The following is a 54,835-nucleotide window of genomic DNA, read 5'->3' as shown; positions in this document are numbered from 1 at the left end:
ACCGGCTCGCCGAGCAGGACGGCATCCGGCAGTTCCTCGACATCGGCACCGGGCTGCCGACTGCCGAGAACGTCCACCAGATCGCCCAGCGCGTCCAGCCCGACTCACGGGTCGTCTACGTCGACAACGACCCCGTGGTGCTGGCCCACGCCCGCGCGCTGCTCACCAGCGGACCCGAGGGGCGTACGGACTACATCGACGCCGACTTCAAGAGCCCCGCGCAGATCCTCGACCAGGCCGCCAAGACCCTGGACTTCGACCAGCCGATCGCGCTGTGCCTGGTCGCGATCCTGCACTTCGTGGAGGACGAGGAGGCCTACCCGATCGTGCGGGACCTCGTGGAGGCGCTGCCCGTGGGGAGCCGGCTGGTGCTCAGCCACCTGACCGACGAGATGCACCCCGGGCCGGCCCGCGCGGTGCAGCGGACGTACACCGAGCGCGGGTTCACCTTTGTGTTCCGGTCCAGGACCGAGGTGGAGCGGTTCTTCGGCGAGGTCTCCGGGGTCGAACTGGACGCCCCCGGGGTCGTGCCCGCCCACCTGTGGCACCCCGGGCCCGCGCCCGCGCCGCCCGCCATCGACGCCGAGGACTTCGAGAGCCTCGACGACATCGAGAAGATCCGCTACCGCGACATCAACGACGTCACGGACGACGACATCAACGTCTACGGGGCCACCGGTACGAAGGTGTCCTAGGACCAAGGTTCCAGGGCAGGTGCGGCCGTGGTCCGGCGACGGGCGGGCGGGGCGTGCCTACCGTGGGGGCATGGCCGACGACAGTGAGCAGGACCCGGGGTTCGAGCTGGACGCGTATCTGACGCGGATCGGGTGGGAGGGGGCACGGCGGGCCGACCTGGCGACGCTCGCCGGCGTGCATCTGGCGCACATGCGGGGGATTCCCTTCGAGAACCTCGACGCCCTGCGCCGCCACGCCCCCTCCCTCGAACCCGGCGACCTGATGGCCAAGCTCGTGCGCGGCCGGCGCGGCGGGTACTGCTACGAGCACAACACCCTGCTCGCCCTCGCCCTGGAGAGCCTCGGCTTCCGGGTGACCCGGCTGGCGGCCCGGGTCGTCATCGGGGCCGACAGCTACGAGAGCCGGCCCCGGACGCACATGGCGCTGCTGGTGGAGGTGCCCGGTGAGCAGCAGTCCGATCCGCGGCCCTACCTCGCCGACGTCGGGTTCGGGGCGATCGGGGCGCTCCTCGAACCCGTGCCGCTGACGGCCGACACCGAGTTCCGGGGCGCCGGGCGGCTCCATCGGCTGGTGCGGGTGGCGTACCGGGGGCCGTCGCCGCTGTGGGTGCTTCAGGCCTACGACGGCGGCGGAGGCGGCTGGGCCGACCAGTACGCCTTCACCCTGGAGCCGTTCGAGAAGCCCGACTTCGAGGTCATCAACTGGCACATCGCGACCAACCCGCGCTCACCCTTCACCCAGCGCCTCTACGTCCAGCGCGTCACCCCCGACCGGCATCTCCTCCTCCACGGCACGCTCCTCACCGAGACCCGCGCCGACGGCAGTGTCGTCAAGCGCGAGGTCAGTGAGGAGGCGGAGGCGCGGAGTCTGCTGGAGGAGGAGTTCGGCATCACGGCGCCGGCGGGCGCGGTGCTGCTGCCCGGGTGACGGTCTCGGCTGCCGTGATCCCGGCCCGGCTCAGTCCCACCAGAAGGACCACACGCGCTGGTCCAGCACCTGGTGCTCGGCGTACTCGCGCAGGGTTTCGTCGTCGCCCTGGGTGATGTTGTCCGGGCAGAACGCGAAGTGTTCGGCGGCGACGGCCTCCGCCTCCTCCCGCGTGGTGGGCGGGGCGGCGACGGACACCACCAGCTGGTCGAAGGTCAGCGCGACGACCCGTATGCCGAAGCGGTCCTCCCAGGAGCGCAGCACCGCGCACAGGCGGGCCGTGTCGCCCTCGTAGTTCACCGGGCCCGTCCAGCCGATCGCCGCCGGGATGTCGGCGGTACGGCGGGCCGGGACCAGGGCGAGACGCGGGTCCTTGAACCATGTGCCCTCGCCCAGGAGGGCGTCCGCCGACTCGGCCGCGCGGGTGTCCGGGTCGGCGGGCAGCGACTCGGCCGCGCGGGTGTCCGGGTCGGCGGGCAGCGACTCGGGCCCCCGGGCCGTGCCGGGCCACGTCTCGTCGTACGGCTCGATCGTCTCGTCGAGGTCGTCGGGCTCCTCGACCGCGTACTCCCAGTACTCGGCCAGCAGCTCCTCCGGGTCGTGGTCCCCGGGGTACGACATCTCCTCGGGCCTCAACTCCCATTCCTGCGGCCCGCCTTCACTCCCCCCGACGTCCAACAGCACCGGCAGCAGCCCGGTTCGCCCGGCCCGGCCGCCCAACGCCGCCCAGGCCCCGGGCGAGGCGGAGTACGCGGCATGCCACAGCAACGGGCCGTCCGCCGCGTCGATCAGTCTCCCCAGGGGGAGTTCAAGGCCGAGGGAGCGGCCGCTGGGGTCTGCCGCGAGGGTGGGCAGCGGGTTGGGAAGAGTCGCCATGCCAGTGACTGTAGGTGCCGCCACTGACAATGGCCGACGGTGGCTTTGCTACTTGAGGCCGGTGGTGAAGGCGGTCCAGGTGGTGGGGGTTACCTGGAGGGTGGGGGCCGTGGGGGCGGGGGTTTGCTTGGAGTCGCGGATGTGGATGGCACGGGGGGAGTTGGCCACCTCGACGCACTGGCCGCCTTCATCGCCGCTGTACGTCGACTTGAACCACTGAAGTGCTTCGGCGCTCATTGCTCTCCTAGCAGGCGGTCGAGCAGGTCCCTGGAATCTTGTGTGGTCAGGGCCTGTGTCCGCAGCATCGCATATTTGCGCGCCAGCCTGGACACCTCATCCGGGTCGGAAACCCACTGGCTGCCGCGTTGCGACTCGGTGTACGCGAGGTGCTGGTGGTCCGGGGTTTCCAGGAGGGTGAAGGGGCCGTTCAGCCCAGCGTTGTAGGGGCTGTCCAGTGGCAGGAACTGGAGTGACACGCAGGGGAGTTCGGACACCGCTCGCAGGTGCCGCAGTTGCTCCCGTCGGACCTCGTGCCCGCCGATCCTCATGTGCAGCACCGGTTCCCAAACGATGAAGCTCAGCGTCGGCGGGTTCTGGCGGTGCAGGATCTCCTGGCGCTCCACGCGGGCCGCCGTACGCGTCTCGATCTCGCTCTCGTCGTACGCGGGAACGCGGTTACGAAGTACGGCTCGGACGTACGGGTCGATCTGGAGGAGACCCGGCAGAACCGCGTTGTCGTACCAGGACAGCGCGATCGCCTCTCGCTCGTGCTGCATGTACAGCTCGGCCCACAGCGGGAACTGGTCGATGTCCGGGAGATGGGCCACTCCCGTCGCCAACATCCCCTTGGTGTCCAGGACTTCGTCGAGCAGTGCTGCCAGGTCCGGTTTCAGGTTCCGCCTGCCCTGCTCGATCGACGCGATCGTCTCCTCTTCGACCTTCACCAGCCTGGCCAGGGCGCCCTGGGTATGGCCCGCGATACGGCGGGCCGCCCCCAACTGCTTGCCCAGCATCTTCATGGACGTGAGATTCTTCGGCCGCGGCGGCTTCCTGGCGCTCATGCAGGTCTCCCTCCCCCTTGGGACGCGTACGTCACCGGGTGTGAACCCGTACAAAAAATCTGTACGGGTTCACCAAGTGATCAACCCTAGTCACTCTGCGCAACCCTCGTCCCGTGAACGAGACACTCCAACTCCCTCCCCTGCGCGAGAGGTTCTTCCGCCGCGAACGCCGATCCGTCCCGGCCGCACGGATGTTCGCGGCCCAGACGCTCGCCGGCTGGGGCCTCGCCGGGACCGAACGCGCCGACGACGTGTTGCTGTGCGTGAGTGAGCTGGTGACCAACGCGGTGCTCCACGGGGTGCCGCCCGGCCGCCAGTTGAGGCTTCTCATGCGGTTCGACGGGCACGGGCTCGTCGTCGAGGTCCACGACAGCGGCGGCGGTGTGCCGCATGTCGTGCACGACGGCGACGAGGGCGGCCGGGGGCTGCTGCTCGTCGCCGCGCTGAGCGACAAGTGGGGGGTGCGGGAGCGGACGTTGGGGAAGGCGGTGTGGTGCGAGTTCTCCTGGATCCCGGAGGGTTTCTCAGGAGATCGGCAACCGAGGGACACCATGGACCTGGACGACCTGCACCCGGAATCCCTGGTCGCCGTGCGGGTCACGGACCCGCTTCGAGGACGGCACGTACCACGGAGACCTGCCCGGTGAGCAGATGGAACGGGTCGACATCGCGTTGCGAGCCGTACTGAGCCTGTGACTCCGGGGCGTCCTAGAGGCGCTCAGGCGTCCTGATGCCCAGCAGGGCCATCCCCCGGTGCAGGGTGCGGGACGTCAGGTCGCACAGGAACAGGCGGTTCTCCATGATGTCCTGGGCCGGGCGCGGCCTGATCACCGGGCACTGGTCGTAGAACGTCGTGAACAGGGACGCCAGTTGGTACACGTACGCGGCGACCTTGTGGGGGGCGTACTCCGCCGTCGCCTCGAAGACCGTGGCGCCGAAGGCATCCAGGTGGAGGGCCAACGCCCGCTCCGCCGGGGCCAGTTCGAGCTCGGGGTGCGGTGCCGGGGAGGCGTCCTCCGCCTTGCGCAGGATCGACTTGATACGGGCGTACGCGTACTGGAGGTAGACCGACGTGTCGCCGTTCAGCGAGACCATCTGGTCCAGGTCGAACTTGTAGTCGCGGTTCGGCGACGTCGACAGGTCCGCGTACTTCACGGCGCCGATCCCGACGTACCGCCCGTTCTCGACGATCTCCTCCTCGGTCAGGCCCACCTTCTCGGCCTTCTCCCGCACGACCGCGGTCGCCCGCTCGACCGCCTCGTCCAGCAGGTCCTCAAGGCGTACGGTCTCGCCCTCACGCGTCTTGAACGGCTTGCCGTCCGCGCCCAGGACCGTGCCGTAGCCCATGTTGTGGGCGGTGACCTCGTCGGTCAGCCAGCCGGCGCGGCGGGCGGTCTCGAAGACCATCTTGAAGTGCAGGGACTGGCGTACGTCGACCACGTACAGCAGGGTCGTCGCGTGCAGGTCGGTGACGCGGTTCCTGATCGCCGTCAGGTCGCTCGCCGCGTAGCCGAAGCCGCCGTCGGCCTTCCGCACGATCAGGGGGACCTTCTCGTCGTCCTTGCCGCGGATCTCGTCGAAGAAGACGACGAGCGCGCCGTTGGACTCCTCCGCGACGCCCTTCTCCTCCAGGAGGCGGGCGGTCTCGGGCATGCCGTCGTTGTACGCCGACTCGCCGACGATCTCGTCGTCCCTGATCTCCATGTCCAGCTTCTCGAAGACCGAGTAGAAGTAGACCTTCGACTCGTCCACGAACTGCTGCCAGAGCTCCAGGGTCTCCTTGTCGCCCGACTGGAGAGCGACCACCCGCTTCCGGGCGCGCTCCTTGAAGTCCTCGTCCGCGTCGAAGTGCGCGCGCGAGGCCTTGTAGACCCGGTTCAGGTTCGACATGGCCTGCTCGCCGTCGACCTCGGCCGCGGGGGCCAGCTCGCCGGGGTTCTCGAACAGGTACTGGATCAGCATGCCGAACTGGGTGCCCCAGTCGCCGATGTGGTGCCGGCCGATCGTCTGCTCGCCGGTGAAGTCGAGCATGCCGCGCAGGGCGTCGCCGATCACCGCGGAGCGCAGGTGGCCGACGTGCATCTCCTTGGCCACGTTCGGCTGGGCGTAGTCGATCACCGTGGTGCCGGGCCGCTCCGCGAGGGGGACGCCCAGTCGGTCCGGGTCGGCGTACCGGGCCGCGAGGTTCTCGGTGATCGCCCGGTCGGTGAGTGTCAGGTTCAGGAAGCCGGGCCCCGAGACCTCGATGTCCTTGATCAGGCCACCGGTGGTGACCTGCGCGACGACCTGCGTTGCCAGCTCCCTGGGGTTCGACTTCGCCTTCTTGGCGAGGGCGAGGATGCCGTTCGCCTGGAAGTCCGCCCGGTCGCTGCGTCGGAGCAACGGGTCCGCGGATGCCTCCGGCAGGGTGGCGGAGATCGCGGAGGTGAGCTGCTGGTTGACGGCGTCGCTGAGGGACTTGACCGGGGCCATGGGAGTGGGTGCCGTTCTCCTTGGGGGATCAGATAGACCTCGTCAGTATCCCACGGGGTGTGAAGCGGTTTTTTGGCTGCGGGCCGGTGGGGGCTTGTCGCGCAGTTCCCCGCGCCCCTGGGCAGGTGACTGTGCCGCCTAGACTGATAGGCGCAGCTTGTTCAAGCTGCCCAAGCCAGAAAGAAGGACGTGCCGATCGTGGGTCAGAGCGCTGAGACCACCGACTGGGTCTCCCGTTTCGCGGATGAGGTCATCGAGGAGTCGGAGCGTCGGGCCCCGGGCAAACCGGTCGTCGTCGCGTCCGGGCTGTCCCCCTCCGGGCCCATTCACCTGGGGAACCTCCGCGAGGTCATGACCCCGCACCTCGTCGCCGACGAGCTCCGGCGCCGTGGCCACCAGGTCCGGCACCTCATCTCCTGGGACGACTACGACCGCTACCGCAAGGTCCCGGCCGGCGTCGCGGGCGTGGACGACAGCTGGGGCGAGCACATCGGCAAGCCGCTGACCTCGGTGCCGGCGCCGAAGGGGTCGTCGTACCCGAACTGGGCCGAGCACTTCAAGGCCGCCATGGTCGAGGCGCTCGCCGAGCTGGGTGTCGAGTTCGACGGGATCAGCCAGACCGCGCAGTACACCTCGGGCGTCTACCGCGAGCAGATCCTGCACGCCATGGCGCACCGGGGCGACATCGACGCGATCCTCGACCAGTACCGGACGAAGAAGGCTCCCGCCGCGAAGAAGCAGCAGAAGCCTCTCGACGACGCCGAGGTCGAGGCCGCCGAGGGGTCCGGGGCCGCCGGTGAGGACGACGGCTCCGCCGGGTCCGCCGGGTACTTCCCGTACAAGCCCTACTGCGGCAACTGCGAGAAGGACCTCACCACGGTCACCTCGTACGACGACGCCACGACCGAGCTGTCGTACACCTGCAACGCCTGCGGTTTCTCCGAGACCGTCCGGCTGAACGAGTTCAACCGCGGCAAGCTGGTCTGGAAGGTCGACTGGCCGATGCGGTGGGCCTACGAGGGTGTCGTCTTCGAGCCGAGCGGTGTCGACCACTCGTCCCCCGGGTCGTCCTTCCAGGTCGGCGGGCAGATCGTCGGGATCTTCGGCGGCAAGCAGCCCATCGGGCCCATGTACGCCTTCGTCGGGATCAGCGGCATGGCGAAGATGTCTTCGTCCAGGGGCGGGGTGCCGACCCCCGGGGACGCGCTGAAGATCATGGAGCCGCAGCTCCTGCGGTGGCTGTACGCCCGCCGTCGGCCCAACCAGTCCTTCAAGATCGCCTTCGACCAGGAGATCCAGCGGCTCTACGACGAGTGGGACAAGCTGGACGCCAAGGTCGCCGACGGCTCCGCCCTGCCGGCCGACGTGGCCGCACACGCGCGTGCCGTGCGGACCGCCGAGGGTGAACTGCCGCGGACGGCGCGGGTGCTGCCGTACCGGACGCTCGCGTCCGTCGCCGACATCACCGCCGGGCACGAGGACCAGGCGCTGCGGATCCTCAGCGAGCTGGACCCGGCCGATCCGATCTCGGCGCTGGACGAGGCCCGGCCGCGGTACGACAAGGCCGAGGCCTGGATCAACACGCAGGTGCCCGCCGACCAGCGGACCATCGTGCGCGACGAGGCCGACGCCGAGCTGCTGAAGTCTCTGGACGAGGCGTCCCGGCAGTCGCTGCGGCTGCTCCTTGACGGGCTGGCCTCGCACTGGTCGCTCGACGGGCTGACCCATCTCGTGTACGGCGTGCCCAAGGTGCAGGCCGGGTTCCCGGCCGACGCCACGCCCAAGGAGCTGCCGGCCGAGATCAAGACGGCCCAGCGGGCGTTCTTCGCGCTGCTGTACCAGCTGCTGGTGTCCCGGGACACCGGGCCCCGGCTGCCCACGCTGCTGCTGGCGGTGGGGCAGGAGCGGGTCCGGGCGTTGCTCGGGGAGTAGGCAGGCGGTACGGAAGAAGGGGCCCTCCGGTGCGGAGGGCCCCTTCTTCTCTTCGGTTCTTATGCGATGTGGTCTTCCTGGAGTTCCGCCGTGTGGCGGTTCGTGAAGCGGTTGACCATGCGTTCGGCCTCGCGCTGCGGGAGGACGACGCCGTAGGTCGCCTCCACGTCACCCCTGAGCTGGCCGGGGGACGGGTAGCTGCCGTCTATCGACTTCTTGAAGACCTGGTAGAAGTCTTCCTCCGTCGGTTCCGGGGAGCCGCCGCCCTCGCCCAGTTCCCGGGTGCGGCCGGTGGTCACCGGGATGGGGAAGCTGCCGGTCTCCTCCATCGAGGGTTCGGCGGAGGGTTCCCTGGGGGGTTCCTCGTACTGGATCTGCTGCAACTCGTACTGCTCCGCCTCGAGTTGCTCCTCGTACCAGCGGTTGTACTGCTCCGCGGGGTCGTAGTCGGGGTTGTAGCCGCCGTGGTACTCGACCTGCTTGGGGGATTCGAACCAGGGGCTCTGGTCCGGATCGGGATCCGGATCCGGGACCGGTTCGGGTTCGGCCTGCTGCGGCCTGCGGGTGCTGTTCAGCTCCAGGCGCTGCTCACCGGGGGGCGCCGTTCGCTGCGGGGCCGGAGCCGCCGCGGGCGCGGGGGGCAGCAACGCCGGTTCGATGCCTGCCGCCGCCAGCCCCGCCGGGGCGGTCTCCGCGAGCGGGACGCCGTAGCGGGCCAGGCGCAGGGGCATCAGGGACTCCACCGGGGCCTTGCGGCGCCAGGCCCGGCCGAAGCGGGAGTGGAGGCGGGCCCGGTAGACGAGACGTTCCTGCTCCAGCTTGATGACCTGCTCGTAGGAGCGGAGCTCCCAGAGCTTCATGCGGCGCCAGAGGAGGAACGTGGGGATCGGGGAGAGGAGCCAGCGGGTGAGGCGGACGCCCTCCATGTGCTTGTCCGCCGTGATGTCGGCGATCCGGCCGATCGCGTGGCGGGCCGCCTCCACCGCGACCACGAACAGGATCGGGATCACCGCGTGCATGCCCACACCGAGCGGATCCGGCCAGGCCGCCGCGCCGTTGAAGGCGATCGTGGCGGCCGTCAGCAGCCAGGCCGTCTGACGGAGGAGGGGGAAGGGGATACGGATCCACGTCAGGAGCAGGTCCAGGGCCAGCAGGACACAGATGCCCGCGTCGATGCCGATCGGGAACACGTAGCTGAAGTTCCCGAAGCCCTTCTGGATCGCGAGTTCACGGACGGCCGCGTAGGACCCCGCGAAGCCGATGCCGGCGATGATCACGGCGCCGAACACGACCACGCCTATGAGCACGCGGTGCATTCGAGTCAGCTGCATGGGCGCGGCCACGCGTACTCCCCTCCCTGTACGTGTTGTTGCGCGCAACAGAGTGGCACATGTGTGCTGCGCACGGGTGGCCGGTACGGGCCGTCAGTTCGACTTCAGCTCTTCGCCGCGGCCGACTTGGACGGAGATGCCGACTTCGATGCCGACTTCGACGTAGAGGGCGACGGGGACGCGGACTTCGAGGGGGCCTTGGACGCCGAGTCGGACGGGGCCGGGTTCGCCGCGCCCTCGCCGTTCGCCGCCGACACCGCGCCGACCGCCTCCTTGGCCGCCTGCTCGGCGAGCTTCACCAGGCTGTCCGCGCTCGGCGTCTTGTCGCCGGCCAGGCCCGCGCCGTTGTAGTCGACGGTGACGACGACGTTCTCCACGCGCGTGACGACCGTCTGCTGCTTGAAGGCGCCTTCCTTCTTCTTCAGGTCGTAGCGCACCAGCGTCGCCGCGTCGCCCGTCCCGGACACCGGCTGCGACTTGGTGTTCTTCGCGCCGTCCACCGACTCGGCGTCCTGCACCTGCTGGTCGTAGTACGTCTGCGCCTGCGCCTCGCCCGTACCGCGCGAGGTGTCCGACTCGAAGCGCAGCAGGGAGACGTTCAGCCAGCGGAACTGGGAGCCCTTCACGCCGTTGTTGTCGAGGCTGCTCCAGGAGCAGCTGCCCCGGGTGCCCGCCTCCGAGGTGCCCTGCTTGCCGGACTTCGACGCCTCGGGGACGAGCGACTTCAGGGTCTTCGTCGACAGCGTCTTGCACGACTCGGGCAGCGAGTTGTACGCCGCCGCCTGCACCGTGGGAGCCGCGCTCGCGGAGGCCGACGCCGAGGCGCCGCCGTCCGCGGCCTTGCCGCTGTCGGCACTGCCGCCGTCGCCCGAGCCGGAGTCGGAGGAGCAGCCGGCGGCGATCAGCATCACGGGGACTGCGGCCGCGCCGACAAGGACGCGGTGGAGACGCTTCGCTCGCGGGGCACGCTCTGCTCGTCGCTGCATGGTTCCTTCACTCATGACGCTTGTGGTTCCTGCCGTCGGATCGGGTCCGAGGGGCCACCGTACGCGGTGAGGATGCTGTGCGGTCCAGCTTCGAATGCTTTGTGAGAGCGGGTGAGGGGTGTGTGGAGAGCGCTCAGCCGGTCAGTGAATCGGCGAGCTGGGAGGCCAGTTTCCGGGCGTTGTCCTGCATTTCCTTGCTGTCCGGGGTGACGCCGATCGTCGTCGGCTGCTCCTCGTACTCGATCGTCACGATCACATTGGACGTGCGGAACGCCACAGTCACCTTGCGCTGCTGGGCCGTCGAACCGGAGTTGCTCAACGCGTCGTCCAGGAACGCCTCGTCGCCCAGATCGTCCAGGACGCGGGGCTGGAGATCGGACGGGGTGGCGGAGGAGGAGGGGGACGCGGAGCCGCTGGGGCTCGCGGTGCCGCTCGGGGTGGCGGTGGGGGGGGGGGTGGTGGTGGGGGAGGCGGTCGGGCCGGCGGTGCCGTCCTCCGTGCTGCCGTCCTCCGTGCTGCCGTCCTCCGTGCTGCCGTCCTCCGTCGCGTCCGAGGTGGCGCTGGAGGTCGCCGGCTCCGGCAGGTCGGCCTTCTCCTGGGCCTGCGCGAAGAGCTGCTGCGCCTGGCTGTCGTCGCTGACCGCGTTGTCGTACGACACCACGCGCTCGAAGTCGATCGAGAGGTACTCGGTGGCGTCCGTGGCCTCCACCTTCCAACGGCAGCCGACCTTGCGGTCCGTGTCGTAGGTGAGCGTGGCCTCGCCCTCGTAGCCCTTGGCGCGCTGGTCCTCGTCGGTGATCTGCTTGATGCCGGGCAGCAGGGCGTCGAGGGTGCTCTGGCTGACCACGCCGCAGGCCTCGGGGAGGGTGCGGTACCTGCCGGGCTGGGCGGCGGCGGTGGCGGTGCCCGCGTCGCCGGGGTTGGCGTCGTCGGTGGTGCCGTCGCCGCCGGAGCTGCCGGTGCAGCCGGCCAACAGCGCCGCCAGGAGGGCGGCGACGCCGGGTACGTAGGCCTTCCGCTGCACGGTGGGGCTCCTCTCGGAATGTCTCCGAAGCGTGGGGGTTCTCAGTGTCCCCGCAGGTTATTCGCTTGCCGCACGGGGGTGTGCCCTGGAGACAATGTGTATCGCACGCACAGCCGTGGACGCCGGTCCGTCATCCCATTCGTCGACCTTGGCGCCGGTTTTGCGATTTAAGACTTCTGTTTGTATTCCGGGGGAATGAGGACGATATGTCGTATGTGGAGATGCCGGGCGCGAAGGTCCCGATCCGTATGTGGGCCGACCCGGCGACCGTCGAGGACGGCGCGCTCCAGCAGCTGCGCAACGTCGCGACCCTGCCGTGGATCAAGGGCCTCGCCGTGATGCCGGACGTCCACTACGGCAAGGGGGCGACGGTCGGTTCCGTCATCGCCATGCAGGGCGCGGTGTGCCCGGCGGCGGTGGGCGTCGACATCGGCTGCGGTATGTCGGCGGTGAAGACGTCTCTCACGGCGAACGACCTGCCGGGGGATCTGTCCCGGCTGCGGTCGAAGGTCGAGCAGGCGATTCCGGTGGGGCGGGGGATGCATGACGCTCCGGTGGATCCGGGCCGGATGCACGGATTCGCGACCGCCGGGTGGGACGACTTCTGGAAGCGGTTCGACGGGGTCGCGGAAGCGGTGAAGTTCAGGGGGGAGCGGGCCAACAAGCAGATGGGGACCCTCGGCTCGGGCAACCACTTCGTGGAGGTATGTACCGACACGACCGGTTCCGTCTGGCTGATGCTGCACTCCGGTTCCCGGAACATCGGCAAGGAACTCGCCGAGTTCCACATCGGCGTGGCCCAGAACCTCCCGCACAACCAGGGGCTCATCGACCGCGACCTCGCCGTCTTCATCGCGCAGACCCCGCAGATGGCGGCGTACCGCAACGATCTGTTCTGGGCGCAGGAGTACGCCAAGTACAACCGCACCATCATGATGGCGCTCCTCAAGGACGTGATCCGCAAGGAGTTCAAGAAGGCCAAGCCGACCTTCGAGCCGGAGATCAGCGCGCACCACAACTACGTGGCCGAGGAGCGCTACGACGGCATGGACCTGCTTGTGACCCGCAAGGGCGCGATCCGGGCCGGTTCCGGCGAGTACGGCATCATCCCGGGCTCCATGGGGACGGGGTCGTACATCGTGAAGGGCCTCGGCAACGAGAAGGCCTTCAACTCCGCCTCGCACGGCGCGGGTCGGCGCATGAGCCGCAACGCGGCCAAGCGGCGGTTCTCGACACGGGACCTGGAGGAGCAGACGCGGGGCGTGGAGTGCCGTAAGGACTCCGGTGTCGTGGACGAGATCCCGGCCGCCTACAAGTCGATCGACCAGGTCATCGACCAGCAGCGGGACCTGGTGGAGGTCGTGGCGAAGCTGAAGCAGGTCGTGTGCGTGAAGGGCTGACGTGCCAGATCAGAGGTAGAGGTGAGGCCGAGGCCCCCGGTGTCCGCCGGGGGCCTCGGCCATGCGCCGGTCAGGCCGGATTCATGCGCCGGTCAGACCGTCAGATGGCGCAGGAAGAAGCGGACCGCGCTGTCGGCCTCGAAGCGGGGGAGCTGTTTGTGTGTGCCCGCGTTGGCGTGGAGGGTCTTCTCGGGGGAGGCGAAGGCGTCGAAGAGGGTCAGGGCCGCGTCGCGGGGGATGTGTTCGTCGTGCCATTGCATGGCGAACTCCACCGGGACGGTGATCCGCCGGGCGTGGGCGGTGAGGGCGTCGGGCCAGTGCTGGCCGAAGACCGCTGCCCTGACCCGGGGTTCGGTGGCCACGAACGGGATGCCGATCGCCGTGCCCATGTTGATGCCGTAGTAGCCGACCGGGGCCTCCGGGCCGATCTCGGGGAGTTCCTGGAGGGCGTCCAGGGTCGCCCGCCATTCCGGTACGGCCTGGTCGGCCAGGTGGGCGTTGTAGCGGACCGCGATCGGGCCCTCCGGTTCACCGGCCGCCCTCGCCCGGTACAGCTCGGCGATCTCGCGGTCGTCGTGGGGCGTGCGGGGGCGGTCGCCGTGGCCGGGGGCGTCGATGACCGCCACGTGGAAGCCGGCCTGGTTCACCAGGAGTTCGGCGCGGCCCGTCATCGCCGGGGCCTTCTTGTGGGTGCCGCCGCCGTGGCCCATGAGGATCAGCGGCCTGCCCGGGGCCGGGGTGGTGGCCGGGGACCAGAGGACGCCGGGGACCTCGCCGACCGTGAAGTCGCGTTCGCGGATGGTGTCGTGCATCGGTGTCACCCTTTCGGGAGTGCCTGTGGAGAGGCGCTCCCGGCGACGTCTGCGTCAGCCGCCGGACCGTGAAGCCAGGGGGAGCACCCATGTGCGTACGGCGTTCATGGGTCCCACCTCCTCGCGGCTGTCGTCACGGTCTCAGGTGCAAGGTAGCGGTCCGGGCGCGCCGACGCCCGGTATTTTCCGCGCACTCGGGGGCGTGGGGCACGACGGGGTCACAGGTCGCGGTGGACCTTCGTGTTGGAGGCCTGGGCGCGGGGGCGCAGGACCAGGAGGTCGACGTTGACGTGGCTGGGGCGGGTCACCGCCCAGGTGATGGTGTCGGCGACGTCGTCCGCGGTGAGGGGTTCGGCCACGCCCTGGTAGACCTTCTCCGCCTTCTCCTTGTCGCCGCCGAAGCGGGTCAGGGCGAACTCGTCGGTCTTGACCATGCCGGGCGCGATCTCGATCACGCGGACCGGGCGGCCGACGATCTCCAGGCGCAGGGTCTCCGCGAGGACGTGGCTGCCGTGCTTGGCGGCGACATAGCCCGCGCCGCCCTCGTAGGTGCCGTGGCCCGCCGTCGAGGAGACGACCACGATCGTGCCGTCGCCGCTCGCGTCGAGCTTGGGGAGCAGGGCCTGGGTGACGTTCAGGGTGCCGATGACGTTCGTCTCGTACATCGTGCGCCAGTCGGCGGGGTCGCCGGTCGCGACCGGGTCGGCGCCGAGGGCTCCGCCGGCGTTGTTGACCAGCACGCCGACCGTCTTGAAGGCGGTGGCGAACTCGTCGACCGCCTCGCGGTCGGTCACGTCCAGCTGGTAGGCCGTCGCCTGGTGGCCCGCCGCGTTGATCTCCTCCGCGAGGGCCTCGATACGGTCCTTGCGGCGGGCGGTGAGGACGACGCGGTAGCCGGCGGCGGCGAGCCCACGGGCGGTCGCCGCGCCGATTCCGCTGCTCGCACCGGTGACGATCGCGATGCGGGACGCTGCGCTGGGCATGGGCCGGGGCTCCTCGGGTCGGGGCGGTGTGTCGGGGCGTTCCCAGGATAGGCGGGGGCTGGTGTGGGCCTGGTGGGGGCCTGTTCCGGGCCTGGTGGTGGCCTGGTGGGGGCCTGGTGGGGTCAGTGCCTCGGGGCCCACATGATCACGGCCATGCCCGCGAGGCAGATCAGTGCGCCGGTGATGTCCCAGCGGTCGGGGCGGTAGCCGTCCGCCGCCATGCCCCAGAGGATCGAGCCGGCCACGAAGATTCCGCCGTACGCGGCGAGGATGCGGCCGAAGTGGGCGTCGGGCTGGAAGGTGGCGACGAAGCCGTAGGCGCCGAGGGCGAGGATGCCGCCGGTCGTCCACATCCAGCCGCGGTGCTCCCGTACGCCCTGCCAGACGAGCCAGGCGCCGCCGATCTCGAAGAGGGCGGCTACGACGAAGAGGGCGGCGGAGCGGGCTACGAGCATGGGGTTCAGCTTCGCACCTCGGGTCCGTGTCACCTGTTGGAGGGCGCCTGCCGGTCGGCGTACGTGGGATACATCCCAGGTCGTCTTGGTCGTGCTCGGTGAGGAGGTTCGGTATGCGGATGCTCGTGGTCTGGGGTGCGGTGGGGGTGGCTGCGGTGCTGGGTTGGGGTGGTGGTGGGAGTGGGAGCGGGGGTGGGCCCGAGGCGGATCTGGCGTATCACGGGGCCGCGTCCATGGCCGGGGGGCGGGTGGATGTGCGGTTCACTCCGCGGAACCACGGGCCGTCGGCTGTACCGGACGCGACGGTGCGGTTGCGGTGGTCGGAGGCGTTGGTGGATCGGCAGGGGTTGCCTGCGGGGTGTGCTCGGTCGGGGGAGCGGGTGGTGTTGTGCCGGGTGGGGGCGTTGGCGGCGGACGGGTTGGGGGAGCGGGTGGAGCTTCGGGTGCGGTTGAAGGGGGTGCCGTCGGAGGTGTTGCTGGAGATCGACACGGTGTGGGGTGGGGGGACGGTGGATCGGAATCGGTCGAATGACCGGCAGCGGGTGTTGGTTTTGGACAGTGGGGATGAGTACTACTTCTGAGGGGGCGGGGGTCGGGGGGTCGTGTGTCGGGTGCGGGTGTGTGGGGGCTTGTCGCGCAGTTCCCCGCGCCCCTGGGTGGGATTTGGTGGCCGGGGTTGGGAAGGGCTGTTGCTGGTCGCGCTCGCGCGGTGGAGCCGCATGTTGATCAGCCCCGCGCCCCTGGGGGAATAGGTGCCGGCGTGGTGTCGTTCTCCCCGTGTGCGGTTATAGTTGAACCGTCAACAAAGTGGAGGGTGAGCGAGCATGCAGTTCGGGATCTTCAGCGTTGGGGATGTCACGCCGGACCCGACGAACGGGCGTACGCCGACCGAGCGGGAGCGGATCAAGGCCATGGTGGCGATCGCGCTGAAGGCGGAGGAGGTGGGGCTCGACGTGTTCGCGACCGGTGAGCACCACAACCCGCCGTTCGTGCCGTCGTCGCCGACCACCATGCTCGGGTACATCGCGGCCCGGACCGAGCGGCTCGTGCTGTCCACCTCCACCACGCTGATCACCACCAACGACCCGGTGAAGATCGCCGAGGACTTCGCGATGCTCCAGCACCTGGCCGACGGGCGCGTCGACCTGATGATGGGGCGCGGCAACACCGGGCCGGTCTACCCGTGGTTCGGGCAGGACATCCGGCAGGGCATCAACCTCGCCGTCGAGAACTACGCCCTGCTGCGCCGGCTGTGGCGCGAGGACGTCGTGAACTGGGAGGGGAAGTTCCGGACGCCGCTCCAGGGCTTCACGTCCACGCCCCGGCCGCTGGACGGCGTCGCGCCGTTCGTGTGGCACGGCTCCATCCGGTCCCCGGAGATCGCCGAGCAGGCCGCGTACTACGGCGACGGGTTCTTCCACAACAACATCTTCTGGCCGGCCGACCACACCAAGAAGATGGTCGAGCTGTACCGGTCGCGCTACGCCCACTACGGGCACGGCACGGCCGAGCAGGCGATCGTGGGACTCGGCGGCCAGGTGTTCATGCGGCGCAACTCGCAGGACGCCGTACGGGAGTTCCGGCCCTACTTCGACGTCGCGCCGGTGTACGGCCACGGACCCTCCCTGGAGGAGTTCACCGACCAGACGCCGCTGACCGTGGGCTCCCCGGAGCAGGTCATCGAGAAGACGCTGAAGTTCCGCGAGTACGCCGGTGACTACCAGCGCCAGCTCTTCCTCGTGGACCACGCCGGGCTGCCCCTGAAGACTGTCCTGGAGCAGCTCGACATGCTCGGCGAGGAGGTCGTACCCGTGCTGCGCAAGGAGTTCGCGGCGGGCCGGCCGGCCGGAGTGCCGGATGCGCCCACGCATGTGTCGCTGCTGGCCGCGGAGCAGAACAAGGAGGTCGTCGCATGAGGCTCGTCGTCGTGTCCGCGGGGCTGAGCGTCCCGTCGTCCACGCGGCTGCTGGCGGACCGGCTGGCCGCGGCCGTCTCCGCGGCGGCCGTCTCGGCGGCGCCGGACGAGGTGCGGGTGCGGGTCGTGGAGCTGCGGGAACTCGCCGTGGAGATCGCCCAGAACTTCACCAACGGGTTCCCGGGCCGGGCACTGGCCGACGCCCAGGAGGCGGTGGCCGGGGCCGACGGGCTGATCGTCGTCACGCCGGTGTTCTCGGCGTCGTACAGCGGACTGTTCAAGTCCTTCTTCGACGTGCTGGACCCGGAGGCGCTGGCCGGGACGCCGGTGCTGATCGCGGCGACCGGCGGGACGGCCCGGCACTCCCTGGTCCTCGACCACGCCCTGCGCCCGCTCTTCGCCCACCTGAAGGCCGTCGTCGTACCGACCGGGGTGTACGCCGCCTCCGAGGACTGGGGCGCGGAAGGGCTCGACGGGCGGATCGAGCGGGCGGCCGGGGAGCTGGCGGCCCTGATGGGCGGGGTGTCGGCGGTCCGCGGCGGCGCCGGCCGGGCCTCCGGCGCGGTCGCGGCGGACGGCTTCACCGATGTGGTGCCCTTCGAGGAGCGGCTCGCCGCGTTGCGTCCCATCGGGTGAGAGGCCAGTAAGAAGGGCACCCGGTGAGCTGCTCATCACGTCGTACGACTCGGCGGGCTTGGCAGACTGGGGACGTGTCCCAGACTGTGCTGCTCGCCGAAGACGACCGTGCCATCCGTCACGCCCTGGAGCGGGCCCTGATCCTGGAGGGGTACCAGGTCACCGCGGTCGCCGACGGGGTCGAGGCGCTGGCACAGGCCCACAAGACGCCGCCGGACGTCCTCGTCCTCGACGTGATGATGCCCGGCATCGACGGCCTCCAGGTCTGCCGGGTGCTGCGCGCCGAGGGCGACCGTACGCCGATCCTCATGCTGACGGCGCTCGTGGAGACCCAGGACCGGATCGCCGGACTGGACGCGGGCGCCGACGACTACGTCGTGAAGCCGTTCGACGTCGAGGAGGTCTTCGCGCGGTTGCGGGCGCTGCTGCGGCGCACCAGCCCCGACGGGATGGCCCCCACGTCCGGCGCCCCCAAGGCGCCGCCCGCGCCCGACCTCCCCCAGGGCCGGATCGAGGCCGCCGGGCTGCGCATGGACGTCCAGGCGCGGCGGGCCTGGCGGGGGTCGCGCGAGCTGGAGCTGACCCGCACCGAGTTCGAGCTGCTGGAGCTGCTCGTGCGCAACGCGGGCATCGTGCTCGACCACTCGACGATCTACGACCGCATCTGGGGCTACGACTTCGGGCCCGGCTCCAAGAACCTCGCCGTCTACGTCGGCTACCTGCGCCGCAAGCTCGACGACCCCGGCGCTCCGCAGCTGATCCACACGGTGCGCGGCGTGGGTTACGTGCTCCGGGAGGACTGAGTGGGCCGCCTGGCCCGGCTGTGGGCCCGGCCGCGGCCCCGGCTGCTGTCCCTGCGGACCACGTTCGCGGTGTCCTTCGCCGCGGTCACCGCCGCCGTCACCGTGCTGGTCGGTGTGCTGTCGTACGGCGCCGCAGCGCGGCTCGTGCGGGTGGACCAGGAGTCCGTGTTCGACCAGGTCGTGCAGGATCTGCGCGACGAGGTCAGCCAGCACCGGATGACACCGGACGACTTCTCCTCCTCCGCGCCGGGACACGATCTCGTACGGCCCGCCCGAACCGATGTGCAGGTGCTCGGGCCCGTCGGGGAGGTCGCCGATCCCGGGCGTCCGGGGCTGCCCGTGGTCTCCGCGGACCGGCGGATCGCCGCGTCCGCCGTGGCCGGGCGGATGGTGCTGCACAAGGAGGTCTCCGTCGGCAGCGACGTGTACCGGATCGCCACCGTGTCCCTCGGCGGGGGGCGGGGGGCCGTGCAGGTCGCGCAGGAGTTCAGCGACACCGAGGATCTGCTGCGGGCGCTTCAGCAGCGGACGTTCCTGCTCATGGTCGCGGTGGTCGTCGGGGCCGGGCTGTTCGGGTGGTGGCTGGCCCGGCGGATCACCCGGCGGCTGGTCATCCTCACCTCCGCCGCGGAGGACGTGGCGCGGACCCGGCGGCTCGGGATCGAGGTGCCGGTCACCGGGTACGACGAGGTCGGGCGGCTCGGCCGGGCCTTCGACCGGATGCTGGGGCGGCTCGCGCAGTCCGAGGAGGACCAGCGGCGGCTGGTGCAGGACGCGGGGCACGAGTTGCGGACGCCGTTGACGTCTCTGCGTACGAACATCTCGCTGCTGCGGCGGATCGACGAGCTGCCGCCGGCGACTCGGGAGGAGCTGGTCGCCGATCTCGGGCAGGAGGCCCGGGAGTTGACCGATCTCGTGAACGAGCTGGTCGATCTCGCGGCGGGCCAGGCCGACAGCGAGCCGCCGCAGCGGGTGGATCTCGCGGATGTCGCGGAGGACGTGGCGTTGTTGGCCCGGCGGCGGACGGGGCGGGATGTGGTGGTGCGGGTGAGTGGGTCGACGGTGACGGACGGGCGGCCGGGGATGTTGCAGCGGGCGCTGTCGAATCTGGTGGAGAACGCGGCGAAGTTCGATCGGGAGGGGGGTGGGCCGATCGAGATCTCGGTGTCGGGGATTTCTGTGGGGGGGCCGGTGCGGGTGGAGGTTCTTGACCGGGGGCCGGGGATCGCTGCGGAGGATCTTGTGCGGGTGTTCGATCGGTTTTATCGGGCTGCGGATGCGCGGTCGTTGCCGGGGTCGGGGTTGGGGTTGTCGATTGTGCGGGAGGTTGCGTTGTCGCACGGGGGGGCGCCGTTTGCGTTTCCTCGGGAGGGGGGTGGGGCGGTTATTGGGTTCATGGTGGGGGGTGGGGGGTGAGGGGGGCAGGGGGCGGTTGTCGGTCGGGTGCGGGTGCGGGTGCGGGTGCGGGTTCGGTGGGGGCGGGCGTTTTGCGCAGTTCCCCGCGCCCCTGAGATGCCTGCGGCGGCCCGCTCGGCTCCGGTGGGGGCTTGTGTAGCGCTTTCGGTCCGGTGGTGGGGTCGGGGCCGGGGTGGGGGGTATCCGTCCTCGGTCCGGCGGCTCGGTCCCTTGTAGAAGGTGCTCGGTTATGGACGCCGGCCGCTGCGGGCGGACACCCCCCACCCCGTCCCCTGCGCGCCGTACGCGGCCAACGGCCCGTCGTGGCGCAGGTCCACTGCAGCTAGTCAGGGGCGCGGGGAACTGCGCGACCAGCCCCCACTCGCCCGCAGCCGCCCCACAACCGAACCCGGTACCCCCTAGGCCTGCTAGTTCGTCGTTCTGCCGAAGCAGCGTTCCAGTTCGTTCAGGTTGTAGAACTTGCTGCCCTTGGAGATGGGCTTGCAGGTGGGTTTGAAGGCGGTTTCCTGCTCGTTGTAGAGCATGTGGACGAGGTACGTGGTGCCCTTGCGGTAGATGTCCCACTGGATGTTGGAGCCGAGGGGGGCTACGTCGGCGCCGCGCCAGGGGTTGGTGGCGTAGGTGTAGGGGTGGGTGGTCGTGGCGGGGCGGGTGCTGCCGGGGAGGCCCATGAGGGCGGCGAGGGGGATGATCTCCTCGGCGTGGGTGAAGCGGAGCTCGGCGCCGAGGTCGGTCGTGTCGGCGCGCTTGGCCTCGGCCTTCTTGAAGAAGTCGTCGAGCAGGACGTCGGCCATCTTGTAGGTGATGTCGCTGTCCGCGAAGCCGGGGCCCTTCTCGTAGAAGTCCTCCGTGTCGCTCAGGTAGCCGAACCAGTCCGCGTCGCGCTTGGAGATGAACTTCTCCAGGCCCCAGCCCTTGCCGCCGGGGCTCTCCTGGACCATGGCCGGGGCGATGGCGTACAGGTTGTAGACCGCCTGGGCCGCGGCCACCTGGTCGTCGGCGGAGAGGGTGTCGACGAAGGAGGTCCTGAAGAGCTTCTTCAGGACGCTGCCGGCCGCGCTGTGGGTCTTCGGCTGGTCGGTGAGGGTCTTCAGGGTGGTCGCGAGGCGCTGGTCGTTCGCGATGTAGTCGCGGTACGCCTTGCCGCCGGCCGCCTTGTGGAAGTACAGCAGGTCGACGTCCGTGCGGGTGGCGCCGATGAGCGGCTTGAGGGACGGGTCCTTCGAGGCGAGGGTGCCGGCGAAGATGTTCGCGCTGTCCACCGCCCGGCCCTGGCCCGAGCTGACGACGTCGATCTTCTCGTTCTTCTTCGCGATCGTGGAGAAGAGGCTCGGCAGCCGCTCGGCGAGACGGGTCGCCGTGGACTTCAGTTCCTGTTCGCCCCGGCCGCTGAGGTCGCCGTAGCCGACCTTGCTCATCGCCGTCTGGAGGGCCTGCACCTTGGGGCCGAACGCGCGGCCCTTCGCGGTGAGTCCGTTCGCCGTCCCGGCCTTCGCGATGAGCGCGAGGACCAGGTCGCCGTCCTCGCTGTCGGTGGCGGCGCGGGAGCCGTGGCGGGAGACGTTCTCCGTGAAGACGGGGACGAATCCGGCCGGGGCCTTCTGGTAGGTGCGGGGGTTCTGCCGGGGCTCGTAGGGAGCCTTCGTGCCGTAGCTGGTGCTGTCGCTGCGGTGGTCCGGGTGGGCCTGGGCGGGGAACGCGGCGGCCGCGAGGAGGGCGGCTACGCCCGCGGTGGCCAGGGCTGGGGTGACACGTCTCATGTGCGCATCGTTTGCGGGGGACGTGAACCACGGGTGACCGCCGGGCGGCGGCCCGGCCTCGGGGAGGGCTGGCTCGGGTCAAGAGCGGATCGGGGGAGGGGAGGGGGTGGTAAAGGGCTGGGGCTTCTCCAGGCGCGGGCTCAGGTGGGCTCCTGGCGCAACGGTGTCGTCTCCAGTACGGTCCGTGCCGCTTCCAGTGCCGGGTGGGTCTGTTCCGCCACTCGCTGGAAGGTCTCCTGGGCCGTGCGGGCCGGCCAGGCCGGGGGGAGGTGGCGGGCCGGGAGTCTCGGGTCCGTGCGGATGGTCCACAGCCACTCGCTGACCAGGCGCAGGCGGGTGCCGATGGGGTCGTCGTCCGGGCCGTTGCCCAGGTGGGCGGTCCAGCGTTTGTCGAAGGTGACGTAGCGGGCCGCGATGGACTCCAGGTCCCAGGTGTCGCGGATCATCTGCTCGATGTCGGTGACCTCGGCGGCCTGCGCGTGGAAGATCTTGACGTGGGCGGTCAGGCCCAGCTCGGTGACCGTGGCGGAGACGTCGACCTGGCCGGGGGCGATCCACAGGCCGCTGTACAGGGCGCCGAATCCGGACCAGGTGAGGCGGGAGCGCAGGTCGTGGCGCTGGCGTTTCCAGGAGTCGGGCAGGGAGAAGCCGAGGAGGGTCCAGGAGCCGTCCCAGTCGTCGTTGACCGCGCCCTGTGTCCAGATGCGGGTGCGGCCGTCGATCAGGACCCGGGTGGCCTGCGGGGTCAGGGCGAAGAACATCTTGCGGCCCTCGCGCTGGCGGCGCAGCAGACCGCGGTTGACCATGCGGGTGAGGGTGGAGCGCACGGCCTGTTCGCCCACGCCGACCCGGCCCAGCACGTCGATGATGCTGCCCGAGTAGACGCCCAGCTCCCCCTGTTCCAGGACGTGGTTGCCGAAGAAGGTGAGCATGAGCGACTGGGGGCGCGGCTGCGGCCCGTCCGCGGTGTCCAGGATGTCGTCGTCCTCCACGGGGGCAAGGGTACGACCGCCCACTGACAGCTCGGCAGGCGGTCGTACGAGGTCATCGGCGGTGAGGTGGTCGGTGCGGGGCGCCGGTGCTCATGCGGTGACGCCCTCCGTGCGGGGTGCGGTGGGCTGTCCGGCGGGGCCGTCGCCCAGTGACGTACGGCTGGTCTCGCGGACGAACCACACCGTCAGCGCGGTGATCAGGGAGCCGCCGCAGATGAGGAGGGCGACGGGGGTGCCGCCGCCGCTGCTCGCGACCAGGCTTCCGGCGATCATCGGGGAGAAGCCGGCGCCGACCAGGGTGGCGCCCTGGTAGCCGAGGGACGCGCCGGTGTAGCGGACCTTCGTGCCGAACATCTCGCTGAACAGGGCGCCGAGCGGGCCGTACATCAGGGACTGGGAGATGCCGTGGCCTATGACGACGGCCAGGATCAGGGCGCCCGGGGACTTGGAGTCGACCAGGGCGAGGACGGGGAACGCGGTCGCGGCGGACAGGATCGCGCCGGTGAGGACGACCGGGCGGCGGCCGATCCGGTCGGAGAGCGCGGAGGCGCAGGGCAGTACGACCAGGGCGGTCGCGGCGGAGACGGTGAGTGCGGTGAGCACCTGCGGGCGGGGATAGCCGATGCCGGTGGCGTACGCGATCAGGTAACTGGTCAGCAGGGACTGGGCGGTGAAGGCGCCGATGCCGACACCGCAGGCCAGCAGCACGGGCTTCGGGCGGCGCAGGACGTCGAGGAGGGGGAGCCTCGACTCGGCGCGGTCCTTCTTCACCTCGGCGAACAGCGGGCTCTCGACCACCTTGAGGCGGACGAACAGGCCGACGCCGAGCAGCAGCACGCTCAGCAGGAAGGGCACCCGCCAGCCCCAGGCCGCGAACTGGTCCTTGGGGAGGGTGACGACCAGGGCGACGACGCCGGCGGAGATCAGGGAGCCGAGCGGGGCTCCCATCTGCGTGAAGCTGGACCAGAGTCCGCGGCGCTTCTCGCCCGCGTGCTCGACGACCATGAGCGTGGCGCCGCCCCACTCGCCGCCGATGGCGATGCCCTGGAGCACGCGCAGGGTGATCAGCAGGACGGGCGCCCACACGCCGATGGTGTCGTACGTGGGCAGCAGGCCGATGAGGAAGCTCGCGCCGCCCATCAGGCCCATGGTGAGCAGCAGCATGTTCTTGCGGCCGAGCCGGTCGCCGAAGTGCCCGAAGACGATGCCGCCGATCGGGCGGGCCACGTATCCGGCGGCGAAGGTGCCGAACGCGGCGATCGTCCCTACGGCGGGGTCGGCGCCGGGGAAGAACAGTTCGCCGAAGACGAGTGCGGCGACGGTGCCGTAGACGAGGAAGTCGTAGAACTCGACGGCGGTGCCGAGCAGGCCGGAGAGGGCGACCCGGCGGAGTTGGCGGGTGCGGTCGGACGCGGTGGGGGACGGGGGCATCGCGGTCTCCCTTGAGCGGGGGAAGGACATCGCGAAATTAGGCGCTCTGGTAATCGCAGTCAATAAAGTGCACAACATTGACAGTGATGTGACAGGGGTCACTGGAACCCGGTGATCCCCCCGGGCAGCTGAGAACGTGACCACAGATATGCGAACCCGGATACGGGCCGGGGATCCGGACGCCTTCGCGGAGCTCTACGACGAGTGCGCCCGCTCGGTGTACAACCACGCCTTCCGGCTGACCGCCGACTGGTCCGTGGCCGAGGACGTCATGTCGGCGACCTTCATGGAGGCCTGGCGGCGGCGCACGTCGGTCGAGGCCGAGGGGGGATCGCTGCGGCCGTGGCTGCTCGGCATCGCCACCAACGTGGCCCGCTCCCACCATCGCGGCAACCGGCGTTACCGGGCGGCGGCGAACGCGGCGGCCGGGGCGGGGCTCGTGACGGTCGCCGACCACGCGGAGGAGATCGCCGGGCGGGTCGACGACCGGCGCCGGATCGCCGCCACGCTGACCGCGCTCGCCTCGCTCCGGCGGCCCGAGCGCGAGGTCCTGGTGCTGTGTCTGTGGGAGGGCTTGGAGTACGCCGAGGCCGCCCACGCGCTCGGGGTCCCCGTCGGGACCGTCCGCTCCCGGCTGTCCCGGGCCCGCGGGCGGCTGCGGAAGCTGGCCGAGGCCGAACTCAAGCGGGCTTCGCGAGAAAAAAGGGAACTCACCCCGCCGAACCGGCAGACAAAGGGTGATCGCGACTACGCGATCCGGTCCGCACAGGAAGGAAACCGATGAACGCCAGCCCCTCCCAGCCGCACCCGGCCGAGTGGACGGAGACCCAGGGTCTGCTGCCCTCAGTGGAGCGGGATCTGCCGGCGGGCCGCCACCAGTTCCACAAGGAGCAGATGATGGCCCAGATCCGCGAAGACCTCCGTACGACCCCTGCCGTCGCCCCGGTCAGGCGCAACCCGTTCCTGCGGCGGGCGGTCCTGCTGCCCGCGCTCGCCTGCGCTCTCGCCGGCGCGGTGGTCGGCGGGCTCGCCCTGGCCGGTGGCGGCGGGGACGGGAAGACGTCCCTCGCCACCGGACCCGCGCTGACGACCCGGATCGGTACCGCCGACGCCCAGGGGGCCGGGCAGTTGCTCGACCACATCTCCCTGGCCGCCGCGGACGTCTCCGGACCGGGCGTGCGCGAGGACCAGTTCCTCTACATCGCGTCCAAGGTCGCCAGCACGTATCCGAAGACCGTCGACGACAAGACCACGATCGTGAGCGAGCAGCTGCACTCCCGCCAGGTCTGGGAGTCCCCCGACGGTCGGAACGGCTGGCTGATCGAGCCGGGCAACACGGGCGAGGACGGCATCACGCTGGCCGGGCCGAACCCGGTCAGCTCGGCGTACGACCGGCTGGCCAAGCTGCCCACCGACCCCGACGCCCTGCTCCGGAAGATCTACCAGGAGTCGGACGCCGTCCGGGACCCCGAAGTCCCGCGCGACCAGGCCGCGTTCGTCGCCATCGGGGACATGCTGACCGAGAGCTACCCGCCCGCGAAGCTGACCTCCGCCCTCTACCGGGCCGCCGCCGCGATCCCGGGGGTCGTCGCGGTGGACGACGCCGTGGACGCGGTGGGGCGCCACGGCGTCGCCGTCGCGCGGCTCGACGAACAGAGCGGACAGCGCACGGAGTGGATCTTCGACAAGAAGACCTACGCCTTCCTCGGTGAACGCAGCGTCCAGGTCGGGCCGAGCGAGACCTTCGAGAAGGGGACCGTCACCTTCACCGTCGCGATCACCCAGCGGGCGGTCGTGAACGAGATGAAGGAGGTGCCGGGCCGGGCCGGTTGACGGCGGCGGCCGGGGCGCCGGGTGGGCCGACGCCTCTGGCGCCCGGGCGGGCGGTCGGGCTAACGCTTCCGGCGCCCTGGGTGGGCGGTCGGGCTAACGCTTCCGGCGCCGGGGAGCGGTCAGCAGGACCAGGCCCGCCCCGAGGACGGCCAGGCCGCACCAGGAGGCGACGGGGAGGCGTTCACCGAGGACGGTGACCCCGAGCACCGCCGCCACGGCCGGTTCGGCGAGCGTCAGGGACGTGGCCAGCGAGGCCGGGGTGCGGCGCAGGCCGTAGCCGAAGAGGCGGTACGCCAGGCAGACGGTGAACAGGGCGAGGTAGCCGGCCACCGTCGCGCCCCGGGCGGTGGCGAGCCACTGCGTGCCGGTCAGGAGGACGAGTGGCAGAACCAGTAGACCGGCCGCGCCGAACAGCACGCCCATCACGGCGTCCGAGGAGTGCCCCCGCGTGATCAGCCTGCCGCCGATCAACGAGTAGGCGGCGTACGACAGTCCGGCGCCCCCGGCGAGCAGTACACCCGTCGGGTCCATCGGGGTGGCACGGCCGGCGAGTTCGGGGCCCAGCACCAGCAGGGTGCAGCCGAGGACGGCCGCCGCGGTGGCCGCGGTCCAGCGGCCGGTGGGCCTGGCCCCGCCGGTGACCCAGGCCAGCAGGCCGGTCAGGACGGGCGCGCTGCCCAGCGCGATCACCGTGGCCACGGCCACGCCGGTGCGGGCGACCGCGGGGTAGAACGTCACCGGGTATCCGGCCACCGCGAGCGCGCCGAGCACCAGCAGCCCCCGCTCACGGCGCGTGCAGGCGGCGGGCAGGGCGCGGGCGCCGCGTGAGGTGAGGAACAGCAGCAGGCCGCCGAGGGCGAGCCCGGCACAGCCGATGCCCGCCGCCGGTGCGCCGGCCGGGGCCAGGGCGGCGGCGGTCCCGGTGGTGCCCCACAGGACGGCCGAGGCGAGGATCGGTGCGGGGCCGTCGAGGAGGCCACCGGTACGGGTCGGGCGCGGGCCGGTGGTGTCCGGGCGCGCGGAGGCAAGGGGAGTGGTGCGGTTCGGCACGGTGTGTGAACTTCCGTCGTCGTAGGCGTCTGGGACCTGGTCCGGGACGGGCGCGTACGACATGGGCCCCGCATCGCCGCTGTGGGCGGGTGGGGGCCGGTGAGGGCTGGGATCGACCTCGGTGTGCGCGCCCGGTCAGGCGCGGAGGGGCGGGAGGACGGCGTGCCAGTAGGTGTTCACGGGGGGATGGTAATCGGTGGGGAAGGGGGGCGTCTTGGAGCGGGGGCAGGTTGCGGGTTGCGGGTTCGGTAGGGCTTTCGGTACGGCGTCGCTGTTCGGCGTGGCTCGTTCAGGTGGCCGGGAGGCTGTTGAGGAGGGTGTTCACGCGGGCCCGGGCGCGTTCGGTGACACCTGTCCCGGGGGCCGCGTGGAGGTGGCCGGACTCGATGGCGGTGAGCGCGGCCTCGGCGGTCTCGCGCGGGGTGAGGATGCCGCCGTTCCGTGCGGCGAGGTCGCGCATCGAGGCGGGGGTGCCGGGCGGCAGCTCGATGGCGCCCAGGGCCGCGGAGTTCCGGCCGAGGGGGGTGTCGACCAGGCCGGGGCAGAGGACCGTCGCCCCCAGGGTCGGCGCGACGCGCTTCAGCTCGACGTCGAGGGTCTCGGTCAGGCCGATCACCGCGTGCATGGTGGTGGTGTAGGGCGTGCGGTCGGGCAGGGGAGCGAGGCCGCCCGAGGAGGCGGTGTTGAGGAAGTGCCCGGTGCCCCGCTCGATGAGCAGCGGGGCGAAGGCCGTCACGCCGTGCACGACACCGAGCAGCTTGACGCCGATCATCAACTCCCAGGTGTCCGCCCGCTGTTCCCACAGGGGAGCGGCGGGCGAGACGACCCCGGCGTTGTTGCACACCAGGTCGACGCGGCCGTACGCCGTCATCGTGCGGTCCGCCAGCGCGGTCACCGAGGACTGGTCCCGGACGTCCGCCGGTACGGTCACCACCTCGGCGCCGGCGGCCTTCAGGGACGCGGCGGCCTCGGCCAGGCCGTCCTCGCGGATGTCGGAGAGCACCAGGCGCACACCGCGGGCGGCGAGCGCCTCGGCGAGGCCGTAGCCGATCCCACTGGCCGCGCCGGTCACGACGGCGACCTGCTCCTTCTCCACACGCATCGGCTGCTCCCTGTCCCGATTCCTCGCGAGTCGTCCCGGGCTGTCGGAAACGTAATTCTCGCTTCAGGTTAGCGGCCCTCTCGGCTGACGCACAGACATGGACGTGACCATGGTGTCGGCCGTGCCCGAAGTGCCGCCGATGGCATGGGAGTCGGCCGCCCCGGTGATGTCATACGGCGGCCGGCCTGGGTCGCCGGTCGCCGCGAAGGTGGAACAGGCCGGTCGCCGAGGGCACGGCCAGCAGCGCGCCGACGGAGAAGGCACCCGCGGACTGTCCCGCCACGGTGATGCTGCCCGGCCCTCCCCGGATCCGTTCCGTTCGGCAGGCGGTGCGTACGTGTGCCACGGGTGGATGAACCGGGCTGCTCCATAAGAGGGGCCGTGGGCGGAGGCGCCGCTGCGGGGGTTCTCCGTGCCTCGATCATCTGCGGGTCGGCGCTGGGCCGGCCAGCGGACGACCGAGGAGTGGCCAGATGTCGCACCGGCAGCGCGCACGGGCACGGGCACGGGCACGGTGGTGGGCAGCGATCTGCGCAGGGCTGACGTTGAGCCTGGTGGCCGGTCCGCAGGCTGCGGCGGCGGTCGCGTCCGACGGGCGCCCCGGTCCAGCCGCTTCCTCGGCGGAGATCGACTCCTTCCCGGTGGCGCTGGCCGCCTCGCTCGTCCACCCGGAGGCGCCGCCGGCCGGAGCCGACGACTGGCAGTGCAGGCCCACGAGTGAACACCCGCGCCCCGTCGTCCTGTTGCACGGCACGTGGGAGAACGCGTTCGCCAACTGGAGCATGCTGTCCCCCCGGCTGAAGCGGGCCGGATACTGCGTCTTCGCCCCCAACTTCGGTGGGCCGCCCGGCGTTCCGTTCAAGGCCACCGCGCACATCCCGGTGTCCGCACGGCAGATCGCCGCCTACGTCGACCGCGTGCTGGAGGCCACGGGTGCCCGCCAGGTCGACCTCGTCGGCCACTCCCAGGGCGGCGGACTGCTGCCCCGCTGGTATCTCCGGTTCGAGGGCGGCACGGACCCGGCGGACCCCGGGCGGAACAAGGTGCGCCGGCTCATCGGCCTGGCACCGTCCAACCACGGCACGACCGGCTCCGGCCTCGGGACCCTGACCAACCTGCTGGGCCTCACCGGCCCGCTGTCCCTCGTCGTCGGCCAGGCGTACGCGGACCAGATGATCGGCTCACGGGTGAACACCACGCTGGACCGGGACGGCGACACCCAGCCGGGCGTCGACTACACGGCCATCGCCTCCCGCTACGACGAGGTCGTCACCCCCTACCACCACTCCTTCCTGACCGCGGGCCCCGGCGCGACCGTCCACAACATCACACTCCAGGACGTGTGCCCCCAGGACGCCTCCGAGCACCTGTCCATCTCGTACGACACCAACGCCCTCCAACTCGTCGAGAACGCCCTCGATCCAGCCCATGCGCGGCCGGTGCGGTGCGGGGTCTCCGTACCCGTGCTCGGCGGCTGAGCCGGCCCCGGCGAAGAGAAGGCGAAGAAAGAGAAAGGGCGGGGTTCGAGAACCCCGCCCGCACACGATGAAACCTCGGCTCAGGGCCACACCAAGCAGTACGGCTGGTGTCCGGCCTCGTGGAGGCGGTGGCTGAAGTCCTGCCACTCATGCAGCAGTTGATACACGTTGAACGCGTCCCGCGGGCCGCCCCGGTCCGGGACCGTCGACCAGATGAAGGCTGCCGCGCCGACCGCTTCCTCGCCGATGCCGCGGAGGGGGTCCACGACGGTCATGGGGAGTTTGACTACCGCGTAGTCGGGGTGGAGGACGACCAGTTCGAGCGGGGGGACCTTGTGGAGGGGGACGCCTTCTATGCCGGTGAGGACCATCGCCGCCATGGTCTCCGGCTTGATCTTGGTGAACATGCCGTTCATGCCGAGCTCGTCGCCGCCGAGTTCCTCGGGGCGCATCGAGATCGGGACGCGGGCCGCGGTCGCGCCGTCGGGCGCGCCGAAGTACTTGTACGTCACCCCCACCCGACCACCATTCCTGCTTTCCGCCCTCAACCGATCGATCCGACGTTCGATACGTCGCTCGTCGCGTTCCGACTCACCCGGGGTGCCGGAGACACCGTGTCCCTGACGTGTCTCGGCCGCTTCCTCCGCCTCGCGTCGGTGCTTCCCCCGCCGGGCACGTCGAGGACCCAGGTCATCAGTCCCCTCGCCCAGTCCGCCACCGCGATGCATATCTCCACCCGACTGCTTTTCTAGGACGCGTGGCCCCCGCCGCGCAACCCGATCATCGTGTCAGTGACCTCCCCCACGGCCGCTCGCCGAAACGTGCGTTGAAACACCTGTCCGCAGGATCTTCGCAGCCCCTGAACAAACGGCTCGGTGCCATCGTCTCTGTGAGCTGTGTGTATCTGCATCCAGTTTCGCAGATCGTCGGGCGCCGGGGGGTTTCGAGCCCTGGCCTACCCTGAGGTAGTCACAGGCAACGAAGTCCGAGAACGTCGCAGAAGGTCGGAGTAGTCGCGGGATATGAGTGAATTGCCCTATTCGTATGATGCGCCTGTCTCGCAGGCCCTGTTCGACCGCGCGTCGGCCGTCACGCCCGGCGGTGTGAACTCCCCGGTCCGCGCCTTCCGCGCGGTGGGTGGCACCCCCCGCTTCATGGTGTCCGGCACCGGCCCGTATCTGACGGACGCCGACGGGCGCGAGTACGTCGACCTCGTCTGCTCCTGGGGCCCCATGATCCTCGGGCACTCGCATCCCGAGGTCATCGCCGCCGTCCAGGAGGCCGTGTCGAAGGGCACCTCCTTCGGCACCCCCGGTGAGGGCGAGGTCGCGCTCGCCGAGGAGATGGTCGCCCGCATCGAGCCCCTGGAGCAGGTGCGGCTCGTCTCCAGCGGGACCGAGGCCACCATGTCCGCCATCCGGCTCGCCCGCGGCTTCACCCGGCGCACCAAGGTCATCAAGTTCGCCGGGTGCTACCACGGCCACGTCGACTCGCTGCTCGCCGCCGCCGGCAGCGGTGTCGCCACCTTCGCGCTGCCCGACACCCCCGGCGTCACCGGTGCGCAGGCCGGGGACACGATCGTGCTGCCGTACAACGATCTCGAAGCTGTCCACGAGGCCTTCCACCGGCACCCCGGCGAGATCGCCTGTGTGATCACCGAGGCCTCGCCCGGCAACATGGGCGTGGTGCCTCCGCTGCCCGGCTTCAACCAGGGGCTCAAGGACGCCTGCGCGCAGAACGGCGCCCTCTACATCTCCGACGAGGTCATGACCGGGTTCCGGACCAGCAGGAGTGGCTGGTACGGGATCGACGGGGTCAAGCCCGATCTCATGACCTTCGGCAAGGTCATGGGCGGTGGGTTCCCCGCCGCCGCGTTCGGGGGGCGTGCCGACGTGATGGCGTACCTCGCTCCCGCCGGGCCCGTCTACCAGGCCGGCACCCTCTCCGGGAACCCGATCGCCACCGCCGCCGGGCTCGCCCAGCTGCGCCTGCTCGACGACGCGGCCTACGACGCGATCGACGCCGTGTCGCGGCAGATCCAGTCCCTGGTCTCCGGGGCGCTCTCCAAGGAAGGCGTCGCGCACACCGTGCAGAACGCCTCCAGCATGTTCTCCGTGTTCTTCACGGACCGCGCGGTGCGCGACTACGAGGACGCCAAGGCGCAGGAGTCCTTCCGGTTCACCGCCTTCTTCCACTCCCTCCTGGAGAACGGCGTCTATCTGCCGCCGTCCTCCTTCGAGTCGTGGTTCGTCTCCACGGCCCACGACGACCAGGCGGTTCAGCGGATCGCCGACGCCCTCCCGGCGGCGGCCCGAGCGGCGGCGGAGGCCACGGCAGCATGAGCGGCACGTTCGAGAACGACAGCGACATCACCGTCGTACACCTCATGCGGCACGGCGAGGTCGCCAACCCGGACGGCGTCCTCTACGGCCGTCTCGCGGGCTATCACCTCTCCGAGCTGGGGCGGCAGATGGCCGACCGGGTCGCCGAGCACCTTTCCTCGCGTGACGTGACCCACGTGGTCGCCTCGCCGCTGGAGCGGGCGCAGGAGACCGCCACGCCGATCGCCAAGGCGCACGGGCTCGACATCGCGACCGACGGGCGGCTCATCGAGGCGGACAACGTCTTCCAGGGCAAGACCTTCGGGGTGGGCGACGGGGCGCTGAAGAACCCGGAGAACTGGAAGCACCTCGTCAACCCGTTCAAGCCGTCGTGGGGCGAGCCGTACGTCGACCAGGTCGTGCGGATGAAGGGCGCGCTGGACGCGGCCAGGGACCGGGCTCGGGGGCACGAGGCCGTGCTCGTCAGCCATCAGCTGCCGATCTGGATCGTGCGGTCCTGGGTCGAGAAGCGGCGGCTGTGGCACGACCCGCGCAGGCGGCAGTGCACGCTCGCGTCCCTGACGTCCTTCACGTACCGGGGGGACCGGATCGTGTCCGTGGGGTACAGCGAGCCCGCGATCGACCTGGTGCCGGTCCATCTGCGGGCCGGGGCCAAGCCGGTGAAGGGCAAGAGCAAGGCGTTCGGGGCGTAGGCGGTCCGTGGGGAGCTGCGCCGCCGTCGTGGTGGGTCGCGCAGTTCCCCACGCCTGTTCGGGGCGCGCTCCTGTTACCGAATCCGGAAGTAGTGCCGGAACCTTCCTTCCCTTTGTCTCCTCTGACTGGGTGACCACCAGAGAACGTGACGAATCGGGGAAGCATGCACTCTCTCACCCGAAGGGGAGCACTGGGACTCGGCGCGGGAGCCGCGGCGGCTGTGGGGCTCTCGGGGTGCGGGACCCTCAGCGGGTCGGACGGGGTGTCCCACACCCCGAGTTCCGCACCGAGCAAGAAGCCGGCGCCCACCGCCCGCCCCATCGGGGACGGCTCCACCTCCTACACCGGCAAGCAGCCGCACCAGCCCGCCAAGCCGGTACCGCTGGAGCCGGGCCAGACCCCGCCGCAGTTCGTCGTCTTCTCCTGGGACGGCGCCGGTGAGGTCGGCAACGGGCTCTTCCCGCGCTTCCTCGACCTCGCCAAGCAGCACGGCGTGCACATGACCTTCTTCCTCTCCGGGCTCTACCTGCTGCCCGAGTCGAAGAAGCGGCTCTACAACCCCCCGAACAACCCCCGCGGCGCCTCCGACATCGGCTACCTCACCGACGAGCACGTCAAGGCGACCCTGAGCAACGTCCGGCGGGCCTGGCTCGAAGGGCACGAGATAGGCACCCACTTCAACGGCCACTTCTGCTCCGGCTACGGCACGGTCGGCAACTGGACGCCCGCGCAGTGGCGTTCGGAGATCGAGCAGGCCAAGGGCTTCGTCAAGGAGTGGCGCACCAACACCGGCTGGACCGACCTGCCCGCGCTGCCCTTCGACTACGAGAAGGAGCTCGTCGGCGGCCGCACCCCCTGTCTGCTCGGCCAGAACAACCTGCTGCCCACCGCCCGCCAGCTCGGCTGGCGCTACGACGCCTCCTCGCCCGGCGGCCGCCAGGTCTGGCCCGACAAGAAGAACGGCGTCTGGGACCTGCCCCTCCAGGCCGTCCCCTTCCCGGGCCGCAGCTTCGAGGTCCTGTCCATGGACTACAACATGCTGGCCAACCAGTCGATCAACTCGACCAACGCGCCCGCCTACAACTACCCGGCCTGGCGCAAGCAGTCCGCCGGCGCCTACATCGCCGGTTTCCAGCGGGCCTACGAGTCCAACCGCGCCCCCTTCTTCGTCGGCAACCACTTCGAGCACTGGAACGGCGGGATCTACATGGACTCCGTCGAGGAGGCCCTGAAGCACATCGCGCAGGAGAAGGAGAAGGGCGCCGACGTCCGCATGGTCTCCTTCCGGCAGTTCGTCGACTGGATGGACGTACAGAAGCCGGAGGTGCTCGCGCAGCTGCGGACGCTCGACGTCGGCCAGCAGCCCGCCGGTGGCTGGAACACGTTCCTCAAGGGCTCGTCCGCCGGGTCCTCGGTATCGTCCTCTTCGCCCTCCTCAAACGCTGCCTGAAATGCGGGTTTCCGCCCGCAAGGGGGGTGCGCAAGATCCCCAGAACGGGCATGCGAAACTTTTCACATGAGTGCCGCCAGCCGTAGCCGCTCCCGAGTCCGTGCCACCCTGCTCACCGCGGGTGCCGCAGCCGCCGCGCTGACCCTTTCCGCCTGTGGCTCGGGCGGCACCTCGGGCGGGGGCGGTGACACCAACTTCGTGATGGGCGCCGACGGCATCTCCACCGTCGCGCAGGGCAAGCGCACGGCGGTCCCCGACCTGTCCGGCGCGACCATCGACGGCAAGCAGCTCGACGTCGACTCCTACAAGGGCAAGGTCGTCGTCCTGAACGTCTGGGGCTCCTGGTGCGCGCCCTGCCGGGCCGAGGCGCCGGGCTTCGAGAAGGTCTACCAGGACGTCAAGGCCGACGGCGTGCAGTTCGTCGGCATCAACACCCGGGACACCAAGACCTCCAACGCCCTCGCCTTCGAGAAGGAGCAGGGCGTCACCTACCCGAGCCTGTACGACCCGACCGGCAAGCTGATGCTCCGGTTCAAGAAGGGCACGCTCAACCCGCAGGCCATCCCCTCCACGCTGGTCATAGACCGGGAGGGGAAGATCGCCGCCCGCTCGCTGGCCGCGCTCAGCGAGGACAAGCTGCGCAAGATGATCAACCCGGTCCTCGCGGAGAAGTGACGTGAGCGCGGTCACCTCCCTCGCGGCGGACGGCTACAACGGCACCGTGCTCAACGGTGCCCTGCTGCTCGCGCTGCCCATCGCGGTCCTCGGCGGTCTCGTCTCCTTCTTCTCTCCGTGCGTCCTGCCGCTGGTCCCCGGTTATCTGTCGTACGTCACCGGCGTCACCGGCACCGATCTGGCCGAGGCCCGGCGCGGCCGGATGGTCGCCGGGGCCTCGCTGTTCGTGCTCGGCTTCACCGCGGTGTTCGTCTCCAGCGGGGCGTTGTTCGGCTACTTCGGCCAGACGCTCCAGGAGAACCAGAGCGTGCTGTCCAAGGTGCTGGGTGTGCTCATGATCCTCATGGGCGTCTTCTTCATGGGCCTGATGCCCTGGATGACCCAGCGGGAGTTCCGCTTCCACAACAGGCCCGGCATGGGTCTGGCCGGCGCCCCGCTGCTCGGCGCGCTGTTCGGCATCGGCTGGACTCCTTGCATCGGCCCGACCCTTGCCTCGGTGATCGCCCTGTCCTCCCAGCAGGGCAGCGCGGGCCGCGGTGCCATACTGACCGTCGCCTACTGCCTCGGCCTCGGTGTGCCCTTCGTGCTCGCCGCGGTCGCCTTCCGCAAGGCGCTCGGTGCCTTCGGCTGGGTCAAGCGCCACTACGTCTGGGTCATGCGCATCGGCGGCACCATGATGATCGTGACCGGACTGCTGTTGCTGACCGGCGTGTGGGACAGCCTTGTGCAGGACATTCAGTCCTGGTCCGCCGGCTTCACTGTGGGGATCTGATCCATGAGCAAGACCACACCCGACGCTCCCGCCACGGACCAGGACCTCGGCGCCGCCGGCTCCCAGCTGTCCACCGCGCCCGCGGAGAGCCTGAGCATGCCCACCCTCGGCGTGATCGGCTGGGCCCGCTGGTTCTGGCGCCAGCTCACCTCCATGCGGGTCGCGCTGCTGCTGCTCCTGCTGGTGGCGCTCGGCGCGATCCCCGGCTCGCTGATCCCGCAGTCCGGGACCGACGCCACGAAGGTCGCCGACTTCGTCAAGAACAACCCCACCCTCGGGAACGTCTACGACAAGCTCGGCCTCTTCCACGTCTACAGCTCGGTGTGGTTCTCCGCGATCTACATCCTGCTGTTCGTCTCCCTCATCGGCTGCATCGTGCCCCGCACCTGGCAGTTCGTCGGCCAGCTGCGCAGCCGCCCGCCGGGCGCGCCCAAGCGGCTGACCCGGCTGCCCGCCCACACCACCTGGCGCACCGAGGCCGAGCCCGAGCAGGTCCGTGAGGCCGCGCTCGCCCTGCTGAAGAAGAAGCGCTTCCGCGCCCACCTCGCCGGGGACAACGTCGCGGGCGAGAAGGGCTACCTCCGCGAGGTCGGCAACCTCGCCTTCCACATCGCGCTCATCGTGATGCTGACCGCCTTCGCCTGGGGCCAGCTCTTCAAGTCCGAGGGCAACAAGCTGGTCGTCGAGGGCGACGGCTTCTCCAACACCCTCATCTCCTACGACGACTTCAAGTCCGGGAACCTCTTCAGCACCGACGACCTGGTGCCGTTCAGCTTCGTCCTGAACAAGTTCACCGGCACCTACGAGACCAGCGGCCCCAACAAGGGCACCCCGCGCACCTACCAGGCGGCCATCACCTACAGCGAGGGCGCCTATGGCAAGGACCGCAAGAGCCTCGTCAAGGTCAACGAGCCGCTGGAGATCGGCGACGCGAAGGTCTATCTCACCGCCCACGGCTACGCGCCGGTGATCACGGTGCGGGACGGCAAGGGCAAGGTCGTCTACAGCGACGCGGTGGCGATGCTTCCGCTCGACTCCAACGTCACCTCCACCGGTGTGGTCAAGGTCCTCGACGGCTACAAGAACGCCAAGGGCGTCAGCGAGCAGCTGGGCATCTCGGCGTTCTTCCTGCCGACGTACACCCAGGGCAGCGAGACCGCGTCCACCTTCCCCGCGCTGAACAACCCGGTGCTCAACCTCACGCCCTACCACGGCGATCTCGGGGTGGACTCCGGTATCCCGCAGAGCGTGTACCAGCTCGACAAGTCGCATGTGAAGGAGTTCAAGGACGCCAAGGGCGCGCAGCTCAGGTCCAACCTGAGGCCCGGGCAGACCATGAAGCTCCCGAACGGCGCCGGGTCGATCACCTACGCGGGCACCAAGGAGTGGGCGAACTTCCAGGTCGTCCAGCAGCCCGCCAGCGGCTGGGCGCTCGCCGGCGCCCTCACCGCGATCTTCGGCCTCGCCGCCTCCCTGTTCATCCAGCGCCGCCGGGTGTGGGTCCGCGCGGTGCGCGGTGCCGACGGGGTGACGGTCGTCGAGATGGCCGGCCTCGGCCGCAGCGAGTCGGCGAAGGTGCCGGAGGAGCTGGGTGACCTGGCGGGCGTTCTCTACGAGCAGGCCCCGGGGGCACCTGACCCCGACGACGACTCCCCGCATGACGACAACACCCCCGATCCCCAAGTCGTACCTGCCGAAAGGCCTGAGAAGTGACTCTCGCCGCCGCAACCGAACTCGCCGGCGCGACGAATCTCGCCGCCGCCACCAACGAACACCTCGCGAACCTCAGCAACACGCTGATCTACTCCTCGATGGCCGTCTACACGCTGGCCTTCTTCGCGTACATCGCCGAGTGGCTGCTCGGCAGCCGCAGCAAGGTCGGCCGGACCGCCGCCGCGCTCACCACGGACGCCAAGAAGACGAAGACGGCACCGGCCGTGACCGTGAACAAGGGCGGCTCCACCGCCGTACTGGAGCGGCCGCAGGTCGTGGTGCGGTCGGCGGCCGGGGCGCGGGACGTGCCCGACGGGCCCGGGGCGCACGGCGGTGACGAGCAGGGCGACCTCTACGGGCGTATCGCCATCTCGCTCACGGTGCTCGCCTTTCTCGTCGAGCTCGCCGGGGTGATCGCCCGCGCGGCCTCGGTGGAGCGGGCGCCGTGGGGCAACATGTACGAGTTCAACATCACCTTCTCCACGGTGGCCGTAGCCGTGTACCTCTCGCTGCTGGCGCTGAAGAAGAACGTGCGCTGGATGGGCCTGTTCCTGATCACCACGGTCCTCCTCGATCTCGGCCTCGCCGTCACTGTCTTGTACACCGCCAGCGACCAGTTGGTTCCCGCCCTTCACTCGTACTGGCTGTACATCCACGTCTCCACGGCGATCTTCTGCGGCGCGGTGTTCTACGTCGGCGCGGTCGCCACGATCCTGTACCTCTTCAAGGACAGCTACGAGAACAAGCTCGCGAACGGCGGTACGCCCGGCAGGTTCGCGAACTCCGTGCTCGACCGGCTGCCCGCGTCGGCGTCCCTCGACAAGTTCGCCTACCGCGTCAACGCGGCGGTGTTCCCGCTCTGGACCTTCACGATCATCGCGGGCGCGATCTGGGCGGGCGACGCGTGGGGCCGCTACTGGGGCTGGGACCCCAAGGAGACCTGGTCCTTCATCACCTGGGTCGCCTACGCCTGCTACCTGCACGCCCGCGCCACGGCCGGCTGGAAGGGCCGCAAGGCCGCCTACCTGGCGATGATCGCCTTCGGCTGCTGGCTGTTCAACTACTACGGCGTCAACATCTTCGTCTCCGGCAAGCACTCCTACGCGGGCGTGTAGCACGGCGACAGGGAAGGGCCCCCGTTCCGATCGGAACGGGGGCCCTTCGCCTTGGTCTCAGCGAGGTACGGCTGTCTCGGCGACGTACGGCTGTCTAGAAGTGCACCTCCGCGCAGGCCCGCCCCCGCGCCTGGAGTCCGCTGCTCGTGTGCTCCCAGCCCTCCGCGCACAGCACCGCGCCGTTGGGCAGGTCGCGGTGGACCGGCACGGTGAACTTCTGGTGGTAGCCCCAGAACTGGGTCGGGCTGTTGGTGTCGATGCCGCCGCCCCAGATGTGGAAGTGGCCGGTGAAGTCGCCGTTCCAGGTGGTCGCCGCGCCGATGGTCTCGACGCGCAGCCCGACGCCGTCGACCATGATGCAGGTGCGCTGGTTGCAGCCGTTCGCTCCGGCGGAGGCGGCCGTCGCTCCCGAGATCGTCATCGCCAGGGCGCTCACCGCGCCGAGCGCCAGCCTCGTCAAAGTCTTGCTGTTCATGGGCACGATCCTGGCAGTCACGGTGGGTGACCGGCCGGCACGGCGCGCTACGGCGGGGCAGGCGCCACAAGGTCATCAGCTTCTGGATATACGGCCTCCCGGACACACGGCCTCCTGGACATTTGGCGGCGGATTTTGACACGGTGGAGTGCACCGGCCCGTAATCGAACACGTGGTCGATGATGCCCTTCGGGAGGCCTGTCGTGTCCCTCGACTTCTATGCCGCGCAGAGCGCGTTCTCCGATCCCGGCGACCTCGTGTCCGCCTACGACGGTCTGCCGCGCGACCTTCGTCAACTGGCCCGGATCGTACGGGACCTGATGATCCATCGCCTTGAGGGCGAACTCTTCGGCCACGCCCACCCGGCCGACCGCCTCCACGACGACGCCGAGACCCGGTACATCGACGACGTCCTGCGGATCGTCCTGGCCCGCGACCCCGCCCCGCTCACCGCGCGGCGCGTGCCCGGCGACCGGTTCGTGGGGATCTGCCGCGACTTCACGCTGCTGCACGTCTCCCTCCTGCGCCACGCGGGCATTCCGGCCCGGCTGCGGTCCGGCTTCGCCGACTACTTCGGCACCACCGGCTTCCACAGCGATCACGTGGTCACCGAGTACTGGGACGAGGAACGCGGCTGGCTGCTGGCGGACGCGCAGCTGGCCGACCCGGAGATCACGGCCCACTGGCCGGCGGACTTCGACCCGATGGACGTCCCGCGCACCCGCTTCCTGGTCGCGGGCGAGGCCTGGCGCGCGATCCGGGAGGACGGCCTCGACGAGAGGACGTTCGGCCTGCACCCGCCGCAGGACGGCCCGTTCTTCGGGGAGCGCTTCGTCGCCGGCAACATCCGGCTCGACCTCGCCGCGCTCAACAAGGTGGAGACCCTGCTCTGGGACGTCTGGGGTGAGGACGAGGGCGAGCCGGGGACACCGCTGCCGCAGGGCTCACGTGCGTTCTACGACCGGGTCGCGCCCGTGGTGAGCGGCGACGTGTCCTTCGAGGCCGTACGGACGCTGTTCGCCGAGGACGACGTACTGCGCACACCCCCGACCGTCACGTGCTACGCGCCCTACAACGGGACGCACCTCGTCACCCTGCGACCGGCCGGTGCGCGCACGTCGCCGTGAGCGACCGCGGGTAGGTGATCTCCGGGACGGTGTCGTGCGTTGCCCTCGTGTTTCGGTCACTGGAGAGTGAGGACATGAACCCTCTGGACCCGTTGGACGCCCTGGCCCCCTTGGGCGAGGCCACCGCACGCGCCTGGCTCGCCACCGCCGTCGAGGAGGCCCGCACCGGGCTTGCCGGCGGCGGCATCCCGATCGGGGCCGCGCTCTACGGCGCCGACGGCACCCTCCTCGGGCGCGGCCACAACCGGCGCGTCCAGGACGACGACCCCTCGGTGCACGGCGAGACGGCGGCCTTCCGGGCGGCGGGCCGGCAGCGGTCGTACCGTGGCACGACCATGGTCACCACCCTCTCCCCGTGCTGGTACTGCTCAGGCCTGGTCCGGCAGTTCGGCATCTCGCGCGTGGTGATCGGGGAGGCCGCCACCTTCCACGGCGGCCACGACTGGCTGGCCGCGCACGGAGTGGAGATCGTGCTGCTCGACGATCCCGAGTGCGTGCGGATGATGACCGACTTCATCGAGAAGAACCCGGCACTGTGGAACGAGGACATCGGTGAGTGACCCCCGCATCCCGACCATCGACCTGCGCCCCTGGCTCGCCGGGGACCCCGAGGCCCGCGCCGCCATCGCCCGCACCCTCGACGACGCCCTCCAGACCGCCGGGTTCTTCCTGGTCACCGGGCACGGGGTCGACCCCGGCCTGCGCTCCCGCATCCGGGAGGCCGCCCGGGGCTTCTTCCGGATGCCCGTGGGGACGAAGAAGGCGTACGAGGCGAAGGTGGGCGGCCGCGGCTGGCTCGGGCCCGGCGCCGAGGCGAACGGCTACTCGGAGGGCACCGAGACCCCGCCCGACCTGAAGGAGTCGCTGACCTTCGCCACCCACGAGCCCTTCGAGGACCCGGTCGTCAACGCGGAGTGGTACGCGCCGAACGTCTGGCCGGCCGAGGCGCCCGAACTGCGGGAGCTGTGCGAGGAGTACCTGGAGCGGATGGGCGAGCTGGAGAAGCTGCTGCTGTCGCTGCTCGGGGAGGCGCTCGGCGTCCAACCCGACTTCTTCTCCCGGCACATGGACCATCCGACGTACGGCTTCAACATCAACTGGTACCCGGGCACGGAGGTGTTGGGGGAACCGCAGCCCGGGCAGTTCCGGATCGGCCCGCACACCGACTTCGGCACGGTGACCATCCTCGACCGGCAGGCCGGCAAGGGCGGACTCCAGGTCTTCACCGACGAGGGCGGCTGGGAGGACGCGCCCTTCGACCCGGCCGCCTTCACCATCAACATCGGTGACCTGATGGCCCGTTGGACCGGTGACCGGTGGCGGTCCGGACGGCACCGGGTGCTGCCGCCGCCGGCCGACGTGCCCGCCGAGGAGCTGATGTCCCTCGTCTACTTCGGCGAGTGCACCCCCGGCACCCGCGTCGAGTCCGTCCCGGCGCCGGTCGGGCGGGTGGCGTACGAACCCGTCGACTCCCACGTGTACTTGAGGGCCAAGCTGGACTCGATCACGGTCGGCTGAGAGGGGCGCGCGCACGGGGGATACAGTTCGACGGCCCCCGTCCCGGGGGCGGTCGAACTGGGGGAGACATGAGGAAGCGCACCGTCCCGAGAGGGCTACCGGTGGCGGCCACCGCCCTGGTCGCCGGGGCCGCGGGGGTGGGCGGGACGCTCGGGTACCAGGGGCTCACCGCCCCGGACACCTCGGCCGTCGACGCGCAGGCCGCCGCGATCGTCCAGGACCTGGGCAAGGATCTCGACGCGGGGTTCTACTCGGCGGGCGGCGGCACCTACGGCGGGCCGTTCACCGAGGGGACGCTCGTCGCCCGGGTCGAGGAGCACGGCGGGGCGCTGCTGAGCGTCCGGTCGGCCGGGCTGAACCACACGGCCGAGGTGATGCTCGGCCTCGAACCGCCCCGCGGGACCACCGTCGACCCCGACGCCTACCCCGTGCGCTGCTACCGCATCTCCTTCGCCCGCGGCACCCACAGCGTGCGGCGGGCCGACGTCGGCTGCCCGGCCACCCGGACCGACGGCCGACCCGGCAGCCTCGCCGCCCAGTTGGGGGCGCTGCTCGCCCGGCAGCCCGACACCGCGAGCGGCTACCGCGCGACGTCGTCCTCCGGCTACGACCACACCCCCGAGGGCGTCACACGGTTCCTGCACGACAAGCGCCTGGTCGCGGCCGGGGACACGGTGACCGGCGTCGCCGGCGAGGCCGCCGGCGCCGACGTGTACGCCGCCGCCCTGCGTATCAACGGCGTCTGTCACTACCTGCGGATGTCCACCGACGCCGACCTGATCCCCCTGTGGGCCGCCCCGGCCGACGAGCAGCAGGGCTGCGACGCCGGGCACGCGGTCACGGCCTCGGCGCTGTACGGCTCCGATCCGGCGAAGGAGGGCTGAGTACCGGCCGACCGCCACCGTGGTGCCGCGTACGGCCTCGCGTCAGTACGGCCTGAATCTCCACGGTCTCGCGTCAGCCGGTCTTGGGGTCCTCGCCCTGTTCCTTGCGGCGCAGTTCCTCCTCGCGGCGGCGCAGGTCGGCCTCCCAGTCCTTCAGGAGCGACTCGTCCTTCTTGTGGTCCGCCTTGAGGGAGTTCAGGAACTCGGGGTTGTCGTCGGGGGCGACGTACTCCATGCGGTGGTTGCGGTGCCACTCGGAGGGGGTGCGGCCGTTCGCCGGCGGGGTGCGCAGCTTGCCCGCGGCGAGCCAGGCGATCGGGCCGACGATCCAGAACAGCAGGATGATGAAGACCCAGGCGATCTTGGGAAGGTGCTTGGCCTCGTCCTCGGGAGTGTTGAGGCAGTCGATGAACGCGTAGATCGTCAGCGCCAGCGGGATCAGGTACATCAGCAGCCGGAACATGTGCTTTTGGCCCCCAGGGAACGTTGTGTGGAGCCTGTGACAGGCCCCTGACGGGGTCAGGGTAGCGGCTCGGGGATACTTGACCCCATGGCTTACGACGATCTTCGCTCCCTGCTCAGGGCACTGGAACGCGAGGGAGACCTCAAGCGGATCAAGGCCGAGGTCGACCCGTATCTGGAGGTCGGGGAGATCGTCGACCGCGTCCAGAAGGCGGGCGGCCCGGCGCTGCTCTTCGAGAACGTGAAGGGCTCCGACATGCCCCTCGCGATGAACGTCTTCGGGACCGACCGGCGGCTGCTGAAGTCGCTGGGGCTGAAGTCGTACGGCGAGATCTCCGAGAAGATCGGCGGGCTGCTGCGGCCCGAACTCCCGCAGGGCTTCGTGGGCGTGCGGGAGGCCTTCGGGAAGCTCGGCGCGATGACGCATGTGCCGCCGAAGAAGGTGAAGTCCGGGGACGCGCCGGTGCAGGAGACCGTCCTCACCGGGGACGACGTCGATCTGGACCGGCTCCCGGCCCTGTTCACCTGGCCGCAGGACGGCGGCTCCTTCTTCAACCTGGGGCTCACGCACACCAAGGACCCGGAGTCCGGGATCCGCAACCTCGGGCTGTACCGGCTCCAGCGCCACGACAAGCGCACCATCGGTATGCACTGGCAGATTCACAAGGACAGCCGCAACCACTACCAGGTCGCCGCCCGGCGCGGTGAGCGGCTGCCGGTCGCCATCGCCTTCGGGTGCCCGCCCGCGGTGACGTACGCCTCCACGGCCCCGCTCCCCGGGGACATCGACGAGTACCTGTTCGCGGGGTTCATCGCGGGCAAGCGGATCGAGATGGTGGACTGCAAGACGGTTCCGCTCCAGGTCCCCGCGCAGGCGGAGGTCGTGATCGAGGGCTGGCTGGAGCCGGGGGAAATGCTGCCGGAGGGGCCCTTCGGCGACCACACCGGGTTCTACACCCCGCAGGAGCCGTTCCCGGCGCTGAAGATCGACTGCGTGACGATGCGGAAGCGGCCGCTGCTCCAGTCGATCGTCGTGGGCCGCCCCCCGACGGAGGACGGGCCGCTGGGCCGCGCCACCGAGCGCTTCTTCCTGCCGCTGCTGAAGATCATCGTGCCGGACATCGTGGACTACCACCTGCCCGAGTCGGGCGGCTTCCACAACTGCGCGATCGTCTCGATCGACAAGAAGTACCCCAAGCACGCGCAGAAGGTGATGCACGCGGTCTGGGGGGCACACATGATGTCCCTGACCAAGCTGATCGTGGTCGTCGACGCGGACTGCGACGTCCACGATCTGCACGAGGTCGCCTGGCGGGCGCTGGGCAACACCGACTACGCCCGTGACCTCTCGGTCGTCGAAGGACCGGTCGACCATCTCGACCATGCCTCCTACCAGCAGTTCTGGGGCGGCAAGGCGGGGATCGACGCGACGAAGAAGTGGCCCGAGGAGGGCTACACGCGGGACGGCGGCTGGCCCGACATGGTGCTGTCCGACCCCGAGACGGCGGCGAAGGTCGACCGCCGGTGGAAGGAGTACGGCCTGTGAGCAGCGCCTCCGCGGCACTCCCGCAACCGGGACGCACGAAAGCCTTTCTCCGGCTCGTGATGATCGAGCACTCGGTCTTCGCGCTGCCCTTCGCCTACATCGCCGCGCTGACGGCGATGTACGAGTGGGACGCGAACATCCACTGGGGGCGGCTGCTCCTGGTGACGGTCTGCATGGTCGGTCTGCGGACCTTCGCGATGGCCGTGAACCGGATCATCGACCGGGAGATCGACGCGCGCAATCCCCGGACGGCGCACCGGGAGCTGGTCACCGGGGCGATGTCGGTGAAGCACGCGTGGACCGGGGCGCTGATCGCGGTCGTGGTCTTCCTGGGCTCGGCCGCGCTGCTGAACCCGCTGTGCCTCGCGCTCGCGCCCGTCGCGGTGATCCCGATGGTGGTCTATCCGTACGGCAAGCGGTTCACGAACTTCCCGCAGGCCATCCTCGGTCTCGCCCAGGCGATGGGCCCGGTGGGCGGCTGGCTCGCGATCACCGGGTCCTGGTCCTGGGACGCGGTGATCCTCGGTCTCGCCGTCGGCATCTGGATCGGCGGCTTCGACCTCATCTACGCCTGCCAGGACGTCGAGACGGACCGCGAGGTCGGCGTCATGTCGGTCCCGGCCCGCTTCGGCATCCCGGGCGCGATCTGGGGAGCCCGGGTCTGCCACTTCCTGACGATGTCCCTGCTCGTCTGGTACGCCGTCGCCACGGACGCGGGCGGGTTCTTCTGGGTGGGCCTGATGATCGTCGCGGGGGCGTTCGTGTACGAGCACTCGATCGTGCGACCGCATGACCTGTCCCGGCTGAACCGGGCGTTCTTCAGCGTCAACGGGTTCATCGGGATCGCCCTGTTCGTGTGTGCGCTGCTGGATCTTCTGGTGCGTGGTCTGACCGTGTGAGTAGCGTGCGGCCTACGACCGAGGGCGGGACCCCAGGGAGGCCGGCGTGAACGTCTCGGGCATCGACCGTGTGCACTCGCGGCTCAGCGAGCTGGAGGACATGTTCCCCGGCTGGCTGACGGAGATCGTCGAGGGCAGCATCATGCTGAGTCCGGTCCGGCCGGTGCACGGGACGACCATCCAGCGGTTGTGGACGATCCTCGACGAACAGCTGCCGCCGGAGTGGTCGCAGATGAGCGACGTCGCGTTCGTGTTCGACGACGCCAACGAGTTCTGCCCGGACCTCGCGGTCGTCCCGGCCGAGGCGGAGGACGAGAACCGCAGCGCGTACGCCGCCGGTCTGATCGAGTTCGTCGCCGAGGTGGTGTCACCGGAGAGCGTCCGCCGTGACTACGAGTTGAAGCCCCGCTGGTACGCGTCCCGGGGCATCGCCAACTACCTGCTGCTCGATCCCCTCAAGGGCCACGCGGTCACGATGTGGAACCCAGGTCCTGACGGTTATCTGGGCCACGACACGCTCCCCTACGGACGGGACGTGACCGTCAACTCGCCCCTCGGCAGGCTGCTGATTCCCACGGGGAGCCTGCCCGTCGACCCGAAGGCACGCCCTCAGACCTGAGCGACACCCCGCCCCGTCGCCCGGCGCCTGAACACGAACGCCGCAGCCACCCCCGCCACCAGGCCCAGCAGGTGCCCCTGCCAGCTCACCCCCGACTGGGTCGGGGCCAGGCCCACCAGGATCGATGTGCCCCAGATCGCCGCTATGAGGAGGCCGACCAGTACGCCCAGCGGGCGGCGCTCCACGAAGCCGGTGACCACGAGGTAGCCGAAGAGGCCGAAGATCAGGCCCGAGGCGCCTGCGGTGTTGGTGTGGGCGGGGGCTATGAGCCAGACGCCGAGGCCGTCGGCGACGATGATCAGGGCGGATACGGCGAGGAAGCGGCGGATGCCGCCCAGGGCCGCGAGGAAGCCCATGACCAGCAGCGGGACGCTGTTCGCGGCGACATGGGCGAAGCCGAAGTGGATGAACGCGGCCGGCACGACGTCGATCAGCTCGGACGCGGTGCGCGGGACGATGCCCAGGCTGTCGAGGGCATGGCCGCTCGCCACGTCGACCACTTCGAGGAGCCACAGGAGCGCGACCCAGCCCACCATCAGCTTGGCCGCCGCCTTCGCACGGTCCCCGCGCGACCACTCGAGCCCAGTACCGGTCATGGCAACCCCCGCCGCTCACTCGTCCCCGTACAAGGAACGCCCGGACCCCCTTGCCCGGTTCCCACCCTGCGACGCCGGATAGGCTCGGGGGTGTGAACCCAGTCAAGCCAGGAGAGACGCGGCGTACGCCTTGGATCGTAGGGGTGTCCGGCGCCTCCGGCACCCCGTATGCCGCGTCCGTGCTGCGCGCTCTCCTCGCGGCCGGCGAGAGCGTCGACCTGGTGGTGTCCCGCGCCTCGCGGCTCACCCTGCTCGACGAGACGGGGATCGCCTTCCGGGACGCGCACTGGCAGGACGACCTGCGCGAATGGCTGGCCCGCGGTGCCGACGGCAAGCCCGGCGCCTTCGAGGCGGACATCACCGCCGTACGGTACTGGCATGCCGGGGACCTGGCCGCGGGGCCGTCCTCGGGGTCGTATCCGAGCAAAGGGATGCTGATCGTCCCCGCCTCCACCGCCTGCGTCGCGGGCGTCGCCCTCGGGCTCTCCAAGGACCTCCTCCAGCGGACCGCGAGCGTCACCCTCAAGGAGCGCCGCAAGCTGGTCGTGGCCGTACGCGAGACCCCGCTGAACGGGCAGACCCTGCGCCACCTCGTGACACTGGACGACGCGGGCGCGACCGTCGTGCCCGCCTCGCCGGCCTTCTACTCCGGGGCGACCCACATCCAGGACCTGGTGGACTTCGTCGCCGGGCGGGTGCTGGACGCGGCGGGCGTCGGGCACGGGCTGTACCGCCGCTGGGAGGGCGAGCTGGGCGCCGCCCGCGACGACGGCTCCGAGTGAGCCGCCGGTCCGGGCGGCGGTGAGCGGCCCGGCGGCATCCGGTGGGCATCACGCACGACCCACCTCACTCAGTACTTCAGGAACCACTCTTCAGACGGACTTCTCATCGGAAGGCATCGATCGCATGGACGCGGTGGACAGGCAGCTCATCCAGGCCCTGAGGGAGAACGGCCGGGCCTCCTACGCGGAGCTGGGGCGCCTCGTCGGTCTGTCGGGACCCAGCGTCACCGACCGCATCAACCGGCTGGAGGCGGCCGGGGTCATCACCGGTTACCGCGCCACCGTCGACGCCGCCTCGCTCGGCCTCGGGGTCACCGCGCTGATCGGCATCTCGCTCTCCGACGCGACCGACCACGAGGACGTGGCGCGGCGGCTGCGGGACCTCAGCGAGATCGAGGACTGCTGGTTCATCGCGGGCGACGACTCGTACATGCTGAAGGTGCGGGCGTCGGACGTGGACGGCCTGGAGAAGACCATCCGGCGGCTGTCCGGGACGAAGGGCGTCTCCCGGACGCGTACGACCATCGTGCTCTCCACGAAGTGGGAGAACCGGGTCGGAGAGCTGCCCGAAGAGGCGTAGACGTAACGTGGGACAGGTCTTCGGAGAAAGGTGTGGGCATGGACGTCGGGCTCAAGCGCGAGCTGGAGGAGAAGGTCAGGGCCGGTGAGCGCCTGACCCGTGAGGACGGCGTCGCGCTCTACGAGTCGGACGACCTGGCGTGGCTGGGCGGTCTCGCGCACGAGGTGCGGACGCGGAAGAACGGCGACGTCGTCCACTTCAACGTCAACCGCCACCTCAACATGACCAACGTGTGCACGGCGTCCTGCGCCTACTGCTCCTTCCAGCGCAAGCCGGGGGAGAAGGACGCGTACACGATGCGGATCGAGGAGGCGGTGAAGCTCGCGAAGGCGATGGAGGGCGAGAACCTCACCGAGCTCCACATCGTCAACGGCCTGCACCCGAACCTGCCGTGGCGCTACTACCCGCGCTCGCTGCGGGAGTTGAAGGCCGCGCTGCCCGACGTCTCGCTGAAGGCGTTCACGGCGACGGAGATCCACCACTTCGAGACGATCTCGGGCCTGTCGGCGTCGGAGATCCTCGACGAGTTGATCGACGCGGGGCTCGAATCGCTGACCGGCGGCGGCGCGGAGATCTTCGACTGGGAGGTCCGTCAGCACATCGTGGACCACCGCACGCACTGGGAGGACTGGTCCCGGATCCACCGGCTGGCGCACGAGAAGGGTCTGAAGACCCCGTGCACCATGCTCTACGGCCACATCGAGGAGCCGAGGCACCGCGTGGACCACGTCCTGCGGCTGCGTGAACTCCAGGACGAGACCGGCGGGTTCCAGGTCTTCATCCCGCTGCGCTACCAGCACGACTTCGTGGACATGAAGGACGGCAAGGTACGGAACCGCCTCCAGGCGCGGACCCAGATGGCGACCGGCGCGGAGGCCCTGAAGACCTTCGCGGTCTCCCGTCTCCTCTTCGACAACGTCCCCCACGTCAAGGTCTTCTGGGTCATGCACGGCGTCCAGACCGCCCAACTGGCCCTCCTGCACGGCGCCGACGACATGGACGGCTCGGTCGTCGAGTACAAGATCACCCACGACGCCGACAACTACGGCACCCCGAACAAACTGACCCGCGAGGACCTGCTCGACCTCATCCGCGACGCCGGCTTCCGCCCGGTGGAGCGGAACACGCGCTACGAGATCATCCGCGAGTACGAGGGAGCGGACCCGGAGCGACGGGAGTCGCCGCAGCCGATGCGGGTGTGACGGGCGTGACGTACGTGACCCCGTAGCCCGCTTGAGGTGGTCGAGGTGTAATGGCTAGCCTCGACCTGTGCCTCTTACTTTCACCCTCGATCCCGCCGTGACTCCCGAGCTGCGGGACGGGCTGCTCGATCTCTGGACCGATGTGTCCAATGCCGGTGGTGCCGTCGGGTTCGTCGCGCCTGTGGAGCGGGACGTGATCCGGCCCGAGTTGGTGAAGCACCTTGTGGGGATGGAGCAGGGGCGGACCCGGCTGCTGGTGGGGCTGGACGAGGAGGGGCGGGTTGCGGCGACCGCGTTTCTCGCCTTCAACACGCACCGGCTGATGACCCACTGGCTGTGGCTGTACACCGTGATGGTCCATCCCCGGCATCAGGGCGAGGGGTACGGCCGTGACCTGCTCGCCGCCGCCGCGGACGCGGCCCGGGGGATCGACGGTATCGAGGCGATACGGCTCACCTGTCGCGGCGGTCTCGGACTGGAGCGGTTCTACGGCTCCTGCGGGTACAAGGAGGTCGGCCGGATACCCGGTGCGATCCGGGTCGCGCCCGACGACGACCGGGACGACATCATCATGCTGCTGCCCCTGACGTGACCGTGACCCCCCTCCAAGATCGCGGCTCCGGCGTGCTTCACTGGACGGTGCCCCTTTTTGGAACCGGAAGAGTGGATTGACATGCTCCGCTACACGCTGATGCGCCTCGGGATCTTGGTCGGCTGCCTCGTGGTCGTCTGGGGCCTCGTCTACTCCGGCCTCGCCCCGCGCGGCCTCGGTGACTCCAACGGCATGTGGATCGTCCTGCTCTCGCTGCTGCTCTCGGCCCCCATCAGCTTCGTGGTCCTGCGCAAGGAGCGGGACCGCGCCTCCATCCAGGTCGTCCAGCGCGTCGACCGGATGAAGGCGAACCTGGAGGCCAACCGCAGCCAGGAGGACGAGGCCGTGGACGAGGCGACCCCGTCCAAGGGGCAGGCCCCGCAGACCTCCTGAGTCCAACGCCTCCGCCGCGGTGCCCGCGTGACCGTACGCTTTGGGCATGGGTGTCGTGAAGAGCAAGCGGATGCCGCGTGCCGTGCGGGAGCAGCAGATGCTGGACGCCGCTGTGGAGATCTTCGGGCAGCGCGGGTACATGGCGGCCTCGATGGACGAGATCGCCGAACTCGCCGGTGTGTCCAAGCCGTTGGTCTACCTGTACCTGAACTCCAAGGAAGACCTCTTCACCGCGTGCATCCGGCGCGAGGCCGCCGCGCTCACCGAGGCCGTGCGGGTGGGCGTCCGCACCGACCTCCCCGCCGACCGGCAACTCTGGGACGGGCTGCTGGCGTTCTTCACGCACACCGGGGGCAATCCGCACGGCTGGTCCGTGCTGCATCTCCAGGCCCGTATCCACGGTGAGGCGTTCGCCGCCGAGGTCACCGCGATGCGTGAGGAGATCGTCGCCTTCGTGACCCATCTGATCGTGGTCGCGGCCCGTGAGGCCCACCGCGACCCCGACCTCCGCGAACACGAGATGGCCGGCCTCGCCGAGGGCCTCGTCGGCGCCGCCGAATCCCTCGCCGCCTGGGCCAACGCCACCCCCGACATCACCGCCCGCCAAGCCGCGGCCACCCTGATGAACTTCGCCTGGGCAGGCCTGGGCAACCTCATGGACGGTCGCCCGTGGCAGGCGCCGGTTGGGGTCCAGTGAGGGGTCGGTCGACATAGCGGCCTGGCGGAGGCTTGGCCCGGTGAGGGTCCGGCCCGGCCCGGCAAAGACCCACCCCGCCCACCCCACCCCCCTCAAGAACCAAGCGCCACCACCGACCCCGCCACATGCACCCGTTCCCCACCCCGCAGCTCGAACCGCTCCCCGGCCGCCGCGTACGTCACCGATCCGGGCAGCAGGACCGGTGCCCTGAACTCCGCTCGTACCAGGACCGCTTGGGGTGTGCCGTGGGCGGCCAGGCAGCGGGCCACCGTCCACATGCCGTGGGCGATGGCGCGGGGGAAGCCGAAGAGGCGGGCGGTGAGGGGGTGGAGGTGGATGGGGTTGCGGTCTCCGGACGCGGCGCCGTACCGCCGTCCGATGTCCCCGGCCAGCCGCCACTCGGCGACCTCGGGCAACGGCTCATGCCGCTCCGGCCGCACGGACTCAGAAGGCTCACCGGACTGAGAATGCTCAGAAGGCTCCCCAGACGCAGAAGGCCCACCAGAAGTCCCGGCCTCCCCACCGTGCCGAGCCAAATACGTACTCACCGACTCCCACACAACCTCCCCACCCGCCCGCATCTCCGTCACCACCGCCGCCTCCGTACCGCGTCGATGCGGGGCCAATCCATCGACGTACACGGTGAGTTCGTACTCCCCGGACGCCTCCGGTGCCCGGTACCGGGTGATCTCGATCGAGGTGTGGACGAGTCCGAGCAGTGGCAGTGGGAAGTCCGGTGCGCTCATCAGCCGCATGGCCAGGGGGAAGCCCAGCACATGCGGATACGTCACCGGCAACGCGTCGTCCCCAGTGGGAAATCCGCAGACCCGTTCGTACGCCGCCAGCCGGGCGAGGTCGACGCGCAGGCCGGGCAGCACCAGCCGGGTGCGGGGGAACTCCGCGTCCGCGCCGGGCCGTTTGAAGGGGGAGCGCAGGGCCCCGGCGGCGAGGAGCGGGGCGAGGGCGGGGGAGCGGGTGAGGACGACCGAGCGGTCCCTGGCGTCGGTGCTGTCGGAGTAGGTACCCACTACGCCCCCAGCAGGCTCTGGCCGCACACCCGGACCACCTGACCGTTCACCGCACCGGAGGCCGGATCCGCCAGCCACGCCGTCGTCTCGGCCACGTCGGCCGGAAGCCCGCCCTGCGCAAGGGAGTTCATCCGCCGCCCCGCCTCCCGGATGAACAGCGGCACCGCCGCCGTCATCCTCGTCTCGATGAACCCGGGCGCGACCGCGTTCACGGTGACCCCGTGCCCGGCCAGCGCCCGGGGCGCGAGGGCGCGCACCAGCCCGGCGATCCCGGCCTTGCTCGCGCCGTAGTTGGTCTGCCCGGCGTTGCCCGCGAGCCCCGCGATGGACGCGGTGGCGACGATCCGCCCGCCGCGCCGCAACGTCCCCGCCGCCAACAGGGCGTCCGTGGTGCGCAGTACGCTCGCCAGGTTCACGTCGAGCACCGAACTCCAGCGCTCGGCAGGCATGTTGACGAGCCGTCGGTCCCGGGTGATCCCCGCGTTGTGGACCAGCACGTCCAGTCCGTCCGGCAGCGCCCGCACGATCCGCGCGCCCGCGTCCTCGGCCGTGATGTCCAGGGTCAGAACGCTCCCGCCGAGCCGTTCGGCCAGTCGCTCGGCATCCGCCGCAGCCGACGGCACGTCGAGTACGACAACCCGGGCCCCGTCCCGCGCCAGGGTCTCGGCGACCGCGGCCCCGATCCCCCGCGCACCGCCGGTCACCAGCGCGGTTCGCCCGGCGAACGGCACCGGAACCGGAACCGGAACTGACACCGGCACCTCCACCGGCACCTCCCAAGGCCACCCGGCCCCGGCATCGGACCCGGCCCCATCCCCATCCCCGACCTCGATCACCTGCCCACTGACATACGCCGACCTGGGAGAAAGCAGAAACCGCAGCGTCGACCCAGCCGCAGAAGCATCCGTCAGCCGTACGAGATTGACCGTCCGCCCCCGCCCGATCTCCTTGCCGAGCGACCGAGTGAACCCCTCCAACGCCTGCTGGACGGCGGCCTGGTGATGGTCGGCGGGGTCGAGTGGTGCTCCCAGCACCACGACCCGCCCGCTCGCGGCGACCGACCGCACGACCGGGTGCAGGGCGGTGTGCACCTCGGTGAGTCCCTCGACGTCCCGTACTCCGGTGGCGTCGAGGAGGACGGCGTCGGGGGTGTCCGAGGGCTTGGGGAACTCCGGGAGGGACAGCTCGGTCTTGCCCGCCGTCAGGAGCAGCACGCCGCCCTCGAACTCCGGGGAACCGGGCGACCAGCGGTGCAGCGGTGCCGGTTGCGGCAGTCCCAGACGGCGGGTGAGGAACCGGCCTGGCGCGGTACCGGTGAAGCTCAGATATCGGTCGGCCATGTGCGACTCCCCCACTGGGTCCCCTGACTTACTCCAGAGTCAGGTTACCCGAGGTAAGCCTTGATATCGAAGGGTTCCCGACGAGCCGGGCAGGGTGGGAGAAGCTGAAAATTGCTCAGGATACCGCCCGGTAAGGTCCCGGACGCAAGGAAAACGACGAGGCTGCACATATCCCGCGTCGAACGACCGTCGTATCCTCACACAGCCGACACGCAGGCGCCGTACGATCTCCTCTCTGACCTGCGGGAACGCTTCGCGGGTCACTTTTGGTGAACCTCTGGAGTCGTCCGTGTCCACCTCGCAGCCGCCGACCGCCATGGCGGTCCACTCCACGACGTACGACGGCACCCCGGTGCTCGTGGAGCCCGAGATCCGGTACGCGGACGGGCAGGTGCGGGAGGTGTCCGTGCCGCCCTTCGTCCCGTCGTCCACCCGCGGCTCGCTCGCCGAACTCCCCTTCGACAACGCCCGGATCGCCCCCGCCGACCGGGTCCTCAGCCGCCGTACGGTAGACGGCAGTTGGGTGGACGTGACGGCCGCTCAGTTCGCCGAGGAGGTCCTCGCGGTCGCCAAAGGGCTGATCGCCGAAGGGCTGGTGGCCGGCGACCGGCTCGCCGTCATGGCGCGCACCGTCTACGAGTGGACGCTCCTCGACTTCGCCGCCTGGGCCGCCGGACTGGTCACCGTCCCGATCTACCCCACCTCCTCAGTCTTCCAGGCGCGCTGGATCCTCCAGAACTCCGGCGCGGTCGCCCTCGTCACCGAGACCGCCGAGCAGGCCTCCGCGCTCGGCCCCGAACTCCATCAGCTGGTGGACCTGCGGCACGTCTGGGTCATCGAGCGGGACCACGTGGAGCGGCTGGCGGAGCGCGGCGCGCAGGTGCCGGAGCGGGAGGTGGCGCTGCGGCGCGGCATGCTGAGCCCCGGCACGCTCGCCACCGTCGTCTACACCTCGGGCACCACCGGCCGCCCCAAGGGCTGCGCGCTCACCCACGGCAACTTCCTCGCCGAGGTCGACAACGCGATCGAACTCCTCTACCCCGTCTTCCGGGCGCGGACCAGCGAGGAGGCGGCGATCCTGCACTTCCTGCCGATGTCCCACATCTTCGGCCGGATGGTCGCCGTCGCCTGCGTCCGCGCCCGGGTCCGCCTCGGCCACGCGCCGAGCCTGAAGTCCGACGAACTCCTGCCGGACCTCGCGAGCTTCCGGCCGACTTGCCTCATCACCATCCCGTACATGCTGGAGAAGGTGTTCAACGTGGCCCGCGCGCGGGCCGAGACCGGCGGCCGGGTAACGGCGTTCGACCGCGCGGTGGGCGTGGCCCGCCGCTATGGCGAGGCGCTGGAGGCCCGCCACGCGGGCAACGGGCCGGGTCCCGGCGCCGCGCTGAAGGCGGCCCGCACCTTCTACGACCCGCTGGTCTACCGCCGGATCCGCAACGCCATGGGCGGCAGGGTCCGTTACATGATCTGCGGCGGCTCCCCGCTCGGCACCCGGCTGTCGTCGTTCTACGCCGGCGCGGGCATCGAGATCTACGAGGGCTACGGCCTCACGGAGACGACCGGCGCGGCCACGGTCACGCCCCCGCTCAAACCCCGTATGGGCTCGGTGGGCTGGCCCCTGCCCGGCACCCGGGTCCGGATCGCGGCCGACGGCGAGATCCTGCTGGCCGGCGACCACGTCCTGCGCGGCTACTGGGACCCGCACGCCGACGGGCTCGCCCCCGCGACCGGTGACGGCTGGCTGGCCACCGGCGACCTCGGGCACCTGGACGACGAGGGGTATCTGTACATCACCGGCCGCAAGAAGGAGATGCTGATCACGGCGGGCGGCAAGAGCGTGGCCCCGGCCCCGCTGGAGAACTGGCTGCGCGCCCACCCGCTGATCTCGCAGGTGATGGTCGTGGGGGACGCCCGCCCCTACATCTCGGCCCTGATCACCCTGGACATGGAGGGCGTCGGCC

At 70.4% G+C, this 54,835-nt stretch carries 54 protein-coding genes and 1 pseudogene (2 of these 55 running past the window's edge); 34 read left to right on the top strand and 21 right to left on the bottom strand.

Annotated features, from left to right (window positions below; genetic code table 11):
- Together G3I78_RS14130 and G3I78_RS14125 are read left to right on the top strand one after the other, a co-directional pair.
- Positions 1-695 carry the 3' portion of an SAM-dependent methyltransferase gene (locus G3I78_RS14130; protein ID WP_164424088.1) on the top strand. Its footprint begins 211 nt before the window's first position, so 695 of the gene's 906 nt are visible here — the last part of the coding sequence; the start codon falls outside the window, past its left edge; its stop codon occupies positions 693-695.
- 70 nt (positions 696-765) lie between these two features.
- The gene (locus G3I78_RS14125; protein ID WP_164424086.1) at positions 766-1,623 is read left to right on the top strand and encodes an arylamine N-acetyltransferase; all 858 of its coding nucleotides are present in this window, start codon (positions 766-768) and stop codon (positions 1,621-1,623) included.
- 30 nt (positions 1,624-1,653) lie between these two features.
- On the opposite strand, the gene G3I78_RS14120 is transcribed toward G3I78_RS14125, so the two are convergent.
- Genes G3I78_RS14120 through G3I78_RS14110 form a run of 3 tightly spaced genes read right to left on the bottom strand, consistent with a single transcriptional unit; the run spans position 1,654 to position 3,560 of the window.
- Positions 1,654-2,499 (bottom strand): DUF4253 domain-containing protein, encoded by an 846-nt coding sequence (locus G3I78_RS14120; protein ID WP_164424084.1) that lies wholly within the window; start codon positions 2,497-2,499, stop codon positions 1,654-1,656.
- 48 nt (positions 2,500-2,547) lie between these two features.
- Positions 2,548-2,736 carry a DUF397 domain-containing protein gene (locus tag G3I78_RS14115; RefSeq protein WP_164424082.1) on the bottom strand — a complete coding sequence of 63 codons (189 nt, stop codon included), beginning with the start codon at positions 2,734-2,736 and terminating at the stop codon, positions 2,548-2,550.
- Positions 2,733-3,560, bottom strand: a complete 828-nt coding sequence (locus tag G3I78_RS14110) for a helix-turn-helix transcriptional regulator (protein ID WP_164424080.1) — start codon at positions 3,558-3,560, stop codon at positions 2,733-2,735. Before G3I78_RS14110 ends, G3I78_RS14115 begins: the two co-directional genes overlap by 4 nt.
- 113 nt (positions 3,561-3,673) lie before the next feature.
- On the opposite strand from G3I78_RS14110, the pseudogene G3I78_RS51970 reads away from it, so the two are divergent.
- Positions 3,674-4,066: pseudogene (locus tag G3I78_RS51970) on the top strand (ATP-binding protein); the annotation flags it as partial.
- Between the two features lie 202 nt (positions 4,067-4,268).
- Here G3I78_RS51970 and argS read toward each other — a convergent pair.
- Positions 4,269-6,032 (bottom strand): arginine--tRNA ligase, encoded by a 1,764-nt coding sequence (gene argS, locus G3I78_RS14100; protein ID WP_164424076.1) that lies wholly within the window; start codon positions 6,030-6,032, stop codon positions 4,269-4,271.
- 189 nt (positions 6,033-6,221) lie between these two features.
- On the opposite strand from argS, the gene lysS reads away from it, so the two are divergent.
- The gene (gene lysS / locus G3I78_RS14095) at positions 6,222-7,964 is read left to right on the top strand and encodes a lysine--tRNA ligase (protein ID WP_164424074.1); all 1,743 of its coding nucleotides are present in this window, start codon (positions 6,222-6,224) and stop codon (positions 7,962-7,964) included.
- Between the two features lie 59 nt (positions 7,965-8,023).
- On the opposite strand, the gene G3I78_RS14090 is transcribed toward lysS, so the two are convergent.
- The 3 genes from G3I78_RS14090 to G3I78_RS14080 all read right to left on the bottom strand — a co-directional run bounded on the left by G3I78_RS14090 (position 8,024) and on the right by G3I78_RS14080 (position 11,305).
- Complete coding sequence (locus tag G3I78_RS14090; protein WP_164424072.1) at positions 8,024-9,307, bottom strand: DUF2637 domain-containing protein; 1,284 nt, start codon at positions 9,305-9,307, stop codon at positions 8,024-8,026.
- Between the two features lie 92 nt (positions 9,308-9,399).
- On the bottom strand, positions 9,400-10,296 hold the full coding sequence (locus G3I78_RS14085) for a DUF3558 domain-containing protein (protein WP_203614881.1): 897 nt from the start codon (positions 10,294-10,296) through the stop codon (positions 9,400-9,402).
- A 118-nt stretch (positions 10,297-10,414) separates the two neighbouring features.
- Positions 10,415-11,305 carry a DUF3558 domain-containing protein gene (locus G3I78_RS14080; protein ID WP_164424070.1) on the bottom strand — a complete coding sequence of 297 codons (891 nt, stop codon included), beginning with the start codon at positions 11,303-11,305 and terminating at the stop codon, positions 10,415-10,417.
- Between the two features lie 206 nt (positions 11,306-11,511).
- On the opposite strand from G3I78_RS14080, the gene G3I78_RS14075 reads away from it, so the two are divergent.
- The gene (locus G3I78_RS14075) at positions 11,512-12,705 is read left to right on the top strand and encodes an RtcB family protein (protein WP_164424068.1); all 1,194 of its coding nucleotides are present in this window, start codon (positions 11,512-11,514) and stop codon (positions 12,703-12,705) included.
- 92 nt (positions 12,706-12,797) lie between these two features.
- Here the strand turns inward: G3I78_RS14075 and G3I78_RS14070 are convergent, their stop codons facing one another.
- The 3 genes from G3I78_RS14070 to G3I78_RS14060 all read right to left on the bottom strand — a co-directional run bounded on the left by G3I78_RS14070 (position 12,798) and on the right by G3I78_RS14060 (position 14,955).
- Positions 12,798-13,517, bottom strand: a complete 720-nt coding sequence (locus G3I78_RS14070) for an alpha/beta hydrolase (protein ID WP_164424066.1) — start codon at positions 13,515-13,517, stop codon at positions 12,798-12,800.
- Positions 13,518-13,735: 218 nt separating this feature from the next.
- Complete coding sequence (locus G3I78_RS14065) at positions 13,736-14,500, bottom strand: SDR family NAD(P)-dependent oxidoreductase (RefSeq protein ID WP_164424064.1); 765 nt, start codon at positions 14,498-14,500, stop codon at positions 13,736-13,738.
- 122 nt (positions 14,501-14,622) lie between these two features.
- A complete protein-coding gene (locus G3I78_RS14060; protein ID WP_164424062.1) occupies positions 14,623-14,955 on the bottom strand; it encodes a YnfA family protein in 333 nt (110 codons plus the stop codon).
- Between the two features lie 113 nt (positions 14,956-15,068).
- On the opposite strand from G3I78_RS14060, the gene G3I78_RS51965 reads away from it, so the two are divergent.
- The 5 genes from G3I78_RS51965 to G3I78_RS14035 all read left to right on the top strand — a co-directional run bounded on the left by G3I78_RS51965 (position 15,069) and on the right by G3I78_RS14035 (position 19,725).
- Entirely contained in the window at positions 15,069-15,536 is a 468-nt protein-coding gene (locus tag G3I78_RS51965) for a hypothetical protein (protein ID WP_239157791.1), read from the top strand.
- A gap of 243 nt (positions 15,537-15,779) precedes the next feature.
- Positions 15,780-16,871 (top strand): LLM class flavin-dependent oxidoreductase, encoded by a 1,092-nt coding sequence (locus tag G3I78_RS14050; RefSeq protein ID WP_164424059.1) that lies wholly within the window; start codon positions 15,780-15,782, stop codon positions 16,869-16,871.
- Positions 16,868-17,506: an FMN reductase gene (locus tag G3I78_RS14045; RefSeq protein ID WP_164424057.1), complete on the top strand. Its 639-nt coding sequence runs from the start codon at positions 16,868-16,870 to the stop codon at positions 17,504-17,506. The genes G3I78_RS14050 and G3I78_RS14045 overlap by 4 nt, the downstream gene beginning before the upstream one ends.
- 86 nt (positions 17,507-17,592) lie before the next feature.
- Positions 17,593-18,309, top strand: coding sequence for a response regulator transcription factor (locus tag G3I78_RS14040; RefSeq protein WP_164424217.1), 717 nt, complete (start codon positions 17,593-17,595; stop codon positions 18,307-18,309).
- Positions 18,310-19,725: a HAMP domain-containing sensor histidine kinase gene (locus tag G3I78_RS14035; protein WP_164424055.1), complete on the top strand. Its 1,416-nt coding sequence runs from the start codon at positions 18,310-18,312 to the stop codon at positions 19,723-19,725.
- A gap of 407 nt (positions 19,726-20,132) precedes the next feature.
- On the opposite strand, the gene G3I78_RS14030 is transcribed toward G3I78_RS14035, so the two are convergent.
- The 3 genes from G3I78_RS14030 to G3I78_RS14020 all read right to left on the bottom strand — a co-directional run bounded on the left by G3I78_RS14030 (position 20,133) and on the right by G3I78_RS14020 (position 23,908).
- Entirely contained in the window at positions 20,133-21,485 is a 1,353-nt protein-coding gene (locus G3I78_RS14030; protein ID WP_164424053.1) for a histidine-type phosphatase, read from the bottom strand.
- Between the two features lie 140 nt (positions 21,486-21,625).
- The gene (locus tag G3I78_RS14025; RefSeq protein WP_343243742.1) at positions 21,626-22,477 is read right to left on the bottom strand and encodes a PaaX family transcriptional regulator C-terminal domain-containing protein; all 852 of its coding nucleotides are present in this window, start codon (positions 22,475-22,477) and stop codon (positions 21,626-21,628) included.
- Between the two features lie 90 nt (positions 22,478-22,567).
- Entirely contained in the window at positions 22,568-23,908 is a 1,341-nt protein-coding gene (locus G3I78_RS14020; RefSeq protein ID WP_164424051.1) for an MFS transporter, read from the bottom strand.
- A gap of 148 nt (positions 23,909-24,056) precedes the next feature.
- On the opposite strand from G3I78_RS14020, the gene G3I78_RS14015 reads away from it, so the two are divergent.
- Together G3I78_RS14015 and G3I78_RS14010 are read left to right on the top strand one after the other, a co-directional pair.
- Positions 24,057-24,692, top strand: coding sequence for an RNA polymerase sigma factor (locus tag G3I78_RS14015; protein WP_203614880.1), 636 nt, complete (start codon positions 24,057-24,059; stop codon positions 24,690-24,692).
- The gene (locus tag G3I78_RS14010) at positions 24,689-25,741 is read left to right on the top strand and encodes a CU044_5270 family protein (protein WP_164424047.1); all 1,053 of its coding nucleotides are present in this window, start codon (positions 24,689-24,691) and stop codon (positions 25,739-25,741) included. The genes G3I78_RS14015 and G3I78_RS14010 overlap by 4 nt, the downstream gene beginning before the upstream one ends.
- A 93-nt stretch (positions 25,742-25,834) precedes the next feature.
- Here the strand turns inward: G3I78_RS14010 and G3I78_RS14005 are convergent, their stop codons facing one another.
- Positions 25,835-26,854, bottom strand: a complete 1,020-nt coding sequence (locus G3I78_RS14005; RefSeq protein ID WP_164424045.1) for an EamA family transporter — start codon at positions 26,852-26,854, stop codon at positions 25,835-25,837.
- Between the two features lie 226 nt (positions 26,855-27,080).
- Positions 27,081-27,893, bottom strand: a complete 813-nt coding sequence (locus G3I78_RS14000; protein ID WP_164424043.1) for an SDR family NAD(P)-dependent oxidoreductase — start codon at positions 27,891-27,893, stop codon at positions 27,081-27,083.
- Between the two features lie 554 nt (positions 27,894-28,447).
- Here G3I78_RS14000 and G3I78_RS13990 point away from each other — a divergent pair.
- Positions 28,448-29,371, top strand: coding sequence for an alpha/beta fold hydrolase (locus G3I78_RS13990; protein WP_343243741.1), 924 nt, complete (start codon positions 28,448-28,450; stop codon positions 29,369-29,371).
- An 80-nt stretch (positions 29,372-29,451) separates the two neighbouring features.
- Here G3I78_RS13990 and G3I78_RS13985 read toward each other — a convergent pair whose 3' ends face one another.
- Positions 29,452-30,099: a hypothetical protein gene (locus G3I78_RS13985; RefSeq protein WP_203614879.1), complete on the bottom strand. Its 648-nt coding sequence runs from the start codon at positions 30,097-30,099 to the stop codon at positions 29,452-29,454.
- A 294-nt stretch (positions 30,100-30,393) separates the two neighbouring features.
- Between G3I78_RS13985 and hemL the strand changes: the two genes are divergently transcribed.
- The 7 genes from hemL to ccsB all read left to right on the top strand — a co-directional run bounded on the left by hemL (position 30,394) and on the right by ccsB (position 38,131).
- Positions 30,394-31,713 carry a glutamate-1-semialdehyde 2,1-aminomutase gene (hemL, locus tag G3I78_RS13980; protein WP_164424037.1) on the top strand — a complete coding sequence of 440 codons (1,320 nt, stop codon included), beginning with the start codon at positions 30,394-30,396 and terminating at the stop codon, positions 31,711-31,713.
- Positions 31,710-32,405 (top strand): histidine phosphatase family protein, encoded by a 696-nt coding sequence (locus G3I78_RS13975; protein ID WP_164424034.1) that lies wholly within the window; start codon positions 31,710-31,712, stop codon positions 32,403-32,405. The genes hemL and G3I78_RS13975 overlap by 4 nt, the downstream gene beginning before the upstream one ends.
- A gap of 164 nt (positions 32,406-32,569) precedes the next feature.
- Positions 32,570-33,856, top strand: a complete 1,287-nt coding sequence (locus G3I78_RS13970) for a polysaccharide deacetylase family protein (RefSeq protein ID WP_164424032.1) — start codon at positions 32,570-32,572, stop codon at positions 33,854-33,856.
- Between the two features lie 66 nt (positions 33,857-33,922).
- Positions 33,923-34,531 carry a TlpA disulfide reductase family protein gene (locus G3I78_RS13965; protein ID WP_164424030.1) on the top strand — a complete coding sequence of 203 codons (609 nt, stop codon included), beginning with the start codon at positions 33,923-33,925 and terminating at the stop codon, positions 34,529-34,531.
- A 1-nt stretch (position 34,532) separates the two neighbouring features.
- Positions 34,533-35,303, top strand: coding sequence for a cytochrome c biogenesis protein CcdA (locus G3I78_RS13960; protein ID WP_164424028.1), 771 nt, complete (start codon positions 34,533-34,535; stop codon positions 35,301-35,303).
- 3 nt (positions 35,304-35,306) lie between these two features.
- Positions 35,307-37,016, top strand: a complete 1,710-nt coding sequence (locus tag G3I78_RS13955; RefSeq protein WP_164424026.1) for a cytochrome c biogenesis protein ResB — start codon at positions 35,307-35,309, stop codon at positions 37,014-37,016.
- A complete protein-coding gene (gene ccsB, locus G3I78_RS13950) occupies positions 37,013-38,131 on the top strand; it encodes a c-type cytochrome biogenesis protein CcsB (protein WP_164424024.1) in 1,119 nt (372 codons plus the stop codon). The genes G3I78_RS13955 and ccsB overlap by 4 nt, the downstream gene beginning before the upstream one ends.
- 94 nt (positions 38,132-38,225) lie before the next feature.
- Here the strand turns inward: ccsB and G3I78_RS13945 are convergent, their stop codons facing one another.
- On the bottom strand, positions 38,226-38,606 hold the full coding sequence (locus G3I78_RS13945; protein ID WP_164424022.1) for a hypothetical protein: 381 nt from the start codon (positions 38,604-38,606) through the stop codon (positions 38,226-38,228).
- A gap of 203 nt (positions 38,607-38,809) precedes the next feature.
- On the opposite strand from G3I78_RS13945, the gene G3I78_RS13940 reads away from it, so the two are divergent.
- The 4 genes from G3I78_RS13940 (at position 38,810) to G3I78_RS13925 (ending at position 42,135) form a co-directional block, all read left to right on the top strand.
- Positions 38,810-39,733 (top strand): transglutaminase-like domain-containing protein, encoded by a 924-nt coding sequence (locus tag G3I78_RS13940; protein ID WP_343243740.1) that lies wholly within the window; start codon positions 38,810-38,812, stop codon positions 39,731-39,733.
- A gap of 74 nt (positions 39,734-39,807) precedes the next feature.
- Complete coding sequence (locus G3I78_RS13935; protein ID WP_203614878.1) at positions 39,808-40,293, top strand: nucleoside deaminase; 486 nt, start codon at positions 39,808-39,810, stop codon at positions 40,291-40,293.
- Positions 40,286-41,251, top strand: coding sequence for a 2-oxoglutarate and iron-dependent oxygenase domain-containing protein (locus G3I78_RS13930; protein ID WP_164424018.1), 966 nt, complete (start codon positions 40,286-40,288; stop codon positions 41,249-41,251). Before G3I78_RS13935 ends, G3I78_RS13930 begins: the two co-directional genes overlap by 8 nt.
- 68 nt (positions 41,252-41,319) lie before the next feature.
- A complete protein-coding gene (locus tag G3I78_RS13925; RefSeq protein WP_164424016.1) occupies positions 41,320-42,135 on the top strand; it encodes a hypothetical protein in 816 nt (271 codons plus the stop codon).
- A 73-nt stretch (positions 42,136-42,208) separates the two neighbouring features.
- On the opposite strand, the gene G3I78_RS13920 is transcribed toward G3I78_RS13925, so the two are convergent.
- Complete coding sequence (locus G3I78_RS13920) at positions 42,209-42,598, bottom strand: PLD nuclease N-terminal domain-containing protein (protein WP_164424014.1); 390 nt, start codon at positions 42,596-42,598, stop codon at positions 42,209-42,211.
- An 87-nt stretch (positions 42,599-42,685) separates the two neighbouring features.
- On the opposite strand from G3I78_RS13920, the gene G3I78_RS13915 reads away from it, so the two are divergent.
- Genes G3I78_RS13915 through G3I78_RS13905 form a run of 3 tightly spaced genes read left to right on the top strand, consistent with a single transcriptional unit; the run spans position 42,686 to position 45,661 of the window.
- Positions 42,686-44,143 (top strand): menaquinone biosynthesis decarboxylase, encoded by a 1,458-nt coding sequence (locus G3I78_RS13915; protein WP_164424012.1) that lies wholly within the window; start codon positions 42,686-42,688, stop codon positions 44,141-44,143.
- On the top strand, positions 44,140-45,042 hold the full coding sequence (gene mqnP, locus G3I78_RS13910) for a menaquinone biosynthesis prenyltransferase MqnP (protein WP_164424010.1): 903 nt from the start codon (positions 44,140-44,142) through the stop codon (positions 45,040-45,042). The genes G3I78_RS13915 and mqnP overlap by 4 nt, the downstream gene beginning before the upstream one ends.
- Positions 45,043-45,088: 46 nt before the next feature.
- Positions 45,089-45,661, top strand: coding sequence for a Uma2 family endonuclease (locus G3I78_RS13905; RefSeq protein ID WP_164424008.1), 573 nt, complete (start codon positions 45,089-45,091; stop codon positions 45,659-45,661).
- Here G3I78_RS13905 and G3I78_RS13900 read toward each other — a convergent pair.
- Positions 45,652-46,257 carry a rhomboid family intramembrane serine protease gene (locus G3I78_RS13900; protein ID WP_164424007.1) on the bottom strand — a complete coding sequence of 202 codons (606 nt, stop codon included), beginning with the start codon at positions 46,255-46,257 and terminating at the stop codon, positions 45,652-45,654. The two genes, G3I78_RS13905 and G3I78_RS13900, sit on opposite strands and share 10 nt — an antisense overlap.
- Before the next feature lie 92 nt (positions 46,258-46,349).
- On the opposite strand from G3I78_RS13900, the gene G3I78_RS13895 reads away from it, so the two are divergent.
- From G3I78_RS13895 to G3I78_RS13870, 6 genes are all read left to right on the top strand, one after another.
- Positions 46,350-47,039, top strand: a complete 690-nt coding sequence (locus G3I78_RS13895) for a UbiX family flavin prenyltransferase (protein WP_164424005.1) — start codon at positions 46,350-46,352, stop codon at positions 47,037-47,039.
- 124 nt (positions 47,040-47,163) lie between these two features.
- Positions 47,164-47,619, top strand: a complete 456-nt coding sequence (locus G3I78_RS13890; RefSeq protein WP_164424002.1) for an Lrp/AsnC family transcriptional regulator — start codon at positions 47,164-47,166, stop codon at positions 47,617-47,619.
- A 38-nt stretch (positions 47,620-47,657) separates the two neighbouring features.
- The gene (gene mqnE / locus G3I78_RS13885; RefSeq protein ID WP_164424001.1) at positions 47,658-48,821 is read left to right on the top strand and encodes an aminofutalosine synthase MqnE; all 1,164 of its coding nucleotides are present in this window, start codon (positions 47,658-47,660) and stop codon (positions 48,819-48,821) included.
- Between the two features lie 67 nt (positions 48,822-48,888).
- The gene (locus tag G3I78_RS13880; protein WP_164423999.1) at positions 48,889-49,413 is read left to right on the top strand and encodes a GNAT family N-acetyltransferase; all 525 of its coding nucleotides are present in this window, start codon (positions 48,889-48,891) and stop codon (positions 49,411-49,413) included.
- Between the two features lie 81 nt (positions 49,414-49,494).
- Entirely contained in the window at positions 49,495-49,806 is a 312-nt protein-coding gene (locus tag G3I78_RS13875; RefSeq protein WP_164423997.1) for a DUF4229 domain-containing protein, read from the top strand.
- 46 nt (positions 49,807-49,852) lie between these two features.
- Complete coding sequence (locus G3I78_RS13870; protein ID WP_164423995.1) at positions 49,853-50,503, top strand: TetR/AcrR family transcriptional regulator; 651 nt, start codon at positions 49,853-49,855, stop codon at positions 50,501-50,503.
- 92 nt (positions 50,504-50,595) lie between these two features.
- Here G3I78_RS13870 and G3I78_RS13865 read toward each other — a convergent pair whose 3' ends face one another.
- Both G3I78_RS13865 and G3I78_RS13860 read right to left on the bottom strand, forming a co-directional pair.
- Entirely contained in the window at positions 50,596-51,531 is a 936-nt protein-coding gene (locus G3I78_RS13865; RefSeq protein ID WP_343243739.1) for a MaoC/PaaZ C-terminal domain-containing protein, read from the bottom strand.
- A complete protein-coding gene (locus G3I78_RS13860) occupies positions 51,531-52,871 on the bottom strand; it encodes a 3-oxoacyl-ACP reductase (protein WP_164423991.1) in 1,341 nt (446 codons plus the stop codon). Before G3I78_RS13860 ends, G3I78_RS13865 begins: the two co-directional genes overlap by 1 nt.
- A gap of 316 nt (positions 52,872-53,187) precedes the next feature.
- Here G3I78_RS13860 and G3I78_RS13855 point away from each other — a divergent pair, with 316 nt between their 5' ends.
- Positions 53,188-54,835 carry the 5' portion of an AMP-dependent synthetase/ligase gene (locus tag G3I78_RS13855; protein ID WP_164424209.1) on the top strand. 290 nt of this gene lie beyond the right edge of the window, so only the first 1,648 of its 1,938 coding nucleotides appear in the window; it begins with the start codon at positions 53,188-53,190; its stop codon lies off the right edge, out of view.

The sequence above is a fragment of the Streptomyces sp. SID13726 genome (assembly GCF_010548375.1).
Lineage (GTDB): Bacteria > Actinomycetota > Actinomycetes > Streptomycetales > Streptomycetaceae > Streptomyces.
Note: the sequence above shows the minus strand (reverse complement) of the source record. Positions and strands in the feature narration are given on the sequence as shown.

Excerpts from the sequence above, each read along its gene's own strand:
- G3I78_RS14125 (WP_164424086.1), top strand. The coding sequence starts at position 766 with ATGGCCGACGACAGTGAGCAGGACCCGGGGTTCGAGCTGGACGCGTAT.
- G3I78_RS14120 (WP_164424084.1), bottom strand. The coding sequence starts at position 2,499 with ATGGCGACTCTTCCCAACCCGCTGCCCACCCTCGCGGCAGACCCCAGC.
- G3I78_RS14115 (WP_164424082.1), bottom strand. The coding sequence starts at position 2,736 with ATGAGCGCCGAAGCACTTCAGTGGTTCAAGTCGACGTACAGCGGCGAT.
- G3I78_RS14110 (WP_164424080.1), bottom strand. The coding sequence starts at position 3,560 with ATGAGCGCCAGGAAGCCGCCGCGGCCGAAGAATCTCACGTCCATGAAG.
- argS (WP_164424076.1), bottom strand. The coding sequence starts at position 6,032 with ATGGCCCCGGTCAAGTCCCTCAGCGACGCCGTCAACCAGCAGCTCACC.
- G3I78_RS14085 (WP_203614881.1), bottom strand. The coding sequence starts at position 10,296 with ATGAGTGAAGGAACCATGCAGCGACGAGCAGAGCGTGCCCCGCGAGCG.
- G3I78_RS14075 (WP_164424068.1), top strand. The coding sequence starts at position 11,512 with ATGTCGTATGTGGAGATGCCGGGCGCGAAGGTCCCGATCCGTATGTGG.
- G3I78_RS14070 (WP_164424066.1), bottom strand. The coding sequence starts at position 13,517 with ATGCACGACACCATCCGCGAACGCGACTTCACGGTCGGCGAGGTCCCC.
- G3I78_RS14065 (WP_164424064.1), bottom strand. The coding sequence starts at position 14,500 with ATGCCCAGCGCAGCGTCCCGCATCGCGATCGTCACCGGTGCGAGCAGC.
- G3I78_RS14060 (WP_164424062.1), bottom strand. The coding sequence starts at position 14,955 with ATGCTCGTAGCCCGCTCCGCCGCCCTCTTCGTCGTAGCCGCCCTCTTC.
- G3I78_RS51965 (WP_239157791.1), top strand. The coding sequence starts at position 15,069 with ATGCGGATGCTCGTGGTCTGGGGTGCGGTGGGGGTGGCTGCGGTGCTG.
- G3I78_RS14050 (WP_164424059.1), top strand. The coding sequence starts at position 15,780 with ATGCAGTTCGGGATCTTCAGCGTTGGGGATGTCACGCCGGACCCGACG.
- G3I78_RS14045 (WP_164424057.1), top strand. The coding sequence starts at position 16,868 with ATGAGGCTCGTCGTCGTGTCCGCGGGGCTGAGCGTCCCGTCGTCCACG.
- G3I78_RS14030 (WP_164424053.1), bottom strand. The coding sequence starts at position 21,485 with ATGAGACGTGTCACCCCAGCCCTGGCCACCGCGGGCGTAGCCGCCCTC.
- G3I78_RS14020 (WP_164424051.1), bottom strand. The coding sequence starts at position 23,908 with ATGCCCCCGTCCCCCACCGCGTCCGACCGCACCCGCCAACTCCGCCGG.
- G3I78_RS14015 (WP_203614880.1), top strand. The coding sequence starts at position 24,057 with ATGCGAACCCGGATACGGGCCGGGGATCCGGACGCCTTCGCGGAGCTC.
- G3I78_RS14010 (WP_164424047.1), top strand. The coding sequence starts at position 24,689 with ATGAACGCCAGCCCCTCCCAGCCGCACCCGGCCGAGTGGACGGAGACC.
- G3I78_RS14005 (WP_164424045.1), bottom strand. The coding sequence starts at position 26,854 with ATGTCGTACGCGCCCGTCCCGGACCAGGTCCCAGACGCCTACGACGAC.
- G3I78_RS14000 (WP_164424043.1), bottom strand. The coding sequence starts at position 27,893 with ATGCGTGTGGAGAAGGAGCAGGTCGCCGTCGTGACCGGCGCGGCCAGT.
- G3I78_RS13985 (WP_203614879.1), bottom strand. The coding sequence starts at position 30,099 with ATGCATCGCGGTGGCGGACTGGGCGAGGGGACTGATGACCTGGGTCCT.
- hemL (WP_164424037.1), top strand. The coding sequence starts at position 30,394 with ATGAGTGAATTGCCCTATTCGTATGATGCGCCTGTCTCGCAGGCCCTG.
- G3I78_RS13975 (WP_164424034.1), top strand. The coding sequence starts at position 31,710 with ATGAGCGGCACGTTCGAGAACGACAGCGACATCACCGTCGTACACCTC.
- G3I78_RS13970 (WP_164424032.1), top strand. The coding sequence starts at position 32,570 with ATGCACTCTCTCACCCGAAGGGGAGCACTGGGACTCGGCGCGGGAGCC.
- G3I78_RS13965 (WP_164424030.1), top strand. The coding sequence starts at position 33,923 with ATGAGTGCCGCCAGCCGTAGCCGCTCCCGAGTCCGTGCCACCCTGCTC.
- G3I78_RS13955 (WP_164424026.1), top strand. The coding sequence starts at position 35,307 with ATGAGCAAGACCACACCCGACGCTCCCGCCACGGACCAGGACCTCGGC.
- G3I78_RS13945 (WP_164424022.1), bottom strand. The coding sequence starts at position 38,606 with ATGAACAGCAAGACTTTGACGAGGCTGGCGCTCGGCGCGGTGAGCGCC.
- G3I78_RS13935 (WP_203614878.1), top strand. The coding sequence starts at position 39,808 with ATGAACCCTCTGGACCCGTTGGACGCCCTGGCCCCCTTGGGCGAGGCC.
- G3I78_RS13925 (WP_164424016.1), top strand. The coding sequence starts at position 41,320 with ATGAGGAAGCGCACCGTCCCGAGAGGGCTACCGGTGGCGGCCACCGCC.
- G3I78_RS13920 (WP_164424014.1), bottom strand. The coding sequence starts at position 42,598 with ATGTTCCGGCTGCTGATGTACCTGATCCCGCTGGCGCTGACGATCTAC.
- G3I78_RS13915 (WP_164424012.1), top strand. The coding sequence starts at position 42,686 with ATGGCTTACGACGATCTTCGCTCCCTGCTCAGGGCACTGGAACGCGAG.
- G3I78_RS13900 (WP_164424007.1), bottom strand. The coding sequence starts at position 46,257 with ATGACCGGTACTGGGCTCGAGTGGTCGCGCGGGGACCGTGCGAAGGCG.
- G3I78_RS13890 (WP_164424002.1), top strand. The coding sequence starts at position 47,164 with ATGGACGCGGTGGACAGGCAGCTCATCCAGGCCCTGAGGGAGAACGGC.
- mqnE (WP_164424001.1), top strand. The coding sequence starts at position 47,658 with ATGGACGTCGGGCTCAAGCGCGAGCTGGAGGAGAAGGTCAGGGCCGGT.
- G3I78_RS13875 (WP_164423997.1), top strand. The coding sequence starts at position 49,495 with ATGCTCCGCTACACGCTGATGCGCCTCGGGATCTTGGTCGGCTGCCTC.
- G3I78_RS13870 (WP_164423995.1), top strand. The coding sequence starts at position 49,853 with ATGGGTGTCGTGAAGAGCAAGCGGATGCCGCGTGCCGTGCGGGAGCAG.
- G3I78_RS13860 (WP_164423991.1), bottom strand. The coding sequence starts at position 52,871 with ATGGCCGACCGATATCTGAGCTTCACCGGTACCGCGCCAGGCCGGTTC.